This window comes from Paucisalibacillus globulus, assembly GCF_900184735.1.
GTDB lineage: Bacteria > Bacillota > Bacilli > Bacillales > Amphibacillaceae > Ornithinibacillus > Ornithinibacillus globulus_B.
In genome coordinates, this window is sequence record NZ_LT855384.1 from 106939 (window position 1) to 161195 (window position 54257).

Annotated in this window: 84 protein-coding genes, 1 tRNA gene and 2 pseudogenes (1 of these 87 running past the window's edge); 79 read left to right on the forward strand and 8 right to left on the reverse strand. The window is 36.5% G+C overall.

Annotated elements, in window-relative coordinates:
• Window positions 1–223 precede the first annotated feature (223 nt).
• The 8 genes from BN999_RS00655 (at window position 224) to BN999_RS00690 (ending at window position 8237) form a co-directional block, all read left to right on the forward strand.
• Complete coding sequence (locus BN999_RS00655; protein ID WP_096269460.1) at window positions 224–1882, forward strand: glycerol-3-phosphate dehydrogenase/oxidase; 1659 nt, start codon at window positions 224–226, stop codon at window positions 1880–1882.
• A 158-nt stretch (window positions 1883–2040) separates the two neighbouring features.
• Window positions 2041–3051, forward strand: a complete 1011-nt coding sequence (locus tag BN999_RS00660; protein ID WP_096269461.1) for a tetratricopeptide repeat protein — start codon at window positions 2041–2043, stop codon at window positions 3049–3051.
• A 166-nt stretch (window positions 3052–3217) separates the two neighbouring features.
• Window positions 3218–4168: a thioredoxin-disulfide reductase gene (trxB, locus tag BN999_RS00665; RefSeq protein ID WP_096269462.1), complete on the forward strand. Its 951-nt coding sequence runs from the start codon at window positions 3218–3220 to the stop codon at window positions 4166–4168.
• Between the two features lie 212 nt (window positions 4169–4380).
• Window positions 4381–4680: a hypothetical protein gene (locus BN999_RS00670; RefSeq protein WP_096269463.1), complete on the forward strand. Its 300-nt coding sequence runs from the start codon at window positions 4381–4383 to the stop codon at window positions 4678–4680.
• A gap of 343 nt (window positions 4681–5023) precedes the next feature.
• Window positions 5024–5881 carry an RNase adapter RapZ gene (gene rapZ / locus BN999_RS00675; protein WP_096269553.1) on the forward strand — a complete coding sequence of 286 codons (858 nt, stop codon included), beginning with the start codon at window positions 5024–5026 and terminating at the stop codon, window positions 5879–5881.
• 3 nt (window positions 5882–5884) lie between these two features.
• The gene (locus BN999_RS00680; RefSeq protein WP_096269464.1) at window positions 5885–6844 is read left to right on the forward strand and encodes a gluconeogenesis factor YvcK family protein; all 960 of its coding nucleotides are present in this window, start codon (window positions 5885–5887) and stop codon (window positions 6842–6844) included.
• Between the two features lie 22 nt (window positions 6845–6866).
• Window positions 6867–7814, forward strand: coding sequence for a DNA-binding protein WhiA (gene whiA / locus BN999_RS00685; RefSeq protein WP_096269465.1), 948 nt, complete (start codon window positions 6867–6869; stop codon window positions 7812–7814).
• Window positions 7815–7982: 168 nt separating this feature from the next.
• On the forward strand, window positions 7983–8237 hold the full coding sequence (locus tag BN999_RS00690) for an HPr family phosphocarrier protein (protein ID WP_096269466.1): 255 nt from the start codon (window positions 7983–7985) through the stop codon (window positions 8235–8237).
• Window positions 8238–8332: 95 nt separating this feature from the next.
• Here the strand turns inward: BN999_RS00690 and clpP are convergent, their stop codons facing one another.
• Window positions 8333–8920 (reverse strand): ATP-dependent Clp endopeptidase proteolytic subunit ClpP, encoded by a 588-nt coding sequence (clpP, locus tag BN999_RS00695; RefSeq protein ID WP_096269467.1) that lies wholly within the window; start codon window positions 8918–8920, stop codon window positions 8333–8335.
• Between the two features lie 260 nt (window positions 8921–9180).
• On the opposite strand from clpP, the gene BN999_RS00700 reads away from it, so the two are divergent.
• Window positions 9181–9256: transfer RNA gene (locus tag BN999_RS00700), tRNA-Arg, on the forward strand.
• A gap of 99 nt (window positions 9257–9355) precedes the next feature.
• On the opposite strand, the gene BN999_RS00705 is transcribed toward BN999_RS00700, so the two are convergent.
• From BN999_RS00705 to BN999_RS00715, 3 genes are all read right to left on the reverse strand, one after another.
• Window positions 9356–10522, reverse strand: coding sequence for a tyrosine-type recombinase/integrase (locus BN999_RS00705; RefSeq protein ID WP_096269468.1), 1167 nt, complete (start codon window positions 10520–10522; stop codon window positions 9356–9358).
• A complete protein-coding gene (locus tag BN999_RS00710) occupies window positions 10506–10958 on the reverse strand; it encodes an ImmA/IrrE family metallo-endopeptidase (RefSeq protein ID WP_176481824.1) in 453 nt (150 codons plus the stop codon). Before BN999_RS00710 ends, BN999_RS00705 begins: the two co-directional genes overlap by 17 nt.
• A 69-nt stretch (window positions 10959–11027) precedes the next feature.
• Entirely contained in the window at window positions 11028–11420 is a 393-nt protein-coding gene (locus BN999_RS00715) for a helix-turn-helix domain-containing protein (RefSeq protein WP_255247363.1), read from the reverse strand.
• A 143-nt stretch (window positions 11421–11563) separates the two neighbouring features.
• Between BN999_RS00715 and BN999_RS00720 the strand changes: the two genes are divergently transcribed.
• From BN999_RS00720 to BN999_RS00960, 58 genes and pseudogenes are all read left to right on the forward strand, one after another.
• A complete protein-coding gene (locus BN999_RS00720; RefSeq protein ID WP_096269470.1) occupies window positions 11564–11791 on the forward strand; it encodes a helix-turn-helix transcriptional regulator in 228 nt (75 codons plus the stop codon).
• Window positions 11792–12565 carry a phage antirepressor gene (locus BN999_RS00725; protein WP_255247364.1) on the forward strand — a complete coding sequence of 258 codons (774 nt, stop codon included), beginning with the start codon at window positions 11792–11794 and terminating at the stop codon, window positions 12563–12565.
• Window positions 12562–12846, forward strand: coding sequence for a helix-turn-helix domain-containing protein (locus tag BN999_RS00730; RefSeq protein ID WP_096269471.1), 285 nt, complete (start codon window positions 12562–12564; stop codon window positions 12844–12846). Before BN999_RS00725 ends, BN999_RS00730 begins: the two co-directional genes overlap by 4 nt.
• Before the next feature lie 113 nt (window positions 12847–12959).
• Complete coding sequence (locus tag BN999_RS00735) at window positions 12960–13229, forward strand: helix-turn-helix domain-containing protein (protein ID WP_255247372.1); 270 nt, start codon at window positions 12960–12962, stop codon at window positions 13227–13229.
• A gap of 85 nt (window positions 13230–13314) precedes the next feature.
• Window positions 13315–13593 (forward strand): hypothetical protein, encoded by a 279-nt coding sequence (locus tag BN999_RS00740; protein ID WP_096269473.1) that lies wholly within the window; start codon window positions 13315–13317, stop codon window positions 13591–13593.
• A gap of 119 nt (window positions 13594–13712) precedes the next feature.
• Window positions 13713–14018 carry a hypothetical protein gene (locus BN999_RS00745; RefSeq protein ID WP_096269474.1) on the forward strand — a complete coding sequence of 102 codons (306 nt, stop codon included), beginning with the start codon at window positions 13713–13715 and terminating at the stop codon, window positions 14016–14018.
• A 46-nt stretch (window positions 14019–14064) separates the two neighbouring features.
• A complete protein-coding gene (locus BN999_RS00750) occupies window positions 14065–14292 on the forward strand; it encodes a hypothetical protein (protein ID WP_096269475.1) in 228 nt (75 codons plus the stop codon).
• Window positions 14286–14465, forward strand: a complete 180-nt coding sequence (locus BN999_RS00755; RefSeq protein WP_096269476.1) for a hypothetical protein — start codon at window positions 14286–14288, stop codon at window positions 14463–14465. The genes BN999_RS00750 and BN999_RS00755 overlap by 7 nt, the downstream gene beginning before the upstream one ends.
• A gap of 6 nt (window positions 14466–14471) precedes the next feature.
• A complete protein-coding gene (locus BN999_RS00760) occupies window positions 14472–15107 on the forward strand; it encodes a hypothetical protein (protein WP_096269477.1) in 636 nt (211 codons plus the stop codon).
• 15 nt (window positions 15108–15122) lie between these two features.
• Window positions 15123–15929 carry a DNA replication protein DnaD gene (locus BN999_RS00765; RefSeq protein ID WP_096269478.1) on the forward strand — a complete coding sequence of 269 codons (807 nt, stop codon included), beginning with the start codon at window positions 15123–15125 and terminating at the stop codon, window positions 15927–15929.
• 12 nt (window positions 15930–15941) lie between these two features.
• Window positions 15942–16736 carry an ATP-binding protein gene (locus BN999_RS00770; protein ID WP_096269479.1) on the forward strand — a complete coding sequence of 265 codons (795 nt, stop codon included), beginning with the start codon at window positions 15942–15944 and terminating at the stop codon, window positions 16734–16736.
• Window positions 16736–16900, forward strand: a complete 165-nt coding sequence (locus BN999_RS20425) for a hypothetical protein (protein ID WP_176481825.1) — start codon at window positions 16736–16738, stop codon at window positions 16898–16900. The genes BN999_RS00770 and BN999_RS20425 overlap by 1 nt, the downstream gene beginning before the upstream one ends.
• Window positions 16897–17148, forward strand: coding sequence for a hypothetical protein (locus BN999_RS00775; RefSeq protein ID WP_096269480.1), 252 nt, complete (start codon window positions 16897–16899; stop codon window positions 17146–17148). Before BN999_RS20425 ends, BN999_RS00775 begins: the two co-directional genes overlap by 4 nt.
• Window positions 17149–17331, forward strand: coding sequence for a hypothetical protein (locus tag BN999_RS00780; protein WP_096269481.1), 183 nt, complete (start codon window positions 17149–17151; stop codon window positions 17329–17331). It begins immediately after the preceding gene.
• Window positions 17332–17333: 2 nt separating this feature from the next.
• Entirely contained in the window at window positions 17334–17627 is a 294-nt protein-coding gene (locus tag BN999_RS00785) for a hypothetical protein (protein ID WP_096269482.1), read from the forward strand.
• The gene (locus tag BN999_RS20935) at window positions 17620–17754 is read left to right on the forward strand and encodes a hypothetical protein (RefSeq protein ID WP_255247365.1); all 135 of its coding nucleotides are present in this window, start codon (window positions 17620–17622) and stop codon (window positions 17752–17754) included. Before BN999_RS00785 ends, BN999_RS20935 begins: the two co-directional genes overlap by 8 nt.
• 5 nt (window positions 17755–17759) lie before the next feature.
• Window positions 17760–17969 carry a hypothetical protein gene (locus tag BN999_RS00790; protein WP_096269483.1) on the forward strand — a complete coding sequence of 70 codons (210 nt, stop codon included), beginning with the start codon at window positions 17760–17762 and terminating at the stop codon, window positions 17967–17969.
• Window positions 17970–18323, forward strand: coding sequence for a hypothetical protein (locus BN999_RS00795; RefSeq protein ID WP_096269484.1), 354 nt, complete (start codon window positions 17970–17972; stop codon window positions 18321–18323). It abuts the gene before it with no gap.
• Window positions 18324–18361: 38 nt separating this feature from the next.
• Entirely contained in the window at window positions 18362–18850 is a 489-nt protein-coding gene (locus BN999_RS00800; RefSeq protein ID WP_096269485.1) for a hypothetical protein, read from the forward strand.
• Window positions 18851–18909: 59 nt separating this feature from the next.
• Window positions 18910–19251, forward strand: coding sequence for a hypothetical protein (locus BN999_RS00805; RefSeq protein ID WP_096269486.1), 342 nt, complete (start codon window positions 18910–18912; stop codon window positions 19249–19251).
• Window positions 19244–19441, forward strand: a complete 198-nt coding sequence (locus BN999_RS00810; RefSeq protein WP_096269487.1) for a hypothetical protein — start codon at window positions 19244–19246, stop codon at window positions 19439–19441. Before BN999_RS00805 ends, BN999_RS00810 begins: the two co-directional genes overlap by 8 nt.
• Before the next feature lie 36 nt (window positions 19442–19477).
• Entirely contained in the window at window positions 19478–19600 is a 123-nt protein-coding gene (locus BN999_RS20940) for a hypothetical protein (protein WP_255247366.1), read from the forward strand.
• An 11-nt stretch (window positions 19601–19611) separates the two neighbouring features.
• Complete coding sequence (locus BN999_RS00815; protein WP_096269488.1) at window positions 19612–19917, forward strand: MazG-like family protein; 306 nt, start codon at window positions 19612–19614, stop codon at window positions 19915–19917.
• A gap of 148 nt (window positions 19918–20065) precedes the next feature.
• Entirely contained in the window at window positions 20066–20317 is a 252-nt protein-coding gene (locus BN999_RS00820) for a hypothetical protein (protein ID WP_255247367.1), read from the forward strand.
• 96 nt (window positions 20318–20413) lie between these two features.
• A complete protein-coding gene (locus BN999_RS00825; protein WP_096269489.1) occupies window positions 20414–20575 on the forward strand; it encodes a DUF3954 domain-containing protein in 162 nt (53 codons plus the stop codon).
• Window positions 20572–20727 (forward strand): hypothetical protein, encoded by a 156-nt coding sequence (locus BN999_RS20430; protein ID WP_176481826.1) that lies wholly within the window; start codon window positions 20572–20574, stop codon window positions 20725–20727. Before BN999_RS00825 ends, BN999_RS20430 begins: the two co-directional genes overlap by 4 nt.
• A gap of 91 nt (window positions 20728–20818) precedes the next feature.
• Window positions 20819–21271 (forward strand): ArpU family phage packaging/lysis transcriptional regulator, encoded by a 453-nt coding sequence (locus BN999_RS00830; protein ID WP_306418986.1) that lies wholly within the window; start codon window positions 20819–20821, stop codon window positions 21269–21271.
• Window positions 21268–21810: a site-specific integrase gene (locus BN999_RS00835; RefSeq protein WP_096269490.1), complete on the forward strand. Its 543-nt coding sequence runs from the start codon at window positions 21268–21270 to the stop codon at window positions 21808–21810. Before BN999_RS00830 ends, BN999_RS00835 begins: the two co-directional genes overlap by 4 nt.
• Window positions 21811–21987: 177 nt before the next feature.
• On the forward strand, window positions 21988–22545 hold the full coding sequence (locus tag BN999_RS00840; protein WP_096269491.1) for a super-infection exclusion protein B: 558 nt from the start codon (window positions 21988–21990) through the stop codon (window positions 22543–22545).
• A 139-nt stretch (window positions 22546–22684) separates the two neighbouring features.
• The gene (locus BN999_RS20435; RefSeq protein ID WP_176481827.1) at window positions 22685–22849 is read left to right on the forward strand and encodes a hypothetical protein; all 165 of its coding nucleotides are present in this window, start codon (window positions 22685–22687) and stop codon (window positions 22847–22849) included.
• Window positions 22850–22900: 51 nt separating this feature from the next.
• A complete protein-coding gene (locus BN999_RS00845; protein WP_096269492.1) occupies window positions 22901–23263 on the forward strand; it encodes a DUF2513 domain-containing protein in 363 nt (120 codons plus the stop codon).
• A gap of 55 nt (window positions 23264–23318) precedes the next feature.
• A complete protein-coding gene (locus BN999_RS00850) occupies window positions 23319–23897 on the forward strand; it encodes a hypothetical protein (RefSeq protein ID WP_096269493.1) in 579 nt (192 codons plus the stop codon).
• Entirely contained in the window at window positions 23894–24187 is a 294-nt protein-coding gene (locus tag BN999_RS00855; protein WP_096269494.1) for a FlxA-like family protein, read from the forward strand. The genes BN999_RS00850 and BN999_RS00855 overlap by 4 nt, the downstream gene beginning before the upstream one ends.
• 36 nt (window positions 24188–24223) lie before the next feature.
• Window positions 24224–24529, forward strand: a complete 306-nt coding sequence (locus BN999_RS00860; protein WP_096269495.1) for an HNH endonuclease — start codon at window positions 24224–24226, stop codon at window positions 24527–24529.
• A 157-nt stretch (window positions 24530–24686) separates the two neighbouring features.
• Window positions 24687–24842: pseudogene (locus BN999_RS21165) on the forward strand (helix-turn-helix domain-containing protein); the annotation flags it as partial.
• Window positions 24843–24872: 30 nt separating this feature from the next.
• Window positions 24873–25199, forward strand: a complete 327-nt coding sequence (locus BN999_RS21170) for a hypothetical protein (RefSeq protein WP_306418988.1) — start codon at window positions 24873–24875, stop codon at window positions 25197–25199.
• Between the two features lie 3 nt (window positions 25200–25202).
• Complete coding sequence (locus tag BN999_RS00870; protein WP_096269496.1) at window positions 25203–26873, forward strand: terminase TerL endonuclease subunit; 1671 nt, start codon at window positions 25203–25205, stop codon at window positions 26871–26873.
• Window positions 26874–26878: 5 nt separating this feature from the next.
• On the forward strand, window positions 26879–28021 hold the full coding sequence (locus BN999_RS00875; protein WP_096269497.1) for a phage portal protein: 1143 nt from the start codon (window positions 26879–26881) through the stop codon (window positions 28019–28021).
• A 1-nt stretch (window position 28022) separates the two neighbouring features.
• Window positions 28023–28217 (forward strand): annotated as a pseudogene (locus BN999_RS00880) (Acb2/Tad1 domain-containing protein); the annotation flags it as partial.
• Window positions 28218–28232: 15 nt separating this feature from the next.
• Window positions 28233–28949: a head maturation protease, ClpP-related gene (locus BN999_RS00885; protein ID WP_096269499.1), complete on the forward strand. Its 717-nt coding sequence runs from the start codon at window positions 28233–28235 to the stop codon at window positions 28947–28949.
• A 12-nt stretch (window positions 28950–28961) separates the two neighbouring features.
• Window positions 28962–30113, forward strand: coding sequence for a phage major capsid protein (locus BN999_RS00890; protein ID WP_096269500.1), 1152 nt, complete (start codon window positions 28962–28964; stop codon window positions 30111–30113).
• Window positions 30114–30166: 53 nt separating this feature from the next.
• On the forward strand, window positions 30167–30424 hold the full coding sequence (locus tag BN999_RS00895) for a hypothetical protein (protein ID WP_096269558.1): 258 nt from the start codon (window positions 30167–30169) through the stop codon (window positions 30422–30424).
• A complete protein-coding gene (locus tag BN999_RS00900; protein WP_096269501.1) occupies window positions 30411–30779 on the forward strand; it encodes a phage head-tail adapter protein in 369 nt (122 codons plus the stop codon). The genes BN999_RS00895 and BN999_RS00900 overlap by 14 nt, the downstream gene beginning before the upstream one ends.
• On the forward strand, window positions 30776–31168 hold the full coding sequence (locus BN999_RS00905) for a hypothetical protein (protein WP_096269502.1): 393 nt from the start codon (window positions 30776–30778) through the stop codon (window positions 31166–31168). The genes BN999_RS00900 and BN999_RS00905 overlap by 4 nt, the downstream gene beginning before the upstream one ends.
• A complete protein-coding gene (locus BN999_RS00910) occupies window positions 31168–31551 on the forward strand; it encodes a hypothetical protein (protein WP_096269503.1) in 384 nt (127 codons plus the stop codon). The genes BN999_RS00905 and BN999_RS00910 overlap by 1 nt, the downstream gene beginning before the upstream one ends.
• A 12-nt stretch (window positions 31552–31563) precedes the next feature.
• Complete coding sequence (locus BN999_RS00915; RefSeq protein WP_096269504.1) at window positions 31564–32172, forward strand: major tail protein; 609 nt, start codon at window positions 31564–31566, stop codon at window positions 32170–32172.
• A gap of 2 nt (window positions 32173–32174) precedes the next feature.
• On the forward strand, window positions 32175–32525 hold the full coding sequence (locus tag BN999_RS20440) for a HeH/LEM domain-containing protein (protein ID WP_096269505.1): 351 nt from the start codon (window positions 32175–32177) through the stop codon (window positions 32523–32525).
• 34 nt (window positions 32526–32559) lie between these two features.
• A complete protein-coding gene (gene gpG / locus BN999_RS00925) occupies window positions 32560–32916 on the forward strand; it encodes a phage tail assembly chaperone G (RefSeq protein ID WP_096269506.1) in 357 nt (118 codons plus the stop codon).
• Between the two features lie 62 nt (window positions 32917–32978).
• Window positions 32979–33101: a phage tail assembly chaperone GT gene (gene gpGT, locus BN999_RS20945; RefSeq protein ID WP_255247369.1), complete on the forward strand. Its 123-nt coding sequence runs from the start codon at window positions 32979–32981 to the stop codon at window positions 33099–33101.
• A 39-nt stretch (window positions 33102–33140) separates the two neighbouring features.
• On the forward strand, window positions 33141–36596 hold the full coding sequence (locus BN999_RS00930; RefSeq protein WP_096269507.1) for a phage tail tape measure protein: 3456 nt from the start codon (window positions 33141–33143) through the stop codon (window positions 36594–36596).
• Entirely contained in the window at window positions 36589–38031 is a 1443-nt protein-coding gene (locus tag BN999_RS00935) for a distal tail protein Dit (RefSeq protein WP_096269508.1), read from the forward strand. The genes BN999_RS00930 and BN999_RS00935 overlap by 8 nt, the downstream gene beginning before the upstream one ends.
• An 11-nt stretch (window positions 38032–38042) precedes the next feature.
• Window positions 38043–40778, forward strand: a complete 2736-nt coding sequence (locus BN999_RS00940; protein WP_096269509.1) for a phage tail spike protein — start codon at window positions 38043–38045, stop codon at window positions 40776–40778.
• Complete coding sequence (locus BN999_RS00945; protein WP_096269510.1) at window positions 40775–41050, forward strand: hypothetical protein; 276 nt, start codon at window positions 40775–40777, stop codon at window positions 41048–41050. Before BN999_RS00940 ends, BN999_RS00945 begins: the two co-directional genes overlap by 4 nt.
• Window positions 41050–41220, forward strand: coding sequence for a hypothetical protein (locus tag BN999_RS20445; protein WP_176481828.1), 171 nt, complete (start codon window positions 41050–41052; stop codon window positions 41218–41220). The genes BN999_RS00945 and BN999_RS20445 overlap by 1 nt, the downstream gene beginning before the upstream one ends.
• A gap of 4 nt (window positions 41221–41224) precedes the next feature.
• Window positions 41225–41356 (forward strand): hypothetical protein, encoded by a 132-nt coding sequence (locus BN999_RS20950; RefSeq protein WP_255247370.1) that lies wholly within the window; start codon window positions 41225–41227, stop codon window positions 41354–41356.
• Window positions 41357–41400: 44 nt separating this feature from the next.
• On the forward strand, window positions 41401–41760 hold the full coding sequence (locus BN999_RS00950; RefSeq protein WP_096269511.1) for a hypothetical protein: 360 nt from the start codon (window positions 41401–41403) through the stop codon (window positions 41758–41760).
• A 38-nt stretch (window positions 41761–41798) separates the two neighbouring features.
• Window positions 41799–42200, forward strand: a complete 402-nt coding sequence (locus BN999_RS00955) for a phage holin family protein (protein WP_096269512.1) — start codon at window positions 41799–41801, stop codon at window positions 42198–42200.
• Window positions 42193–43011, forward strand: a complete 819-nt coding sequence (locus BN999_RS00960; protein ID WP_096269513.1) for an N-acetylmuramoyl-L-alanine amidase — start codon at window positions 42193–42195, stop codon at window positions 43009–43011. Before BN999_RS00955 ends, BN999_RS00960 begins: the two co-directional genes overlap by 8 nt.
• Window positions 43012–43107: 96 nt before the next feature.
• On the opposite strand, the gene BN999_RS00965 is transcribed toward BN999_RS00960, so the two are convergent.
• From BN999_RS00965 to BN999_RS00980, 4 genes are all read right to left on the reverse strand, one after another.
• Complete coding sequence (locus BN999_RS00965; protein WP_096269514.1) at window positions 43108–43779, reverse strand: hypothetical protein; 672 nt, start codon at window positions 43777–43779, stop codon at window positions 43108–43110.
• A 19-nt stretch (window positions 43780–43798) separates the two neighbouring features.
• Window positions 43799–44110: a hypothetical protein gene (locus BN999_RS00970; protein WP_096269515.1), complete on the reverse strand. Its 312-nt coding sequence runs from the start codon at window positions 44108–44110 to the stop codon at window positions 43799–43801.
• On the reverse strand, window positions 44091–44297 hold the full coding sequence (locus BN999_RS00975) for a hypothetical protein (RefSeq protein ID WP_096269516.1): 207 nt from the start codon (window positions 44295–44297) through the stop codon (window positions 44091–44093). The genes BN999_RS00970 and BN999_RS00975 overlap by 20 nt, the downstream gene beginning before the upstream one ends.
• 197 nt (window positions 44298–44494) lie before the next feature.
• A complete protein-coding gene (locus tag BN999_RS00980; RefSeq protein ID WP_255247371.1) occupies window positions 44495–44698 on the reverse strand; it encodes a helix-turn-helix transcriptional regulator in 204 nt (67 codons plus the stop codon).
• Between the two features lie 327 nt (window positions 44699–45025).
• On the opposite strand from BN999_RS00980, the gene BN999_RS00985 reads away from it, so the two are divergent.
• The 12 genes from BN999_RS00985 to gpmI form a co-directional block, all read left to right on the forward strand.
• Window positions 45026–45346: a hypothetical protein gene (locus BN999_RS00985; RefSeq protein ID WP_096269517.1), complete on the forward strand. Its 321-nt coding sequence runs from the start codon at window positions 45026–45028 to the stop codon at window positions 45344–45346.
• Window positions 45331–46497 carry an FtsK/SpoIIIE domain-containing protein gene (locus BN999_RS00990; RefSeq protein ID WP_096269518.1) on the forward strand — a complete coding sequence of 389 codons (1167 nt, stop codon included), beginning with the start codon at window positions 45331–45333 and terminating at the stop codon, window positions 46495–46497. The genes BN999_RS00985 and BN999_RS00990 overlap by 16 nt, the downstream gene beginning before the upstream one ends.
• Window positions 46481–47011 carry a replication-relaxation family protein gene (locus BN999_RS00995; protein WP_255247373.1) on the forward strand — a complete coding sequence of 177 codons (531 nt, stop codon included), beginning with the start codon at window positions 46481–46483 and terminating at the stop codon, window positions 47009–47011. The genes BN999_RS00990 and BN999_RS00995 overlap by 17 nt, the downstream gene beginning before the upstream one ends.
• Before the next feature lie 12 nt (window positions 47012–47023).
• Complete coding sequence (locus BN999_RS20450; protein ID WP_176481829.1) at window positions 47024–47176, forward strand: hypothetical protein; 153 nt, start codon at window positions 47024–47026, stop codon at window positions 47174–47176.
• A 169-nt stretch (window positions 47177–47345) separates the two neighbouring features.
• A complete protein-coding gene (locus BN999_RS01000) occupies window positions 47346–47978 on the forward strand; it encodes a membrane lipoprotein lipid attachment site-containing protein (RefSeq protein WP_096269520.1) in 633 nt (210 codons plus the stop codon).
• A 477-nt stretch (window positions 47979–48455) separates the two neighbouring features.
• On the forward strand, window positions 48456–49199 hold the full coding sequence (locus BN999_RS20955) for a peptidoglycan DD-metalloendopeptidase family protein (RefSeq protein ID WP_373453616.1): 744 nt from the start codon (window positions 48456–48458) through the stop codon (window positions 49197–49199).
• 449 nt (window positions 49200–49648) lie between these two features.
• On the forward strand, window positions 49649–49906 hold the full coding sequence (locus BN999_RS01010; protein ID WP_096269522.1) for a glutaredoxin family protein: 258 nt from the start codon (window positions 49649–49651) through the stop codon (window positions 49904–49906).
• A gap of 139 nt (window positions 49907–50045) precedes the next feature.
• Window positions 50046–51074, forward strand: a complete 1029-nt coding sequence (locus BN999_RS01015) for a sugar-binding transcriptional regulator (protein WP_096269523.1) — start codon at window positions 50046–50048, stop codon at window positions 51072–51074.
• Between the two features lie 40 nt (window positions 51075–51114).
• Complete coding sequence (gap, locus tag BN999_RS01020) at window positions 51115–52122, forward strand: type I glyceraldehyde-3-phosphate dehydrogenase (RefSeq protein WP_096269524.1); 1008 nt, start codon at window positions 51115–51117, stop codon at window positions 52120–52122.
• Between the two features lie 149 nt (window positions 52123–52271).
• The gene (locus BN999_RS01025; RefSeq protein ID WP_096269525.1) at window positions 52272–53453 is read left to right on the forward strand and encodes a phosphoglycerate kinase; all 1182 of its coding nucleotides are present in this window, start codon (window positions 52272–52274) and stop codon (window positions 53451–53453) included.
• A gap of 29 nt (window positions 53454–53482) precedes the next feature.
• On the forward strand, window positions 53483–54241 hold the full coding sequence (tpiA, locus tag BN999_RS01030) for a triose-phosphate isomerase (protein WP_096269526.1): 759 nt from the start codon (window positions 53483–53485) through the stop codon (window positions 54239–54241).
• A protein-coding gene (gpmI, locus tag BN999_RS01035; RefSeq protein ID WP_096269527.1) for a 2,3-bisphosphoglycerate-independent phosphoglycerate mutase crosses the window boundary here: on the forward strand, window positions 54238–54257 show its beginning. The gene runs 1519 nt beyond the window's last position; only the first 20 of its 1539 coding nucleotides appear in the window; the start codon lies at window positions 54238–54240; its stop codon lies beyond the right edge, outside the window. The genes tpiA and gpmI overlap by 4 nt, the downstream gene beginning before the upstream one ends.

Genomic DNA, 54257 nt, shown 5'->3' on the forward strand with positions numbered 1-54257 from the left:
GAAGGAAATACACGGAGACTCCTGCGGGAGGATAGGCATCGGTGAGACCCCGCAAGAGCTTTAGCTCTGAGGAGGCTCACCAGCCGCCCGCGGAAAGCGGAGTGTATTTCCGTAGCGGGTATGTTGCGCTACCATAATCCTTAGTTAGCGCGCAGTTTTCTATCAACCATGAAAATTCAATACCAGCCATTAATTATTATTAACAAATTTAGGGGGTAGTAAAATGGGGGAATTTTCTAGTTATAAACGTGCAGAGATTTACCGAGAAATGAAAAATGAAGAACTAGATTTACTGGTGATTGGTGGTGGGATTACTGGTTCAGGAATTGCTTTAGATGCTGTGACAAGAGGATTGAAAGTTGCATTAGTAGAGATGCAAGACTTTGCAGCTGGTACCTCAAGCCGTTCTACCAAGTTAGTTCATGGCGGACTTCGATACTTAAAGCAATTCGAGGTGAAAATGGTAGCAGAAGTTGGAAAGGAAAGGGCTATCGTGTATGAAAATGGCCCACATGTTACAACTCCTGAATGGATGTTATTACCTTTTCATAAAGGTGGGACGTTTGGACCGTTTACAACCAATCTTGGTTTGCGGGTTTATGATTATCTAGCTGATGTAAAGCGTAATGAACGGAGAAGAATGCTATCCCCTGAAGCAGCATTGCAGATGGAACCACTTATCCGAAAAGAAGGTCTAAGGGGTGCTGGTCATTATGTGGAATATAAAACAGATGATGCCAGACTGACCATTGAAGTGGTTAAAAAAGCAGTGGAAAAAGGCGCACATGCTATAAACTACGCAAAGGTTATATCCTTTCTATATAATGGTGGGAGAATAATTGGAGCAGTAGTTAAAGATCAAACAAACGGAAAGCAACATGAAATTTATGCCAAAAAAATAATAAATGCTGGTGGCCCTTTTGTTGATCAACTACGTGAATTAGATGGTTCCAAACAGGGAAAACATCTCCATTTAACAAAAGGGGTTCATTTAGTGTTTTCAAAGGAAAAATTTCCATTGAAGCAAGCTATCTATTTTGATACACCGGATGGCCGAATGGTATTCGCCATTCCCCGGGATGATAAGACTTACGTCGGGACAACAGATACTACATATGAGGGAGACATCAACCATCCGACCATGACAATGGAAGATCGGGATTATATCATAGACGCTGTTAATTATATGTTCCCTTCTCTTCACATTACGGCAAACGACCTGGAATCAAGCTGGGCCGGTTTACGTCCTTTAATTGCAGAAGATGGAAAAAAGCCAGGTGAAATCTCTCGAAAGGATGAAATCTTCATTTCTAATTCGGGGCTAATCTCCATGGCAGGCGGGAAATTAACAGGATATCGTAAAATGGCGGAACAGGCTGTAAATACTGTTACCAATCAATTAAAAGAAGAACTGGGAATTATATATTCTAATTCTGAAACGAAGCATCTACCTATTTCAGGAGGGGATGTGGGTGGTTCACAGGGATTTGAGCAATTTATTAAAAAGAAAGCCAAAGAGGGCGTTATGCTTGGGTTAGAGCATGAAGAAGCGGTGAAACTAATTCAAAAATACGGTTCAAATGTGGATAAAGTATTTGAACTCTACGATTCAAGAAGAGAAGAAGCGCAACATGAACAAATTGATCCTATTGTATTTGCACAATTAAACTACTCTCTGGAATATGAACTTGCATATAAACCAACAGATTTCTTTATTAGAAGAACAGGGGCATTATTTTTCAACATTTCCATGGTAAGAGAACAAAAGGATAGAGTCATAGCCTATCTACAGAAAAAATTAAACTGGAATGATCAACAGCTATTAAGTTATACGGTGGAATTAGAAACATTGCTGAAGGAAGCGGTAATACCAACAGAATGACATGTAAACGATATCAAGGGTCTATTCATGGAAATGCTACAATTTCCAAGGATAGACCCTTGTCCAATTATTCATTTAGATGTATGAATAAGGTGTATAATTATAGGTTCAAGTGTGGTATACTTTGGTTCTATATGTGAAAAAATAGGGGGATATGCATGCAACCAGTAGAAAAGAAGGAAAACACAGCAAAATCTAATAATGTTATCCCTTTTATCCCTACAGGTGATTTTTATTTTGCGAAAGGTGTTGAAGCTTTTCGGAAAAGAAAGTTTGATATTGCATTAAAATGGTTAACAAAAGCGGTCGAAATCGCACCAGATAACCCTTTGTATCAATGTCAAATGTCAATCATCTATACTGAAACAGGTGCTTTTCATAAAGCAAATCAAATCTTAACGAATGTATTGCAAGCTACAGGCGATCAATATGTGGATTGTTATTATTTACTTGCCAATAATTATGCCCATTTGGGTTTATTAAATGATGCGAAAAAGTTTGCCGTTTCTTATCTAGATAAAGAACCGAACGGTGATTTTAGTGATGATGCTAAAACATTGTTGGATTTAATTGAAATAGATGATGATTTCGATGGGGAAGACTGGGAGCTTGAGGAAGAAGATGAGCTGCTCGTTTATCAAGAAACAGTCTTTCATCATTTAGAAAATAAAGAGTGGGATAAAGCTTTAGCTTTATTAGAAGAGATGATATTAATTTTCCCAGAACATAAGATAGCTCATCATGAATATACTTTTGCGCTATTCTTTTCTGGAAGACAAGATGAAGCAATTGAAAAAGAGCTAGAATTGTTGAAGGATGATCCTAATAATTTATATAGCCATACAAATTTGGCTGTGTTTTATTATGAGACAAATGCTACTAAAGAATATGAAACTCATATAAGAGCATTACTAAATATATATCCAATTCATGAACAACAAAAGCTCCGAGTTGCAGTAACATTAGCTAGGACGGGCTTTGAAAAAGAAGCGTATCCTCGATTCCGTATGCTTGATAAAGCAGTAGTGAAAAGCCATGTTTCCTATTATCGTTGGTTCAGCATGACAGCCTATCGTTTAGGTGAGCCTTCTAGGGCATTAAGTTTATGGGAAGAAGGTTGTCGTCGTCATCCAAACTTATCAAATGAACCAGGACCTTGGAAACAGTAAGCAGATAATTAGACGGAAATTCATAAATCTTATACCCTTTAAGTAGAAAGTATTAATTGGCAGATAGGAAAGAATAAAAATCTTTCCCGCCTGCATAAGAAAAACTAAAACATTCACTATTTTAGCGAATGTGAGTTTATCTAAACACAGAAAGGGGCGTTTATAAATGTCCGAAGAAAAAATTTATGATGTGATTATTGCGGGTGCAGGTCCTGCTGGTATGACTGCAGCGGTTTATGCTTCTCGTGCTAATCTTGATACGTTAATGATTGAACGTGGTATTCCAGGTGGACAGATGGCGAACACTGAAGATGTAGAAAACTATCCGGGCTATGATCATATACTTGGGCCGGATTTATCCAATAAAATGTTTGATCATGCGAAAAAGTTTGGTGCAGCCTATGCTTATGGTGACATCAAGAGTGTTGAGGATCATGGTGACTATAAGTTAATTAAAGCTGGATCAAAGGAATATAAAACTAGAACGTTAATCATTACAACAGGAGCACAATACAAGAAACTAGGTATCCCTGGTGAAGAAGAACTAGGTGGACGTGGAGTTTCTTACTGTGCAGTATGTGATGGTGCCTTCTTTAAAGAAAGAGAACTAATCGTTATTGGTGGTGGAGACTCTGCTGTAGAAGAGGGAGTTTATCTAACTAAATTCGCTAGCAAAGTAACAATCGTCCACCGTCGTGATGAACTTCGCGCACAGAAAATTCTTCAACAAAGAGCATTCGATAATGAAAAAGTTGATTTCATTTGGGATACAACAGTAGAAAAGATCAACGGACCAGAAGGAAAAGTAAGTAGTGTAACATTGAAAGATGTAAATACTGGTGAAGAATATGAAAAGCCAGCTGATGGCGTATTCGTATACATTGGTATGGTACCGTTAAGTGAACCATTCCAATCGCTAGGTATCACGAATGATGAGGGCTATATTAAAACCAATGCACAAATGGAAACTGCTGTACCAGGAATATTTGCTGCAGGAGATATTCGTGATAAAAAACTAAGACAAATCGTAACGGCAACAGGTGACGGAGCCATTGCCGCAGAAGCAGCACAAGCATATATTGAAGAACTTAAAGATAAAACAAAAGCAACTAATTAAGAAAAATTGGTAAAGTAAAAACATCTTAACGTTGTTGTAACACGCACGAAATATAAATAAGGTACAATGAACTTAACTAATTGACCCCCTTTTTAATAGATAGATTAGTTATTGGCGCAGATCATAGGATCTGCGCATTTTTTTGGTTATTTATTGTGTTGATTTGAAATTGGAGGGCTTTTGGTTAGAAGGATATTGAGGAAGGTCGTAAGGTGACGGATGTTGGGCACAAGGAAAGTGCAGCCGGTCGCAAGCTGATGGATGTTGGTCACAAGGAAAGCGCGCCCGGTCGCAAGCTGATGGATGTTGGTCACAAGGAAAGCGCAGCCGGTCGCAAGCTGATGGAACTTGGTCACAAGGAAAGCGCAGCCGGTCGCAAGCTGATGGATGTTGGTCACAAGGAAGGTTCACCCGGTCGTAAGCTGATGGAACTTGGTCACAAGGAAAGCACAGCCGGTCGCAAGCTGATGGATGTTGGTCACAAGGAAAGTACACACGGTCACAAGGAATGAGCATATGGTCACAAGAAATTCAATACTGGGCACAAGGCTGTGAAATCCCAGTCTCAAGAATGAAGCGCTCAGTCCCAAGCTAACAAATCCAAGTCACATATTCTCTAATAACGGTCACATAATCAAGCCCCATCATAACATCCACACACTCCAACATACCCCACTTCACTCATTTCCCCCAAAAGGAAAAATAATCATTTCCTTGTAGCATTAAATGGCTTACATGTATAATAGATATAGTATTATAAACAAAACTATCTTACGAGATGTAGTTCGTGATATAATAGATTTTTTAGAACGCTAAGAGGTGATACGATTGGCAAATGTAGAACAAGAGACAAAGATGGTTATAATAACAGGGATGTCTGGTGCGGGTAAAACTGTTGCAATCCAAAGTTTTGAGGACCTTGGGTACTATTGCGTCGATAACTTACCACCGGCATTACTTCCTAAATTTCTTGAATTAATGCGAGATTCAACTAATAACATACACAAAGTAGCACTCGTCATGGATCTTCGTGGCCGAGAATTTTTTGATTCCTTATTTGAGGCACTTGATTTACTAAGTGAAGAAGAATGGTTAGATGAACATATTCTTTTCCTAGATGCCAATGATGAAAAGCTTGTAACCAGATATAAAGAGACAAGAAGATCTCATCCATTAGCAATCGGTGACTTACCTCTAAAAGGAATTAAACATGAAAGAAAAATTCTGGATGAAATGCGTGGTCGTGCTAATAAAATAATTGATACTTCAAACTTGAAGCCTCGTGAACTGCGTGAAAAGATTTTGAAGTATTACTCTGAAGAAAAACAGGAAATATTCTCTGTAAATATGGTATCGTTTGGATTTAAGTATGGTATTCCAATCGATGCAGATTTAGTATTTGATGTACGATTCCTGCCAAATCCACATTATGTTGCACATCTGCAGCCTTTAACAGGATTGAATCCGGATGTATCTTCTTATGTTTTTAAATGGTCTGAAACGCAAAAGTTCCAAGAAAAAGTATTAGATTTATTGCAATTTATGCTTCCTCAATATAAGAAGGAAGGTAAATCACAGCTAGTTGTTGGTATAGGATGTACTGGCGGACAACATCGTTCCGTGGCATTGGCTGAGTATTTTTCTAAGAAATTGGCTGGAAATTATATAACACATGTGTCTCATCGTGACATAAACAAAAGAAAGGTCCATTAAAAGATGACAGAACAGAATCTTCCAAGGATAGTGGTTATTGGTGGAGGGACTGGTATGCCAGTTCTTTTGCGTGGCCTTAAAAATTTACCAATTAAATTAACTGCATTAGTTACGGTTGCAGATGATGGTGGAAGTACAGGGAGAATCAGGCAAGACATGGCTATTCCTGCGCCAGGTGACATCCGAAATGTAATTGCCGCATTATCTGAAGTTGAACCAATGCTTGTTCAATTATTTCAACATCGTTTTGCAGATGGTAATGATTTATCTGGCCATTCGATGGGGAACTTGCTTTTAGCAGCGATGACGTCCATTACAGGAGACTTCTATACAGGGATAAAGGAGATTTCCAGAGTACTTAATGTAAAAGGGAAAATATATCCGATATCCAATGAGAATATCTCACTTTGTGCAGAAATGATGGACGGTACGATTGTCCAAGGAGAATCTAATATCCCACTTCAAGGTAAACAAATTAAACGGGTATTTTTGGATCCAGAAGATGTTACCCCATTACCGAATGCAATTAAAGCGATTGAGAAAGCAGACTTAATAGTCATCTCACCTGGTAGTTTGTTTACGAGCATTATGCCCAACCTAATCATTCCACATATTGATGAAGCTCTGCGCCAAGCAGATGCAAAAATTGTTTATGTATGTAACGTAATGACACAAAACGGTGAGACAACTGGTTTCACTGCGAGTGATCATGTGCAAGCAATTATTAACCACGTTGGCAATGAGGTAATTGATGCTGTTGTCGTCAATAACAAAACAATCGATCCTGAAATTCAGCATGTATATGCAAATGAGAATGCTGAACCGGTTGTATATGATATAGACAGATTATTAGAGCTGGGATTAGAAATTATTGAGGGTGACATTATTGACGATACCAGAACAACGATTCGTCACGACACTAATAAAATTGCTAAGCTTCTATTTTCATTGATACAAAAATAAAAAGGTAAAGGAGGGGAAAAATATGTCCTTTGCTTCTGAGATAAAAAAGGAGTTAACCACTGCAGAAATTGAAAGTTGTTGCGGTAATGCAGAGTTAGCTGCTTTGATTCGAATGAATGGTACAGTCTCTGTATCACAATTTAGATACACCTTAGATGTGCAGACGGAAAATGCAGCAATTGCAAGACGTATTTATATGCTAATAAAGGCAAGCTTTTCTTCAATACCAGTTGAACTACTGGTTCGAAAGAAAATGAAGTTGAAGAAGAATAATGTGTATATTGTCCGATTAAAGGAAGATGTACATGAAATGTTAACGGAGCTCGGGATAATGAAGGACTCGTATACATTTGTTCGAGAGATTTCCGACCAATACCTTGAAAAAGATTGTTGCAAGAGAGCGTATCTACGGGGAGCTTTTCTTGCTGGGGGTTCTGTTAATAATCCGGAAACTTCTTCCTACCACCTAGAAATTTCAAATTCTAGTGAAGAGCATAATGAAGGTTTATGTGAGCTTCTGAATTCCTTTGGTTTACGTGCAAGAGTACTTGACCGAAAAAAAGGATTTATCGTATATATTAAAGAAGCAGAAAAGATTACTGAATTCTTAAGTGTCATTGGAGCAAATATCGCATTATTTAAATTTGAGGATGTCCGTATTGTCCGAGATATGCGTAACTCAGTAAACCGACTGGTAAACTGTGAAACAGCTAATTTAAATAAAACAATTGGAGCAGCTATTCGTCAAATCGAAAATATTAAATATATTGAAAGAACGGTTGGACTAGAGGCGTTACCAGAAAAACTACGTGAAGTGGCGATACTTAGAGTACAGCATGAAGAAGTTTCCCTGAAGGAACTCGGAGAACTCGTGTCCAGTGGACAGATCTCGAAATCCGGAATCAATCACAGACTTAAGAAAATTGATGAATTTGCAGAAAAAATTAAATTAGGTGAAATATTACCATAACAATAATTGTTATTTAAAATATTCATGATATAATTAACTATCATGAATATTTTTTTATTTAATAAGTATTATTAATGGAGCGCAATAGAAAGGAATGCGTCTATCGTTAATACTTTTTTTAAAATGAGTAATGTTACCGCTTACTTTTTGGGGGAGGATGAAGAGAACATGGTTGAGAGAGTTGTTACAGTTGAGCTAGAGACAGGATTGCAAGCTAGGCCTGCCGCACAATTTGTTCAGGAAGCCAACCGCTATGCTGCGCATTTGTTTTTAGAAAAAGAAGGTAAACGAGTAAATGCAAAAAGTATTATGGGACTAATGAGCTTAGCCATTACTACTGGTGAGTCTATCAAACTAATAGCTGATGGATCTGATGAGGATATTGCAATGAATCACTTAATCTCTTTTGTTAGCAGAAAATAATTTATATATAAGATTATGTGAAAAAGATTACATGGATTACGACAAACGTTGAAAAGAGGGTGGACCCAAAAGGATCCACCCTCTATTTACCATTACTATTCTGGTTTGCGTTCTAATACTTTATCGATTAGACCATAATCCACTGCATCAGCAGCTGTCATAAAGTTATCACGTTCTGTATCACGGTCAATAACATCAATTGGTTGGCCAGTACGTTCAGAAAGAATCTTGTTTAAGCTTTCTCTCATTTTGATGATACGCTTAGCATGTATCTCAATATCAGTTGCTTGACCTTGTGTTCCACCTAAAGGTTGGTGAATCATAACTTCACTGTTTGGTAACGCATAGCGTTTCCCTTTCTCACCAGCTGCTAAAAGGAATGCTCCCATAGAAGCTGCCATACCAGTACAAATTGTAGATACATCAGATTTAATAAACTGCATTGTATCATAAATTGCCATCCCAGCAGTAATGGAGCCACCTGGTGAGTTAATGTATAAGGAGATATCTTTTCCAGGATCTTCAGCTTCTAGGAAAAGTAACTGTGCAACGATTGAATTTGCAACATTATCGTCAATTGCACTTCCTAACATAATAATTCTGTCTTTCAAAAGTCTAGAATAAATATCATATGCGCGTTCACCACGGTTTGTTTGTTCAATAACTGTAGGTATTAAATTCATGGAAATTCCTCCTTAAAAATCTATTTCTAATATCAAATATCCAAACTTTGGATATTTTCATCATATACCAATGGTCAATGAAGGTCAAACAAAAACGTTCGACAAAATTACAAGGTATGTATATGGCGTAAAATCACACTCTTCATCATGCCCGTTAGGCTATAGATATAAACCTTTTCAACTAAAAATACTTGTTTAATGAGAATTCTGGGGTTATAATAGCCTATGTGTCAATTAATTTAAGAACAATTATATACTATGCGCCCATAGCTCAGTTGGATAGAGCACTGGTTTCCGGTACCAGGTTTGTCGGGGGTTCGAATCCCTCTGGGCGCGTCCATCAAGTCAATAGTAGCAAGGGTTTGAGTGATTCTCATCCCCTTGCTATTTTCTTTGATTGCTAACGAACTGCAAACCTTCGTATTTCGAAATAAATTATTTATCGTTTTTCTTAGTGATTGGAATGATATTATTTGGGTCTGATTCATTTTTACGATATAACGATTTTTGAATGCTAGTTGCTGCAATTTCTTGTATACCTGGAATCACATGTGAATAGGTATCCAAGGTTGTTTGAATAGATCTATGTCCTAATCTTTCTTGAACGACTTTCGGGTGCACACCATCTCTTAATAACAAAGTGGCATGTGTATGTCGTAATCCATGGAAACTAATCTTTTTCACTCCACTTTTTTCAACCGTTCGATTGAATACTGTTCGTAAATAAGTTGGTCGAATCACACCACCTGAAGAAGTAGCACAAACCAAATTATTATTTTCATAATCAGGACCACATTTTAGTTTATCTTTTTCTTGCTGCGCTTTATGACTTTTTAATATTTCAATGGTTTCATCGTCTATGTCGATGGTCCGGTAACTAGTTGATGTTTTTAGCTGAGAAGATAAATTCCATTTTCCTTTGTTATCCTTTTTAAGTTGCTGATTTACAGAAATCTTTTTCTTTTCAAAATCAATATGAGACCATCTTAACCCTAATATTTCTCCTCTTCGCATACCTGTAGCTAACGCAAGAATAATTGGCATAGCATGATTTTTACTATTTAGGTTACTCATAAATGAGTGAACTTCATCCTCTGTCCAATATTCAATTTCTTTTCTATCCACCTTAGGAGCTTGTATATCCTCCATAATAGATTCTTTAATGCCATATCTCCTTCCACTTTTTAAAGCGCTTGAGAGTATCCTGAAGATATGTTTCTTGCTACGTTGTGATAATTCTTTCTCATTTACCTCTACTAAGAATGATTCAACATGATGAGATTCAAGTTTGTTAATTTTCCATTTGCCAAGACCAGGAATAATATGTTTCCTCATATAGGACTCATAATGTTCAAATGTACCAGGAGCAACTGTACTTTTCTTTTGATCTAACCATTTATTAAAAAATTCTTCAATGGACATATCCGCAGGTTCGGTATATCCTTTCTCAAGTTTTGAGATTATCTTTGGTAGATCCTTTTCAGCATCCCTTTTTCTTTCATACCCACTAAACCACTTTTGCTTTCTTTTATTTCTATGGTCGCGACCTACATCGATTACAATTGCATATTTATTTCCTCTTTTTCTAATATGCCCTCGCATTTTCAAAACCACCTATCAATTTATTTTGATACATCTCTAATCTCCTTAAAGCAAAATCAAATTCCACATTAAAAAGATTCATAATGTCAGTAACCGTAAAGATGTACAGCTTGTCTAGCATGAAGGTCGGAATACAGAAATGATATGCAAAGTTATTAGCTTGCCATTCCTGTAAATCCCTAAAGGAATCTTTCATTCTTAATTGATTACCATAATGCCTGAGATAATGACATACTTCATGGCCAAAGAGCTGCCATTGTCTTTGTTTAGTTGTAAATTGAATAATGATGTTATCACCGAAGCGATAAGTAGATTCCCCATAGTGTAGCTTTATGCCCAGGCTAAGTGCTATTTTCCCTATTTCTAATTGTTCAGGATTGTTTATTGATAGATTTTTGTACAATTCTATAATGTAATCCTCGATGTGTGTATACATAAAAACCCCCTATATACGAATATATGTTCTGTTTTAAGTTATAAAATATGGTGCACAAGAGATGTACACCTATTTTTTATGTAATTTGAATTTTATAAAGTCGTATACTTCTTCTAGTTGTTCAGCAGTCATGTTAGCAAGGTCGTTAAACATTAGATCAGCATCAGGGAATTCCTCAGATATCTTTTCAATAATAGCCTTTTTGGAATTATCCTCATTTCTCCCCATTAAATAATCCGTTGTCACATCAAATAGTTCTGCTATTCTATTGACAGTATCAAAAGGAGGCATCTTAGTTCCATTCTCATAAGCTGTATAAGTAACTCTAGCAACCCCAATTTGATCTGCTACATATTGCTGGGTCCACTTTTTGTTCGTCTCTTTTAGTTTTTCTCTATAGTTTCGTAATCTACTACCAAACTCAATCATATAAGATCCACTTCTTTCCCCAACTTGTACCATTCATTATATATGTTTCCGAGAGTAACTTCATTAATTGTTCCTAAAAGTATAACTTTTTTATAAATATATGTTGACATGTTCCTTTAAAGAACATATAATGTGAATTAATAAGAGGTTCCTATTAGGAACTAAGGAGGTGCAACATGAGAGCTTGGTTAAAAGAAATGCGAGATAAAAGATTAATGACTCAAGAAGAGGTAGCTAGATTATCAGGCATTTCAAGAAGTCACTACACCCATATCGAGCAAGGTAACAAAACACCATCTGTTGAAGTTGCAAAGGCAATTGCTAAAACATTGAAGTTTAATTGGGTGCTTTTTTTTGAAAGCAATAGTTCCTTTAGGGAACAAACAGAAATGGAGGTAGTTTAATTGGTCCAACTTACTAAATTATTTGATGGTCAACAACTCAGAATGCTAAACCCAAAAGATAATGAAACATTCTTCTTGTTAAACGATGTCTGCAGCATTTTAAGCCTTGCACCCAGAACAGTAAGGCAACGATTAACCGATGATGTATGTTCAACATACCCCATACGAGACTCTCTTGGGAGAACTCAACAGGCAACATTTGTAAATGAAGATGGTTTATATGATGTCATTCTTGATAGCCGAAAGCCAGAAGCTAAACGCTTCAGAAAGTGGGTTACATCGGAAGTAATTCCATCTATTAGAAAACACGGTGCTTACATGACACCAGAAAAGATTGAAGAAGTACTTCTTAATCCAGACACCATCATCAAACTAGCTACTGAATTAAAGACAGAGCGCGAGCAACGACAACAACTAGAACACCAACAACAGATAGATGCTCCATACACTACATTTGGTAAAGTTGTATCCAGCTCAGATGCTTCTATCAATATCGGAGCGTTTGCAAAAATGATGTACGACAAACACGGTATTAAATTAGGTCGAAATAAAATGTTCGAATGGCTACGTCAAAAAGGATTCCTTATTAGAGCTGGTCGTGAAAGAAACAATCCAAAGCAAAAGTATATCGAGCAAGGACTATTCGAAACAACTGTGACGCTAGTAAGCAGAACTCAAGGTGATGTTGAAAGTATAACGACATTAATAACCGGTAAAGGACAAGTACGAATCGCTGAGATGCTTACAAAAGAATACGGGGTGATGATCTCATGACATTCGAGGACACCATCCGTCAAATCATCCGAGAAGAAAATGAGAAGCACTTACAAGACATTAAAGTACTTCTCGAATCTCACGGTTACAAAGAAGTGCCTAGATTCTTAAAGGTCCAGGAGGCTGCTAAGATACTTCGGATTGGAATCACAGCAACCTATGAGTTATGCAGACAGTCAGAGCATAATGGATTCCCAGCAATACGTGAAGGTAAAAAGATTCGAATACCTTACACTTCATTGATGAATTGGATAGAACAACAGGCAAAGCAAGCAATCTAACAAACTACCGAGTAGGGGTCGGTAATTTCATCATAAAACAAACTTCATAGATTTACTGTTCACCCTCGGAACATGTTCCGTAATGGAACGAGAGGGAGGTGAAAAATGTGGAAATGGGTGCAGTATTAAAGCGAATGCGAAGGAGGTCAGGACTTAGCCAGGAAGCACTAGCGGAAAAGATACATATGTCACGAAGCAATATTTCAAAGTTAGAAAGTGGCAAGTTAGATGTTCGAGGCAAGGACCTAATTCGCTGGGCGCAAGAAACAAGTTCACAGGATATCTTAGTTGCATTGGTTTGTAATGTTGATATCGCAACAGCAACCGATATGTTCATGCAAGTAACAAGGATAGCAGGAACTATATTGATAGGGTGGTTTTAATGAAAAAAAATGATAATTATTTAGTCGTTTTAGGGTTTATCCCATTGATTGGTATCATCATTAGCTATTTTTAGGAGGTCAACTAATGAAGCAATTATTTCTACAAGAGCACCAAGACAAAGCAGATAAAGAACAAGATTGTTACGGATACTTGTTATTAGAATCAATTGGGTTATATATGCAAGCAGACTTTGACAAAGCAGCTGCATATCACGAAAACATAGCTAGATCATTAAAAGAATTAGGTCGTATGAAGAAAGTTAAGGAAAAACACGATAGGGATTGGCTCAAATACAAGCAGATCGAGGCAGACAGGCAACAAAAAGAATTACTTTATAAGGTTCCGGTGAACATCTATGAGTAAGATGAAAAAATTGTATGTATCAGCTACCGATCCAGATGGTTTTATCTTCCCTGTAGTATTGATTGTCATTACTTTAATAGTTCTTTTCAGTATTTAAAAAAGGAAGGAAGTGAAACAACTTGTATAAATCAATAACGCTCACTAAGTTTGAAAAACAGGATTATTGTCAGTTAGGAGAGGACGAAACAGAATCAGTAAAAAAGGAAGTTGAATATATCGTAAATATACTTAATGAAGGGATGAAAAAGGGAAGAGATTTTTCCGGATCATATATGCAAAGCTATAACAATCAATTGGTTGGAATTAGAAGTATCTGTTCAATGATTGGGATTCATTTAGTGATTAATTACCAAGAAGTAAAGCAAAATAGTGCAAAAAAAATAACTCGTGCAGCAACACGAGTAAGTAATAACCTATCTCTATAATACTTTATTTCTCTCAATTTAACAAGATAAACAGGGAGGAAAACCAATGAATCAAACTATGATTTATGACTACTTGGGATTCGATACTGATCCAATGTATAAGAAGTTGAAACAACTCAAAAAAGGGCAGCAGATTAGCCTAGGTAGTCTTACTGTTTTATTTAATAATTCAGGCCTATATGAGGTCATTACAGAGGATTTACATGATGGATTCATCAATATTAAGGAATGCTACAAGTTTCTATTGGATGTAGCAGGTGATAAACAATGCTAGTACCATTTCGAGTCTTGCTACCTAAACGAATATTTGAAGATGCAAAGACCGAACAAGAGGTACAAGCTCTTACTAAAGAGTATATGCAACGTTATCCGCATTATTTCTTAATTTATATAGAAAATGGTTTTGCGATTTGTGAACGAAATAATAAAAATCCAAATGGAGGTTAATTTAGAATGCAAAATAATATTGAGTATTTACATGCAGATAAATATGGACAAGCAATGAAGATTGCTAGGAAGTTCACAGGTGATGGAAAAACGCGTCCTATACTATCTTTTGTTTTTCATGACAAGGACGGATCAATTGTTGCTACTGATTCTCATAGGGCTATCCGCATTAAAAACATTCACGGATTTAAAGAGGATTATTTAATTCATCCAAACACGATTGATTTTGCAAAAGCTGATTACCCAGATACAAAGAAGGTGTTTGGAGAGAAAGGAAATATTTCCATCACATTGAATAAAGAACAAATAAAGATATGGTTACAAATGCATAAATCAATTAATCAGTTAATTGAAAAAGTTTATGGAAGATATACTCATGTAACATTGGCGTTCGATGAAAAAATCACTTTCAAAATTAAGAATGAAAACGAAATTGAATTTACGCTTCCTTACTCAGATTTCGATAAACCGGATACTAATAAGGTTACGTACGACCCAAAATACATGCGAGATGCATTGGAAGCTCATACAACCATGGGTTCTGAAATAGTTAATATCATCATTAATGGTCAAATGAGACCAATGATAATTGAAAATGGCTTGGATGTCGAAGCTGTTGTATTACCGGTGAGAACTTATTAGAACAGGAGGGTAATAATGGCTAAGTTTAGAATGGTACACACGGAGTTCTGGGATGATCCAAAGGTAGTGGAGGAAATGACTCCAGAAGATAAATTGTTTTTCCTTTATCTTCTTACAAACTCAAATACTACACAAATAGGTATCTATCAGATTACTAAAAAGCAGATGGCCTTTGATACTGGGTATTCAATCGAAAGCATCAACTCTCTATTAGACAGATTTATCAAACATCACAAATTAATTATTTATAACCAAGAGACAAGAGAAATAGCAATCAAAAATTGGGGACGATATAACCTAAATCGAGGTGGAAAACCTATGATTGATTGTGTAACTTCTGAATTAAAAAGTGTGAAAGACGAATCATTAATTAATTTTGTGGCTGAGAACATAAAACACAGTGATATCAAGGGCTTGTACGATACGTACACGAGTCGGGGACAATATAAAGAAAAAGAAGAAGAAAAAGAAGAAGAAGATAAAGATAAAGAAAACCCGGTACGTGCTCTATTCGAGCACTATATATCCAAAAATATCATTGCTCATAAAAAGTTAACAAGTCCAATGAAAACCGCAATTAAATCTAGATTAAAAGATTACGAGTTTGATGAATTAATAAAAGCCATTGATAACTATGCATTTGTGCTAAACAGCCCAAATCATTGGTTTACTCATAAATACCCATTAGCAGACTTCATGAGAGATAAGGACGTAAGAAGATTTCTTGATGAAGCAGATCCTTTAAATAACTTCATGGAAAAGAGTTTTAGGCAAACAGATGGACAGGCATTCAGTTACGACCCTAATAAAGATGCATTTTAGGAGGCTCAAATTATGAAAGCATTTGGTGAATTGGTTAAAGAAAGCTTTCCAGTTGAAGAAGCAGGAGAGAAGACTTGTGAGGAATGCGGTGATTCTTACAAACTTTACAAGACACCTAGAGGAGTACTAGGAACTTGTAAAACATGTTCTAACAGGGAAGTTTTGAAGAAGTTTAATATTCCTACGCCTGAAGAGTATCGAAAGGGCAAAGAATTACATTTTATCGCAAGTTTTGAAAGAGTTCCACATGATTTAAAAGCAGCAACAGTTAATTCTTATCAACCTAATAACGACTCACAAATTAAGGCGAAACAAGCAGCAATTCAATATGTAAAAGAATTTGATGGTTATAAATCTATGACACTAGCAGGTACACCTGGTCTCGGTAAAAGTCATCTAGCTTATGCCATTTCTAAAGCAATTAAAGATAAAAAGCAAAAATCACTCTTTATCAAGGTTACGGATTTATTCGACCATATCAAGTCGACATACAGTCATCATTCAAATATTACAGAAGAACAGATATTTACCATGATAAATAATTTAGATTTGCTAGTGCTAGATGACATTGGTTCAGAATACGTGAAATCAAATGATACTGGTCATGAAACTTGGGCATCTGATGTACTATACAAAATATTTGATATGAGACTTACTAAAGCAACGGTATGCACTACTAATTATTCTGAAAGTGAATTGATTAAAAAATACGGAAATAACGGTCCCAGAATCATGTCTCGAATGATGAATAACGCTGTTGGGATTCGATTAGAGGGTGAGGATCACCGGAGAAAGGAGCGATTCTAATGTTTGGTATGAAATCAGTTATGGTATTTGACCCAAATGACTCTCAAACAGAAACAGAACGTAAATGGATTGAATGGAATCAACATAAAAGTGCTGTACAAGATAAGGCAGTTCCTACTGCAGAAGAGACAAGAAGGTATTTGCAAGAGCGTGGTCTAGCATGATAAACACTTTAATCAAAACACCACTGCATATCAAACAAACTGGAGATTATGTGATTCTCCTGGAAGATTTAGAGTTTGCCATGCCAAAAGATCAACTTAGAGAAATTACGCAACTGCATAATAACGGAATGAAACTAGAGGATATATCACAAGAAGTAAAGCGCAATGAATACGAGGTGTTAATTGCGCTGATGCATCAAGCGAAACGAGGGGTAAGAGTTAGGCCATTTGCCTATAGGAGGGGTTGAATGAAAACCATCTACCTAAAACGCAGAATAGAGAAGTTCTTTACTGATGGGATTAGCGAAGTCTTTGCTTTGTATGAAGATGTTGATGGTTATATTCACTTTAAAAATTGCTATGCAGATGCAGAAAAAGAGCAATTAGTAGAATCTCAGTTTTATAAAGAATATCGGGAAGTGGAGGGGTAAAGGTGACTGAGCAGGAGAGGTTGAAAGAGATTAAAGAGCTACTTGCAGAGCGTGATAAGTATGCGAATGTTGATGGTGAAACCGATTATTCGAATTACGACAAGTACATTACCATCTTGAATGATGATGGTCATATTGATTGGATGGTTGAACGATTAGAACATTGGAAGTCAGCATTTGAGAGCGAAAATAAAATTGCTGGTAAGTTACAAAGTAAATTAGAAAAGATGGAGAAAGAATTACTCTTCACTCAGGAAAGCTTGCATCAAACCTTAGCAGGTGATTCCAATGCCTAGAATCTTCTTCAAGGGCGAGAAATACCGTCCAGTGGTCACGATTAAGAAGCTTAAAGGCAAGACTCCTACAGTTCTTGAAGTTAGTGGAAGAAGGTATGTACTAGAACCTGAAGGAAAGCGCAGGTGATTCCAATGGCGCTCGAATGGAAGAAGAAAGAGTGGGGCGTTTACAAAGGTGATGAGTTTCTATTTATTGGATCTACGAAAGAATGCGCTAATAGGTTAGGGGTTTCAGAGAATACGATTTATTTTTACACCACAAACGCATATAAAAGGCGCATTGAAAAACGAAATGCTAAGAATCCTATCATTTTGGTGGATTTGGGGATTGAGGGTGATTGAATGAATCGTGATCAAATGAAAGAAGTAATGCTAAGCACGTTTTATGAATCATCGTATCGGCACTACATTGATAAAGGTTGGTTGATACCTGATGACTTCGAATCATTCCAAAACGCTGTCTACCGTATGCACAAAAATTCAGCTAGATCATTCAGGTATAACGGAAAACTGATTTCAGTAGACTTCGCAGCTGGTAGTGGTTGTGCAGTAGGCTGCCCAACTGATGAAAGGCGTATAACTGTCTATCTTGAAAGTGACGGAAAGTATGTGTTTGAGAAGTTTACTTTTACAGATTTTATTAAATCAATGTGGGAACGATTGAAAAATCAGGTTAAACAGTTAAGTCTCTTTTGAGACAAAATATGCGGTAAAAATTTGAGAGGAGAATGAAAATGCCAAATTGGGCAGAGGGAGTACTAAAAGTTAGAGGTACTAGGCAGGACATTAGAAAGTTTTTAGTTGAGGGGTTGGAACCATTAAATCCAAGAGCAGGAATATCAATGCTTAGGGGTGGGGAAATCGAACAACTTAAATCTGAAATCCAAGAAGATGACTGGGACTTAACAATGAAAGCTCCACATGGTTTCTATATTAAAGGCACCAGAAGAGCATTTATTGAAAGTGATATCTATTGGGAATTTGACGATAAGCATACCGAGGTATTAACAATTGAAGACTTTAAGCAAGCATGGGCGGTAATTCCTGAAAACTTTGTGGAAATTTCTAAAAAGTTCAACTTGGATATAAAGATATATACCTTCGAAAAGGGTATGGAGTTCAACCAAGACGTTGAGATTCATAAGGGTGAAATTGTTAAAAATAACGAAATAACATTTGATGATTATGAATGGGAATGTTTAATGCCACACTTAGGTGGTTAACTGTACAGTTCGGATAAAAAACGCTGAGTCAAAATGCGAAGCAGAGGAGGAAAATAATTATGTTTAGTGATACGGTTGAATGTCCTTATTGTGAACATGAAAATGATATGTCAGAGGGAACAGTTGACTTACCAAGTGATAATAAATTTGATCACGAATGCGAGAATTGCGAAAGAGAATTTGAGGTATTTGTTGAGTTCTATCCTTCTTACAGTAGTGGGGAAATAGAGTATGTTAATTGTGAGAAGTGCGGTAAAGAAACAAGAGATCCTGCTAAGAGAGGAAAGATATTCCCATTCCCCGAATCTCTTGATGGAAATGTATATTGTAAGTCTTGTTTTTTCAAAGGACACCATCTTGATGATGTTAGAAAGTTCGGCGAGGGTGGAATAAATGTTTAAAAAAGATTGGTTAGTAATTGCAGTATACAGAAAACAAGGCAAATTAAAAGCCTATGAAACAATAGTAAAAAATTCAACTAAAAAACAAGCAATCAACTCTGTTTATGACTATCTTTGTTGGAACAAATCGGGGTTGAAAACAGGCTTTAGAGATGTTGAAAAAGTGTTTGCAAGAAAACATACAGCTTAACGCACAGATCGGAGAAAAAGCGAGGGAGGGAAAAACTTGAAAACTAGTAAAGAAATCTTAATCGAAATTGGTTACAAACCAGAAGAAGTAAAAAACTGGACAGAAGAGGAATGTGAATCGGAATTGAGTTATGCAAGTGAAGGACAAGATAGCATATAGGAGGTAAATCTATGAATCTAATTGATTTAACTGAACACATTGAGCAATGGGCTATAGACAGAAAGTTAAACAATGCAGATCCACACAAGCAAGTATTGAAGCTAGGTGAAGAGTTTGGGGAGCTCTGCCAAGGTATAGTAAAGAACAACCCTATACAAGTATCTGACTCTATTGGTGACATGTATGTGGTATTAGTAATTTTATCAATGCAACTCGGGTTGAACATGGAAGATTGTGTAGAGCAAGCTTACGAAGAAATCAAAGACCGCAAAGGGAAAATGGTAAATGGCATCTATGTAAAAGAATCAGACCTATGATTAGGACATTGTACAAAACTCAAGAAGGGCAACTGTTGATTGCTACTGGCCATTTCACCAAAGAAGAAATTAAATCACTCATGAGAGCCGGTTATCGTTTTAGGGAACCAAATGTAAATAAACACGGAATAAGAGTGGAGGTGGCAAGGTGAGTTTAGAAGCATTAGACGAGCAATTGAAGCAAACAGAGATTACTGCTAGAAAAAATTACTTGATTCGTCAACTTAGAATTTTAGGGCTTGAACTAGCACCAGACGGTAGAATGCTAGAAGATTTGTCTCTGTACACTTTGGAATGGATGCATGTGGAGGAAAAGAATAAGGCTGCTAAGGCTTACGGAGAGACAGAACAGTTATTAAGAAGTAAATACATAGGGGGGATAGATGATGAAACCTTGTAAAGTTTGTCAGAAAAATCCGCAAAACCAAAGAAGCTGCTTATGTGATTCTTGTTTAAAACAAGCGATTAAAGAAGATTAACAACAGGGGGTCTTGAATTGAACAATAAGGCAGAAGTCAATCTAGAAGAAGAAGCTCTTTACCGGGTGAAAAATGGCAAACTAGAAAAACTAGATAAGCCAATAACAGGATTTGGGGAAGTAATTCAGAAGTGGCAGGATGGAAAGCTTGGAAGGTATGAGGTGAAGTATACAAAATGAAATATAAAGAATTACAGATAGTAAAACATTCATTGCAGCATTACATCACCCGACAAGGTGCTACACCAAAAGATGTTGAGCAAGAAAAACGTTTATTAGCAAAAGTCACTAATGAAGTTGATGAAATGAAAAATAAATACAATATAAAATAAGGCTACTGGAACAACCAGGGCACTGATGAAGACTAATACTGGTCTTTGTTGGTGTCTTTTTTTTAATATACCAAAAGGGGTGTCGGAAGTTATGCAGATGTCATTTAGATTACCAACTATTGATAAGGATGCAACAAGAGATGCAGTAGATAGAGAACTAGGAAAATATAGAATGTACTTGTTAATGGATCCAGAGGAGAATGAGCCAAAAATCACGTCACAATTTAAATTGGTAGCATCTGCACCAAGTAATGCATTTCATTCCACCACAGAAGACACAGCAATAAGAAGAATAGACCAGGAAAGAAAGCGACAGGAGTTCATTAGTAAGATACAAAGGGCAGTTAATCGATTATCGTACCAGGAAAGAGAAATAATGATTAAACGGTACCTTACTGAAGATGAAGTATATGATTATGAAGTATATAACGACATTGGAATTAGTGAAAGAAAGTATTACCGTATCAAATCAAGAGCATTTTACAAGCTTGCTCTTATTCTAAAAATAGAGGTTTATCTTGAAGAAAGTGGTGAGGCGAGTTGAATTTCGTACAGCCAATTAGAGACCCAGAAGTCATAAGAGAAGTTAAGAAATATCTAAAAGAACAGAATGAACGGAATTACATGTTATTTGTTACTGGTATCAATTCAGGACTACGTATATCTGATATCCTTCCTTTACGTGTATCAGATGCTAAAAAATCTTACTTCAAGATTACTGAGATTAAAACTGGAAAAGACAAATATCTAGATATGACTCCTCAGTTGCAGAGAGAATTTAAGAAGTATATTGAAGGTAAAGAGGACCATGAATTTCTTTTTAAGAGCCGAGAAGGTATTAATAAACCAATCGGTAGGAGTATGGCCTACAAGATACTTCGAAAGGCTGCAAACCATGTTGATTTGATTGATATAGGCACTCACACATTACGAAAGACATTCGGTTATCACTTATATAAACAAACAGGAGACGTCGCATTACTCCAAAAGATATTAAATCACTCTGATCCAGCATTCACATTAAGGTATATCGGAATTGACCAGGACGAACAAAATAAAGCAATAAGAAACTTTAAAATATAAGCCATCCATTCAATTGGAGGCTTTTTACTTTGTCTCTTAACCTATCAGTTATCCATATTTTATTAACGTGTAACTCATTTTAGTAGATTGTGATAGAATTATGATTATCAAGGGGTCTAGCCTTTCGGCTAGTTCAACACAATATAAGATATGGGTAACTGATAAGGGGAGATAGATATGGGTTCAGGAGTGAAGTTTGACGTAATTGAATTTTTAAAGTTAGCACCTAAATACTTTTTACCATTACTGTTATTTTCGGCAATGATAATATTTATACCTGGTAACTGGTTAGAGTATCTTCATCTTGATTCAATTGTTGCAGAATATAGATGGATACCTTCGATATTATTTATATTCTCACTATCAATGTTTATTGGCGGTATATTACTAAAAGTTTATGACGAAATGAATAAAAAAATTAGAAACAAAAGATTAAATAAAAACATAAAGAATAAATTAAAAAATCTATCGAATACTCAAAGAAATATTTTATTAAGATTTGTGGAAGAAGACGTGAATAGCGTGCCCTTACCGGTGTCTAACGGGGAAGTTGCTGATTTAGAAAATAATTTAATAGTATATAGAGCTACACGCATTTCTAATGATATAGGTGAAGATGGGTATTATTTTGATTACTGTTTGCAGCCGTTAGCTGAGAAAATAATCAAAAATAATATAAGATTAATTAAAAGTGGCAGACAAATGGCAGAAAAAAAGCAGAGCATTTACAAATAAATAAGATATGATTGTATTGTAGGAAAGTTTATATGAAGGCATCTCACTATTATAGCGGTGAGGTGCCTTTTTCTATGGGTAGCGTTTGAGGGATATTGGAGCGTTGGTGGGGACGCTTGATTATATGAGGTGATGATATATGAAACTAGCAGATCATCTTAGCAAAGAACAACGCAAGAAGCTAAATAAACATAGACATAAAAAGCAACAAAAAGAAAAAGTTAACTGGCACGACATTATGGGTGTGAATAGAGATACCTATAAGCGTGGTCGTGGTGGGGCATATCGTTCTAATAAAAAATAAAGGAATATCCTTCTTTTTGTCGAACTAAGTAGATGGAAAGGAGGTCTAATAATGAGAAGAGATATGGAATTGGTTAGAAAAATCTTGATTGAAATATCCGAGGGTAAATATAAAATGGATATTAAGTTGAACTCCGATGAAAACAGACTATATTATTATCACTTGGAAATTATGAGAGATGCAGGGTTAATCTCCTTTAGAGACAGTGGTTATAAAGGAGGAGTGTTAATATCCAATGATCCTAAACTTACCTGGTTAGGTAATGATTATCTAGATTCCATTTCAAACGAAGGTGTTTGGTCAAAAACTAAAAATGTAATAAAAGAAAGAGGAATGGAATTATCAAATGTTCCTTTTGAGATTGTATCAGAACTTGCGAAAATGCAACTAAAAAAGTGGATAGGAATGGAATAAGCATCTCATTATGAGGTGCTTTTTTATATTTAGAAAATAAAAAGGAGTGTTGATCATGGCTGACTATAAGTCGAGCGAAGGTAAAAGGATGAGCGTTATATATTACTGTATTGATTGCAATCACGAGTATCGAGAAATTACATTCGATAAAAAGGAATATAAAGAAGTGTTGGTTTGTCCTAATTGCAAAGGTAAGGTAGTTGATAGGTGGAAAGTTTCTAAATACGCTGGTGGAGCTGATTTTGCACATAGTAAAGACTTTACTGTTGAAACACAATTAGACATTAACGGAACAATCAAAGGATTAAAAGCAATCCAACGAGAAGCTAAGAAAGCAACTGCTTCATTGAAGGAACTGGAAGAACAAAAGAAAGAAAGTAATCGAGATGTGTTGATTAAAACACTTGCTGGATTACATGGTGTTCCAAAAGAGAAATTGAATAACACTGAAATAAAATTTACACCTTTGTCAAAAGTTGAAGGATTTAAACCGAATGAAGTTGTCTTTGATGAAATGCATTCAACTTGCCCTAAATGTGGTAGTACTAATACTGAAATCATTGAAGTAAAGTCTGCACCAAAAGAACTTTATGCAAGAGAATCGAAGTGCTTAGATTGTGGGTATTCAATATGACTAAACCATTAACCGGACTATGTGATTTCTGTGGAAAAATAACAGATATCAAATTCAAAGTAGAAAAGTACCCGAACAAATTAGAAGAAACATACTTCGAATGTGAGTTTTGTCATTTTCATTTCACCTGTTTTGTAACTGATGCTTGGGTAAGGAAAAAGCAAAAGGAAATTAAAAATCTTAGAACATCATTAGGAATTACAACTGAACAACTTGAAGAGAAGCAAGAGAAGATTAATAGTCGAATGAAACTATTGAAACAACAAATAGCAAAGAAAAAGAGCATCTAATTCTATTAGGTGTTTTTATTTTGGTGGTGAGATTGCATGGTTGAATATAAAACTGCTAAACAAAAAAAGACCTTTTATAATTCAGGCTCTTGGAAATCGCTACGTAAACAGGCATTGGAGAGGGACAACTATGAGTGCCAGGTGTGCAAGCGTGCAGGGAGTTATAACCATGGACAGAACGTCCATCACATTAAGGAGATAGAGTTCTTCCCAAAGCTTGCACTTGAACTAGATAACTTGGAGACACTTTGCATTAACTGTCATAACCAGGAACACGGTCGAACATTTGATAAGTTACGACAGAATCCGAACAAGAAGCAGTGGAATGACGAGAAATGGTAGACCCCCCGGTCAAAAGATTCGACAATATTTTCGTTAATGGAGACCGGGGAGTGGGGTCAACTCTGCAGATGAAACAGAAAAAATATACCCCTCCTACCCCCTGGGGGAGTGCAGAAAGAAGGTGATTGGTTTGGATAAACAAAAAGTTGGTTTTCGAATGCGCGATAAAAGAAAAGAAAAAAAGATGACACAAGTTGATTTTGCAAAGAAAGTAGGTATATCAACAAATTATTATGCCAGTATCGAACAGGGAAAAAACTCACCAAGTTTAGATGTTTTGGCAAGAGTGGCAAAAGCATTGGATGTATCTGTACTTTATTTATTAAACGACAGAATTGATGATATGGAAAATCGAGTGGAATCAGAAGCTAAAAGATTAAAAAATCTTTTCAAAAACATTCCTAAAACTCAACTGGATGTTGCAGAAGGATTAATCACTCAAGCTGCGCGATTGAGAATTTTACTGGATGATAACTGGAAAGATATCCTTGAAAACGGGGAATATGAAAAGTTTTCTCAAAGTGAAAACCAAGTTCCTTATGATCGTAAGAGGCCTATTGTTGAGAATTATGATAACCGCGATAAAACATATCAATCAATCATTAAACAACTAAACGATTTATTGCCACAATCCAAACCGGATAGGAAATCAAAGCTGTTGGGTCGATAGCTTATGCTCCATAACAAGTACGTTGAAGATTATATAAAAAAATGGAAATGTGGCAAGATTTTACTTAATAAAAAGAGAATACTCTTAATCGCATTGATTGAAAAACATATACTACCTCGAGATGATCTTTATTATTTTGATGATGAACAAATTGAAAACTATATAGAGTTTAGTGAGACCTGGTACTTCGAACTAGATGAATGGGAAACCTTTATAGCCCCATTCATTTTTTTGTTTCAAAAAGAAGATGATGAACCTGTATTTGATGAGTTTGTTATAAATATGGGTCGTGGTGGTGGGAAGAATGGTTTTATTTCCACTCTTGCTAACTATTTTATTAGTCCTTTACATGGGATAGATTATTATGATGTATCTATTGTTGCTAACTCTGAAAAACAAGCTAAACGCAGTTTCCAAGAATGTTACCGGGTGATAAATAAAAAAGGTAATGAAGATTTGCTTGAAGAATTTGAAGCTTATAAAAGCAGCATAACTGGCATAGATACACAGTCCGTATTTGAATATAAAACAAGTAATGCTGGTTCCCAAGATGGTGGTCGTGAAGGTGCTGTTATTTATGATGAATATCACGAAATGGAAACAACCGAAATTGTAGATGTTTTCTCTGGCGGTCTAGGTAAGGTTGATTGTGGCCGTCAATTCTTTATAGGTACCAAAGGTTTTGTCAGAGATGGTTACTTTGACATTAAGTATCGTGAATGTGAGGACATCTTAAACGGAGTAACAGAATTTAAAGGCGTATTTCCTTATATTTGTGAATTGGATGCAATTGAGGAAATGGACGATCCTGCAAATTGGGCAAAAGCAAATCCAGCATTACAAGAGCCATTGAATAAACGCGGTAAGCGACTCTTTACAAAAGTTATGAAACAGTATAAAAAATTGGCAACAGAACCCTCTGGTCGCGCAGCGTTTGTAACAAAGCGTATGAACTTCTTAGAAGAAGACATGGAGCATTCTGTTGCGAGTTGGGAAGAAATAAAGGCTACTAACAGACCTTTTTTTAAACTCGATACAAAGCCAATCGGCTCCCTAGATTTTGGTAGCGTAAGAGATTTCGCATCCTGCGGATTATTATTTAGAAAAGGTGATGAGTACGCCTTTAAAACGTTTAGTTTTGCAATCAAGCATTTTTGTGATGTGCATTACGGGTACTCTAACTCCGCCAATAATTCAGGAACAGAAAAGAAAGCACCGATAAAGGAATGGGAAAAGCAAGGTTTAATGAAGGTTATTGATGAACCATCATTAAATCCAATGCATATTGTTAATTGGTTTATCGATGCGCGTGAACAATATGGAGTTGAGAAAATAATAGCTGATAATTACAAATTGGATATATTGAGACCTTTACTTGAGGAACAAGGTTTTGAAGTGGAAAGTATTAGGCGTCCAACCAGTATTCATCCTTTATTAGCCCCTCGAGTAGAAGATGGATTTGCAAATCACAAGTTTATTTTTGGGGACAATCCATTAATGCGCTGGTATACAAATAATGTTTATGTTAAGGAAACAAGTGCTGGAAAGATATTTGAGAAAAAAGAAGAAGTAAAACGTAAAACAGATGGATTCCAGGCTTTTATCCATGCACTATACCGAGCTGGTGAATTAGACGAGGGTGAGGAATTTATCGTGGATGATATTGACTTTTAGGGGAGGTGAGGAACATAGGACTATTTGATGTTTTCAAAAAAAATAGCGAATTGGAATTAATGCTTGATTTGGATTTACTCGAAGGTGTTTCCGATAGAATACAGATGAAGCAGATGGCTATTCAAACCTGTATAAATTTAATAGCAAAAACTATTAGTATGTCTGAATTTCGGGTGAAAAAAAGGAAGGAATATATTAAAAACGAAACTTATTATCGTTTAAATGTAAAGCCAAATTTAAACCAAGCCGCAGCAACATTTTGGGAGCAAGTCATCTACAAATACGTTTATGATAATGAATGTTTAATTATCATTACTGATACGCAAGATCTATTGGTAGCTGACTCATTCACCAAAAAGGAATATGCGGTCTATGGCGATGTTTTTACAGACGTTGTAGTTAAAGGTCATGAGTTTAGGCGCTCATTTAAACGTGATGAGGTCTTCTATATTGAATTTAACAATAAAAATCTCACCCCAATTATGGATGGCCTATATGCCGATTATGGTGAACTATTTGGAAGAACAATAAACGCTCATAAGCGAAAAAGCCAAATACGTGGGACGGTTGATATTGAAGGACTATCTGGTACCACTGATGAGAAAAGAGAAAAAATCCAAAAGTTTGTCGATAAAGTATACAAGGCTTTTACGGATAAAGACATTGCGGTTGTGCCGCAACAAAAAGGGTTTAAATACCAGGAACATAGCAAATATCAACAATCGTTGTCTGTAGATGAAGTGGACAAAGTGGCGGATGGTTTTCTGAAAAAAGTTGCTAGGGCATTGAATATTCCCCCGGCATTAGTTCTTGGTGAAATGGCAGATGTTGAAAAACCAACAAGAAACTTTATGCTTTTTTGCATTGATCCCATTGTGAAGAAAATTAAAGACGAGTTTACAGGAAAGATGTTTACTAGAACTGAATTCTTTGAAGGAGAGCAAATTGATATCCGTAGACCTTCTTACCGTGATATTTTCGACCTTGCAGCTGCAGTTGATAAGCTACGAGCAGGTGGAATGTACAACGGTAATGAATTACGAGACAAGTTAGGGGATGAACCAGTTGATGATCCAATTCTTGAGAGATATTATATCACGAAAAACTACACTGAGGATTCACTAGAAGGGGGTGGTACAGATGAATGATCAGATTGAAAACAATTTCAGGTATCATGCTCCGAAACCTGGACAAGTAGAGTTGTATACAGAAATCAGAGAGCAAACGAAACAATTAGCTTTGTATATAGATATACATTGTCCCAATTCAAGAGAAAAGTCATTAGCAATAACAAAGCTAGAAGAAGCAGTAATGTGGGCTAATGCTTCTATTGCTAGGAATTAAAGGGGGTGAATATACGTGAAGCATAAAATCAAAGGCGATATTATTAGTTGGAATTCTAGTATTTGGGATTTTAATTACAAAATGAAATCAATAAAAGAGGATGAAGATATCGAACTTGCTATTAATTCTTATGGCGGAGATATGTTTTTAGGGATTGATATTGGCAATACATTAAAAGAACATAAAGGATTTGTTACTGTAGTAATTACTGGAATTGCAGCAAGCGCAGCGGGAGTAATAGCTATGGGGGCGAATAAAATAAAAATGTATTCCAATACCCAATTCATGCTACATGAACCTTGGACTATCGCTAGAGGTAATTCTAAGCAATTGAGAAAAGTCGCAGATGATTTAGAAAAACATAATCACTCTGCACTAAAGTCCTATACTCATAGAGTAGATGAAGATACGGTCAAGAAATTAATGGAGAAGGAAAGTTACTTAACTGCAGAGGAAGCTCTTCAATATGGTTTTATTGATGAGATTATTGATGGTGAACCTGAAAAAGTTGAGTCACAGTTGTTCCAGAATAAAGCGATGGAGTTTAATAATAAAATTATTTCTTCTCCACCAGCTGCAGCATCGTCAATTGAATCGTTAGATGCAGATATGATTAAGTCAATGTTTGAAGAAATGGAAAAAAAGTTAATAAACAAGCTTAAACCAAAAGAGCCTGAACAAGAACCTGTTCCAAAGCAGAGTCTATCAGCGCTCTTTTTAAATTTAAAATAGAGGAGAATGAAAATGCCAATTAAATTTACAAATTTTGAAGAACAAAAATTAGCTTTTGCTAAAGCAACACAGGAGGGTACTCCAGAGGAACAAACAGAAGCATTAAACGGTATGCTTAATGCACTTGCTGCAGATGTACAAAAGGACATTCTAAACGAAGTTAATACACGCATGGCTGATAATAGTGTTCTTCAGTCTCGTGGTCAAAACGTTTTAACAAGTGAAGAGCACAAGTTCTTTAATGCGGTAGTTGAAGATGGCGGTTTTAAAGAAACTGAAACTCTACCGAAAACAACTCAAGAGAGAATTTTTGACGAGTTAGTCAAGGAGCACCCATTATTAAATCATCTAGGTTTACAAAACCTTGGTGCTGTAACAGAATTTATTTTCTCTGATCCATCAGGTGCAGCAATTTGGGGTCCATTATTTGGGGATATTAAAGGTCAATTAAATGCTGCATTTAGAAAAGAATCTATCACTCAACTTAAATTAACAGCGTTTATTCCATTAGCAAATGACATGTTAAAACTAGGTCCAGCTTGGGTAGAGCGTTACGTTAGAACTATTATTAAAGAGGCAATGGCTGTTGGACTTGAAAAAGGTTTTGTTGCTGGAACAGGCAAAGAAGAACCTATTGGATTATTGAAAAACCCTGCGGGAAGTGTTGTTGATGGAGTTTATCCTGATAAAGCATCTGCTGGAACACTTACATTTGAGCCAGGGCGCAAGACAATTAATGAACTGCGTGATGTTATGAAGCTTCTTGCTAAAAAGTTAAAGGGTGATGGAACAACTGACGCAGATGAACCTAAAAAGATTGCTGGGAAAGTGGTTATGGTGACAAACCCATTTGATACATTTGATGTTCAAGCGAATGCTACAATTCAAAATGCATCTGGAGCTTATGTGACTAACTTACCATTCAACCCAATTCCAACTGAATCAATCTTTGTACCACAAGGAAAAATCCTATTCTTTGTTAAAGGTGAGTATACAGCCGCACTAGGTGGAAGTGAGCCAGTTAAAAAATACACTGAGACTATGGCTTTAGAAGACGCTACACTATTTATCCAAAAGCAATATGCTACAGGTAAACCAAAAGATAAATATGCTTCTCAAGTATATGATTTGAATTTAGCACTTGAAGAACCAGTAGGAGTATAAGAGAGGTGATCTAATTGGTCACACCAACAATAGTAGAAGAATTTAAAGAGCGAATGCATATTGCCCATAGTGGAGAGGATGACAATCTTAAAAGGATGTTGTCCTCTTCATTTGCTTATATCAAAAGTGTGTGTGGTGAGTTTAATCTATCGGGTGAACTCGATACAGATTTAAGAGCAAAAGAGTTAGTCTTTGAGCGTGCGCGATATGCCTATAACGATGCATTAGAATACTTCGACAAGAATTTTCTGAGTGATATTCACACCTTATCATTCGATATGTTAAAGGATGATGACCATGCAACCGTTTGAGTATAAACCACCACGTATCAAAACAGGTGATTTACGGGTCCCTGTAACGTTTTTTGAGTATGCCCCTAATGATGGTCCCGAACCCGGCGAAAATGCCAAGAAAGTATTATTTCAATGTCTTGCAAAGGTCGATAATGTTTGGATGAAGGACTTGGAGCAAGCCAAAACAAACGGAACTATTGAGGATGTCACTATCACCATTCGGGATCCATTGGACGATTATTTGCCATCCAATAAACACTATATCGAAATCGATGCTAGAGGATACCGGGACAAACACTTTAATGTTAAGGCTGATTTTCCAGATCCTCAAAATAGTGCATTCATTAAGATTGTTGGTGGTATAAGGTCATGAGTGTAAAGATTAGAGGACTCGACAAGCTGCTAAACGAACTGGAAACAAGACTTGGAAAAGATGGTATGCAGCGTATAAGCGATAAAGCTTTAATAGATGCAGCCAATGAATTTGTCAAAACCCTTAAATCTGAATTCGAAAGCTTTAAGGACCAGGGCTACAGTATTGAAGAAATCACTATCACAGGACCCGAATGGATTAATAATGTTCGAACAGTAAAAGTTCATTGGAAGGGCCCACATGGGCGTTACCGCATAATCCACTTAAATGAGTGGGGCACAATTAGGAACCCTAATCCTCGAGGTAAAGGTGCTATTGCCCGTGCTATGAAAAACAGTGAAAAGGCTTATCGTGATGCAGTGCGTAAGGCATTAAGGAGTGGTCTCTAATGGATATTTTATCGATAGTTTACAATCGATTAATAGCTGATAATTTCATCAAAGAAAAGGCATTTGGTAGAATCAAATATTACGAATATCCAGAGACTGGTGAAGTAGATAAGCCTTTCATTATCATTGATCCACTTGATGACGGTAGCCCTATTAATTTTGCAGATAATACCTGGACTAAGTTGGATTTCCTAATTCAAATGGATGTATGGTCATCTAATCGATTAGATACTTTGAATCTAGCAAATGCGATTAGAGATTTAATGTGGAATGAGTTTGGTTTCAAACAAATTAAGGGACCAAATGAATATGATGATGGTGTTTTCAGAAAAGCAGATAGATACCGAGGTACACTGTACCGAGAAAATTTTGATAATTTATAAGGAGTGATTAATTTGGCAGGCGAAGAAAAAAACTACCGCGCTTCCACAGGCGTTGAAGAGTTTTACTATGGACCTATTGGTGCAAATAACGTTGCTACGGCAATTGAGCGCGTTAAGTTTTTACAAAATATAAACGTAGAAATGCCTCAAGAAATAGTACGTGCTTATGGTGATAATACAACTGCGGAAATGGCTGTTACAAGTGGAAATGTTTCCGTCACATCTGATTTTCATAAAGTTCCGATTGAGGATAAACAAAAGTTACTAGGCTGGGAAACAGTTGAAGGATTGACTGCAGCTGGAAGCAATGACAACCCACCTTATGTTGCGGTTATTTTTGCAAAAACATTCGAAGATGGGTCTCGGGAATACGTGGGATTACCAAAAGGTATGTTTACACGTCCAAATATTAATGGAGCAACAAAAGGAGAAACAACAACATTTTCAACTGAGCAAATTGTAGCTCAATTCATGGACCGTAAAGTTGATGGGTTTTCAGATGAGAAATCTGTAATTTTTGCTCAAGATGCAAAAGGGGAAACTACCAATCGTGATGCGCTATTCTTAAAAGTATTTGGATTACCATATCCTACTGAAGCAGCAGCACCAGAGGGGGCGTAAGAATGACGGTACCAGAGATTAAAGAGAAGCTAACTGAATTAGGCGTAGAGTTTGATGATAAGTTGAACAAGCCTGAGCTACTTGAATTATTGGAAAAAGAGCAATCTAAAGTAACAAATGAATCTGAAGTAGACTCAGAAGGATCTGAAGAATCTGTTGAGGAAGAACTACAAAAACCAAAACAGTATGTAGTGATTCATGATTTTAAAGATTTAAAGGACAATGACACGATTTATATTAAAGATGACATTTATCCAAGACGAGCTGGTGCAATTGTTGATGAGGCTAGAGTCAAAGAGTTAATGTCATCTTACAACAAGATTGGTAAACCATTAATTAAGGAGCAGGACTAATCCCCTGCTCTTTTTCATTTAGGAGGAATTATACATGGCGAATTTAAAGCGAAACATGTTAGAGCTTGTTAAAAATCCCGAAGCTATTGCAAAAGGCGAAGAGCCTGAAATTGAAAAAGTTTGGACCCCTGCTTTTATCTCCCTCCGAGTTGCTAGAAATGCGATTCAGTTTATCAATGACATCGAATTGGAAGTATCGGAGTCAGACAAATTCGATAAACTAGTCGACTTTGTGGCCAATGAAATCTACGCTGGAAAAATCACAAAAGATGATATTTACAACCGTATGCATGCTCCAGGAGGAAAAGAAGTATTGTGGGACCAAGTTGTTTTCGTTGCACAAGGTCAACAAAGTGATGAAACAAAAAACTTTTTGGCGAAGAAAGGTTAACGGATGAGGACTTTTCTATCGCAAAGCAAGCAGAGCATATGGACAATCTCATCCTCAATCTAATGAATAATGGCAAAGACATCAATGAAGTGCTTGATATGCCAATCCATTTTGTTGTAGAGCTTATGAAAGATAAAAATAAACCAAAACAAGAAAAGTCTTTAATCGCTGCATTCGGTGGTTAAGGACTTTTTTATTTATCTCCAAAGGAAGGAGGTAGTTAATTGGAACGTATAGAAGGCTTATCCATTGGGCTTGACCTGGAAACTGTAAAGGTTGATAGCGGATTAAAAGACTTAAAGTCTAAATTGACTTTAGTGAATAGTGAAATGAAGGCAAATTTATCTGCCTTTGATCGTAGCGAGAGATCTGTCGGAAAATATGAAACACGCTTGAATGGCCTCAATAAAAAGATAGAGGTTCAAAGAGCAGTTACAGAAAACGCTAGAAAAACTTATTCAAAAATGGTTGATGAATTTGGAGAAGGATCTAAAGAAGCAGAAAAGGCAGCATCTGAATATAACAAACAATCTTCCAACTTACAGAACTTGGAACGCTATATTGATAGAACAAAAGATGCATTAGAAAAGCTTAAAGAAGAACAACGCATAGCCAACTCGAATTGGACTAAAATGGGCGACCAGATGACTGTTGCTGGGGATAAAATGCAGAAGTTTGGTAGGGGTATGACCGACTTTGGTAAATCATACACCATGGGAGTAACTGCTCCAATTGTAGCTTCAGGTGTTGCTGTATTCAAAACTGCCAGTGACTATGAAAGTGCATTTGCAGGTGTTGCTAAGACGTTTTCAGGAACAGAAGAACAATTAGCCGCATTACGTGTTGGCATTCGGGACATGGCGAAAGAAATACCAGCATCCACAACAGAAATAGCTGCAGTCGCTGAAGCTGCTGGACAACTTGGTATTAAAGCTGAATCTATAGAAGAATTTACTCGCACCATGATAGACCTTGGTGAAGCTACTAATATGACAAGTGATCAAGCAGCAACTGAGTTTGCAAGATTCGCTAACATCGTTGGAATGTCTCAAGAGGATTTCGATAAAATGGGTTCCAGTATTGTAGCTTTAGGTAACTCTATGGCAACTACCGAAAGTGAAATATCATCTATGGCTATGAGATTAGCTGCACAAGGTAAACAAATCGGGATGACCGAAGCACAAATATTGGCTCTTAGCGGAACTATGTCAAGTTTGGGTATTGAAGCAGAAGCTGGTGGTACTGCTATGACATCAGTTCTCAAGAAGATTGATTCAGCAGTTGGAGAATCGGGTGTGGAATTAGATGCTTTTGCAAAGGCTGCTGGAACATCATCAAGTGAATTTGCTAAAGTTTGGGAAGACGAACCTATTGAAGCACTAGATATGTTCATCAAAGGGTTAGCAGAATCTAGTAGCGAAGGTGAAAACCTTACTGCAATTTTAGGAGACTTAGGAATAAAGGGTATTCGTGAGTCTGATACAATTCTACGTTTAGCTGGTGCAAGTGATTTGTTATCAGATGCAGTTAATACATCAACAAAGGCATGGGAAGAAAACACTGCATTATCTGATGAGGCGGCTCAACGATATGAAACAACAGAATCAAAGTTAAAGATACTTTGGAACCGTGCAAAGGATATGGCTATAACAACCGGAGAAGCACTAGTACCCGCGGTAATGGATTTGCTAGATGCAGCTGAACCCTTAATTAAGAAAATTGAAGATGGTGCCCAAGCATTTGCGGATATGTCAGAAGAAGAGCAACAGGCCATATTAAAAACAATTGCTCTTGTTGCCGCCATTGGTCCTGCGGCGATTGGGATTGGAACCTTATCATCTGGGATTGGTGGGTTGCTTAAAATAGGTGGCGGCGTAGCTACAATGCTAGGAAAAGCTGGTGGGACAGGATTACTTGGCCGTATTGGTTTAATGGGAGTAGGTGCAGGTCCTGTTGGTTTAGCTGTAGGCGGATTAACTGCGTTGGGCGTAGGTCTGGTAGCAACTAAAAAATACTTTGAAGAAACAAACGAAGCCACTTTTGATACAGTAAGGGCAATGAATGAAGAAATCGAAGCAACAGATGAGTTAATTGCTAGATTTGAAGAACTACAAAATCAGAATATGCTAACGTCACAAGAAATGCTTGAGTACATGGATATTTTAGATAATTTATCAAGCACATCATCACCAGAAAAGATTGCTGAATTAAGAGACAGACAAGCTGAGCTACTCGAAAAGTCCGGATATACCAACGAAGAAATGGAAGAGTTCCTTGGTTTAAATGATAAAATCATCCAGCAAGCTCCTAACGCCACAAGCGCTATAAGTGATCAAGGTAATGCTTATGCAGATAATCTACAAGCATTAAAAGAGTTAAACGAAGCAAAACGTGAAGAAATGATGATGATAGCAGAACGTGAAATTATGGAAGGGTTGCAGAAGGAAGCTGAACTCTTATTAAAACAGTCTGAATTGGAAAGAGAACTCTTTGATTTGCGAAAACAACGGAGTGACGCCCAAGATAAATACATTTCATCATTAAGTAAAGAAACGGAAATAGAAGGCCAGATTACCGAAATTAAAGCTGAAATGTTCGCTTTAGAACAGCAGGGTTATGAAATCACCGATGAAAAGATGAAATTATTGGCTGAAGAAATTGGTGATTTGCAAATTAAAAAACAAGCGTTATCTGAAGAAACAGATGAATATCGTGAGCAACTAGATGAACAAGAGAAGATTGTTGGAGAAAAAGAAGAAAGTCTCAACACTACTAACGAAGAACTTAAACGCCTTGATGATTTGAAGTACGAGTACGAAGCACTTTGGCTCGCTCAACTAGACATAAATTCCGAAAAAGGTAAAAGCTTAATTGCAATCGATGAGGAAATTCAGAAGCAAAAAGATTTACTCAAACATATGGAAGATAATTATAGTGAGTCTCAAAAAAACACCCAAGAATATCAAGATGCGAAAAAAGAAATAGAAAACCAAATTGCTGGGTTAGAAGAAGCCAAAGGTGAGTTAGAGCAGATTAACAAACTTGCTGCCGAAACAGCTTATGAGAAGAATATCAATATCTCAACTAACCCTTCAATTGCAAAAATAAATCAAGAAATAGCATCTGATGTTTATAAGAGAGTAACTGTCGGAGTAGATGCCCGATACGCTCAAAGACTGGCATATGCAAAAGGGACCCCACCGGGAGGACATCCAGGAGGATTAGCAGTTGTGGGCGATGGTGGAGGAAGTGAATTAATTACTACACCTGATGGAAAATCATTCTTATCACCACCTACTGATACAATTATGGACTTGCCAAAGGGTACTCATGTAATACCGCATGAAAAGACGAAAAGACTTTTAAAGTTCGCTCCAAAGTATGCTACGGGGACAAGGAACTGGGAAAGTCTTTTTAATTTGGAGAATGCTAGTGGTTTTATGAAGTTATTGGCGTTACTTGGAAAGAGTTCTGATATACCGGAAATGCTAAGTGGTTCAGGTACTTCTCAACTTAATAACGACAATAGTGAAATTGTATTGCTTTTACAACAATTAATTCAAGCTGTTAGAGAAGGAAAAAATCTCATTGTTAATGATCGGGTTTTGGGACAGGTTGCAGAACCTATTGTAACTGAAATTCAAGAAAGAAATAAGAGAGTGAGGGGTAGCTTTGCATAGATCATTTACCTTTAACGGAACTCGTAAAGATTGGTTGTATCTGTTAAGGGGAAGGCAAGAATCCCCTTACGCTCCAATTAATCACACAATGGTTCATGTTCCTGGTATGGCCGGAGCTCATTTTGTATCAACAGAAACCGATGTATTGTATGTAAGTCAGCCTGTAGGTTTTAAAGTTGAAAACGAGGAACATGAACAGGAATTATTAGATGAATTGAAAAAATGGCTTATTACAACTGATGATGTTGAAATACAGTTTGATAATGTTCCTGGAAAGACATATATTGGCAGAGTCACAGCAAGCATGAATGATTATAGCAGGCAAGGCAATCTAAGGTCTGGAACTCTTACATTCTTATGCAAGCCTTACAAATACGGTCCAGAACTATCCTTCCAGGTTCCAAGTCATAACATAAGCCTAACAAACAACGGCACAGCTGAAGCAACCCCAATCTTTGAATTAGAGGTACTAGCACCAATTACATTTGCCATGATTCAGAACCAAAACAATGAATACATGATGATTGGTAGACCGTTTGACGAATCTGAGTCCCCGATAGAACGATATACCTCCGTGTTTGTCGACAACGCTTCTACTTTAACTGGTTGGGCAGTGGTACCAGGAGGAACCCAAATTGACGGTGGTATCGTTGGAGGAAACATGGGTGTTCAAGGTGGTTATGCATTTTACGCTCAAACGTTTGGAGAAAATCCAAATGGTTGGGTAGGACCAGCAATAAAAAAGAGCCTTACAAAACCTGTTCAAGACTTTCGAATGGTAATGGACATGGAGATGTTAAATCGTCAAGGGAACGTGGGGAAAGTAGTTATAGCTTTACTTGATGAATTGGATAACGTCATTTGTTCAGTTCAAATGGTGGATGCAGCCAATAGCGCATGGAAAAACCGGGCAATAGTTAGAGTGGGCAATAGTCAAAACGGAACTAATTTGATTGATCATGCTCCAGAGCAAGGTGGATGGAATGATTTTAGGGGCATTCTGAGGATGGAGCGCATCGGTAATCAGTTCCTTGCCTATGTTGCTAGAGTGCAAGAAGATGGTAATCATACTGGGAGGTTAAATTCACAACCATATTATGACACTTTGGGAGAATTTCAAGCACCAGTAGCACAGGTTAGGGTGTATATTGCAAAATCGAAGTCTTATGCACCATTTCCAATGTTTTTCCATGGCGGGAATGTTTGGGAAATCAACGATCTAGGAGTAAATCAAGTTCCTTATATTGCAGATATTGGTGACAAGATAGTATTTGACCATACGAAGAATGGTGAAGTATTACTCAATGGAGAACCTTTTGAGGATATTGATTTTGGTTCAAGCTTTTTTAAGTTGGAAAAAGGAACAAATCAGTTAGTCACCCAACCGAGTAATGCAATAAAAACAAAGGTAAGATATAGGGAACGATATAGATAGGAGGGGAAACCTTGTCTAAAATACACATAGCAGATGGTCAAACCGATAAATTACTAGGTCATATTAGCTTTGATTATTTGCTTTTTAACAACCATGAACGGTCAAAGCAAGACAACCTAGAATTATTTCCGTTTACCACATTTGCAGATATGGATTTTTCCAAGCATCTAACTAAGCGTAATCGAATTGTCATACCTGGTGAAGACGGTGAACTTCGTGAGTTTACTATTTTTGAAGTTCATGTTGATCGTATCTCAAAACAGGTAGAAGTTTTCACCAAAGCAAGTTATCTCGATATAAAAAAGGCGAAGGTTATTGCACCACACACTACTGCTCCTGAATCAGCCGAACGGCATGCCCAAATAGCCTTGTCAGGTACAGAAATTAATGTTGGACAAGTGGATTTCAAAGGTGTAAGAACAATTGTGTTTGAGAGTTATACCAATCCTTTTGCCTATTTAAAACGAATTGCCAGTGAATTTGATTTAGAATTAGATTTTCGAGTCGTAATCGAGAAAGGAAAGCTTACTAGATATGCAGATTTAGTTGAACGTGTTGGAATGTGGAGAGGTCGCACAGTTGAATTAGGTCGAGACTTACTTGAGTTGAAGCGTATCGAAAAGACCGATGATATTGTGACAGCTTTACGTGTTGTTGGACCTGAAAGAGAGGACGGAACACGTTTAGAAGTCCTTGTAGAGGATAAAGAAGCACTTGAAAGATGGGGACGTAATGGTCAACATTTAATAGATGTTTATGAGCCAATAAGTACAGACCAAGATATTACCAAAGCTAGATTAAGGCAATTAGGAGAAGCCGAATTAAAAAAGCGAATTAATGCTTCGGTATCCTATGTTGGAGGAATTGCAGATTTAGAAAATGTAGAAGGCATGGAAAATAAGAAAATACGATACGGTGACACCATTCGGATTAAAGATACATCTTATGATCCGTATTTGTATTTGGAAGCTAGGGTTCACAAACAGAATCGTGACATAAAGGTTAAAGGACAAAAGCACATTGAGCTGGGAGACTACATCGAATACACCGAGGATGAAGTAAAGGCTATGTGGAAGTCACTACAAGCTGATATTAGAAATAAAATCAGTGAAGCCGAACAACGTAATCAAGCATTTGTTGAAGATTATGCAGAAAAGATTATCCCGGAACAGGATACACCACCAAACCCAACAGAACATCCTAAGTGGATAGATACTAGTGGAGCAATTCCACAAATGAAGCTATGGGATGAGATCAACACACAATGGACTACAGTTAAAGGTGAGAAGGGTGAACCTGGTGAACAAGGAGAGCAAGGCCCAAAAGGGGAAGATGGCTATACACCCATTAAGGGCGTAGACTATTTTGATGGGGTAGATGGTCAAGACGGAAACTCATCATATTTATGGGTTCGTTATTCTCAAAATGCTGATGGAAGCAATATGGTCACTGACCCAACAGGAGCATTATATATTGGGGTTGCAACAACATCAACACCTAGCGCACCCACATCTAACACTTCTTATCAATGGTCGAAGTATAAGGGGGAAGATGGTATTCCGGGAGAACCTGGAAGTGACGGGCGTTCAAGCTATTTACACATTAAATATAGTAATGATGGTGGAAACACTTTTACTGCTATGGCTGGAAAAACTGTGGGTGACTGGATTGGTACTTACGTAGATTTTAATCAAGCTGACAGTACAAACGTATCCTCTTATACGTGGAATAAAGTTAAGGGGGACCGTGGAGAAAAGGGTGATACTGGACCAAAAGGAGATCCTGGTCCACAAGGTCCTGCCGGTAAAGATGGGATAGCGTATATGGGTCAAACTGCACCAAGTAATCCAGCTACAAATAGTACTTGGTTCCAGACTAATTCTTCTGATGAAGTAATTGCTATTAAGAAGTGGAACGGCAGTACATGGGTAACGAACCCAATGACTGCAGATGTACTTAATGTATTGAAGTTATCTGCATTAAGTGCAGATTTAGGAAACGTTAATGCCGGACATCTTCAAGGTGTAACTATGGACTTGGGAAATGGGAAATTCATAGTTGATGAGAATGGTAACATTATATTTGCAGGTAATTTAGACGGCGCAAGTGGTACGTTTAGTGGTGAATTAATTGTTAGTAATATCGGGAGCACAGTAATAATAAAAGACGGATATATATTAAATGTGACTAATCCTCTCGATATAATTAATTCCGATAGAAGCTACTTGCAAGACGGTTATTTATTAGTTAGAAAACCAGGAGATCGTAAGTTCACTGAATATCAACAAGATGCAATTGCTCATAACGATTTAGATTCCGTTGAAAAGTTTCGCTTTAGAAGTAATATGGGTTTTGTATTTGAAGAGGACTTAGAATTGGAAGGTGACTTAATAATAAATGGCTCAAAAATAATTGAGCGAGGTTCGAATTCCAACGGTGAATATATACGTTTTGCTGACGGAACACAAATCTGTCGGAGGAAATGGACTTGGCCGACATTAGCAATCACAACAGCAATTGGACCATTATTCCGATCCGCGACAATAACATGGGATTTCCCTGCAGCCTTTATTGATGAGGGTGTTGTAGCAACTTCGAATATCCATCGTTTTGGAAATCTGTGGTCCGTTTCTAGTTCTGAAAGCACAAGTAGGTTTTCAGCCGGTCAAAGGGTTATGTCTACTGCTAGTGCAAGTTACTCTAATGTTGAATTAAGTTTATTGGCAATTGGTAGGTGGAAACTTTGAGAGTACTATATAGCCCACAACGAAATGACGATAAGATAAATTATTCATTTGAAAAAGATAAAATAATTGCAGAATATAAAGGTCTAGAGGATATTTTTGATTTTTCACTTTTGCCAGATGGCAAGCTTGATTATGTTGAAACAACACTAGAAGTCAACCCTGTCAGAGCAGCAGAAAGAATAAACGGGGAATTACAAGTAATACTCCTATACTTTCATGGCCCCAATGCTACCGTGGAAGAATTAAACCCAGATTGGCAGGTGGTTGAATAATGGCTAAGATAAATTGGAAAACCAAAGAGGAAATTGAGGCTGAGAATAATGCACCTAAACCACCTTCAGAAATGGAATTACTTAAGCAAGAAAATGAGAAGTTAAAAGCAGATAGTGAAATGAACGCAATTGCAATTATGGAATTAACTCAGATAGTATTGGGGAGGTGAGTAAATGTTGGCTATGTTATTTGCAACATACATTATTCGTGGTAAATGGGTTTATGCAGATGTACCTGCGGAATTAAAGCCTGATGTTGATAAAATCTTAAGAGCAGAAGGTAGAGAAGATTTGATAGGCGCCTAATAGGCGTATTTTTTATGTCTATATTAATGAGAGGGGATCAAGAAATGAAAATTAAAGGAAGAGTATTGTTAATTACCCTGGTTTTGATGTTAGTGGGTATTGGCACAGCTAGTGCATTAGTTTATCACATCAATGATTCTGCTAAAGCTCTAAAGGAAGACTATCAAGAACAAATTGAGGTCTACCAATCTGAAAAAGATTTTAAAATTAAAAATGATGTATCTCATCTAACTCAGATGGAAATAAAACGAATGCAGACAGAGACTCAAGAATATTTGACTCAAAAGTTAGGGCAAGATTATCAAAACTCATTGAATGAGAAGACAGATGAAATAATAGCTACAACTGATGAAAAAATTGAAGAAATTAAACTATTTATAGATGGATTGATAAACGCCAATTAAGGCGTTATTTTTATGTCCAAAATTAGGAGGGTATACATTTGGAAAACTTCATTAAAATCGTTGTGGGAATTGGGGGCGGATTAGCCTCCTTTTTATGGGGAGGATGGTCAGCTATGATCCAAACATTAATCTTATTCATAGTCATTGATTACGTCTTAGCTGTATTAGTCGCTGCAAGTTTTGGAGAGTTAAGCAGCAAAAAAGGATTTAGAGGTATTGCCAAGAAAGTTGCTATTTTAGTACTTGTAGCAGTAGCACATTCAATCGATTCAATATTGGGAGATGGCCATCTAATTCGTGATGCAGTCATCTTCTTTTATTTAGCGAATGAATTACTATCAATTTTAGAAACAGTAGGGAGAACAAACTTACCGATTCCTTCAGTATTGAAAAAGGCTGTTGAAACACTTAACTCGAAAGGGGGTGACAAGTATGACTAAACCAATCTTAATTATCGACCCTGGCCATGGTGGTAAAGATCCAGGCGGCGGTACTAATAAACACTGGAAAGAAAAAGATAAAGTACTTGATATTTCTCTTTACCAATACAAACGATTCAAAGAATTAGGCGTTCTGGTAGCTATCACTAGAACAACTGACAAATACCTATCACCTGATGAGCGCACTGGAATTGTCCGTAATAGTGGTGCCGAATATTGTATTTCTAATCATCTTAATGCTGGGAAAGGCGACGGTGCTGAAGTCATTCATTCCATCTATGATGATGGTGAATTAGCAAATAGAATCGCAAAAGCTATTAAAGAAACAGGTCAAAACGTGCGAAGGGTATTTACTCGTACGCTTCCTGGTAACTCAAAGTTAGATTACTATTTTATGAATCGTGATACCGGGAAAGTTAAAACGAATATAATTGAGTATGGTTTTGCAGATTCTCCAAAAGACGACGTACAACAATTGATGGATCATATCGATGAAGCAGAATCAGTTGTAAAAGCATTCTGTGAACATATTGGCCATAAATATGAGGCTCCTAGTCAAAAGAAAAAGGTACAACCAAAAGCAAAAGAAGGCAGGCACATTAGAACAGGTGGATTGACACCAGAAATGCTCGCAGCCTTCACTGCATTTTTACAATCCAAGAATTGGTTTGCTGAAGCAAGGATTCGCGAAGATAAAGATAAGAGCACCTATGTTATCACCGGTGGGTTATCATCTGGTATGAAGAAGGAAGCTGAAGCTTGGCTTGATTCTCGTGGTTGGTGGTACACGTACGAAAATAATATGAGTTAAGTAAGAATAAAATAAAACTAAAATAAGCATAGACAACTTATTCTAGTATCTAGAAATTACATTGCTAAAGCCCTCTTGCGGGAACAGGAGGGCTTTTTAAAAGCTGCAATATTGTAATGCTTTAGGACAATAAACTGAAATTGGATTATTTATTATTCTATTATCAGTATACTTCCAAACAATCCTAAATTCTTTTTGATATGAATACCTTTTGTCCTTAACTAAAAAGGGAGCATTATATATAAAATCTTTGTCCTTTTCGGTAAAAATAATTTTTCTATCAATAATGTATTGAATTGCTTGAGCAGTAACAAATTCGAGTCCTTTCTTTTTCATTTTATTATTTAAACGAGCTATAAATTGTGGAAAGTTCTCAATAACCATTGTACTTCCACCAAACTCTTCTTTGACTGTTTCATCACAATCTAGGGAAACACAGTAAACTAAATAATTTTTATCATTGAAATTGGTACGGAAAGTGCTATTTGATATGTCAACTGTAGAAGTATTGTCTACTTTAATAAAATTCAATCTTTCCAAGGTATTTTCTAAGTGGGGATTATAAAACTCACCTTGATTGTATTTATAATTTTCTATGGCAAATTCTGCTTTTAGAATACCTTCAAAATCATCACCAATTTCACTACCATATTTGTCTTCTCGAAAATTATTTAAGTGATTAATATATATACATTTATCTTTTTGTATTTTGTTATAAAACTGAGGCTTCATAAATTTGTATACCTTCTTGGGTAGAATAATATTCATAAAATGCTCCTCTTAGTAATTAATCATTCCATATCCTATCTTTTCGTTCAAACTCTGCAGCATTATCACCATACAAATAATCACTCATAACATTTTCAGTAAACTTTTTTAATTCCTCCGGAGAAAACTCCATAATTTCTTTATTAATTTCATACTTACCCTTTTCAATGCGTTTTATATCTACATGATGCTTGGTTAATAATTCAGTTTTAATTTTAAAATAATCCTGCTGCATTCGCTCAATAATCGAATCAATCATATCTTCGTAAAGATTCCTCAATTGGTATTCACTAAACTTCTCTTTATCCTGTTTAAAAACTGTTATGGCCATAGGTATGGCGATGTACATTTTGATTAGTTTTTCCATTGGATACACTTCCGTTTTCAAAATATCGCTTTAATAAAGGATCTCTTCTGTCGAGGTATTCAAACGCTTCTTGTTCAGAGCGTGTAGCTCCTGGGTAAACAATTCTATTTCCGTCAAAGTATGGTTGGAATTCTTCTTTTTCTTTTTCCATTGTCATTCACTCCTTAATTATCTTAGTATAATAATTCGATAATTTGAAGCCTTAACCCTGCATAGAAAAGGGGTTTTCAACTTATTTTGAAATTAGTGATTTTGTACTTGTTTTACATTGTTATTCTGGAAATATTTCTTAGAACCGTTGATAAATGCACAAAAAATCTCCACTAATGAAAGTGGAGATAAGGATGGTTATTCTACTTTAAATAAATCATCCACTGTACAATCTAATATTACAGACAGCCTAAACGCATTTTCTAACGATGGTTTACTATGATTATTAATCCATCTGGATAGAACTACAACACTTACCCCTAAGCGGTCTGCCACATATTTCTTCTTAAATCCTCTTTGTTCTATGCAATATTCAATATTACTTACTAACTTAATTTCCATCATTTATCACCTATTAAACTATTCCACATTGTTACTTTAAAACCCTTTATACAATTAGTTTAAATTTTATTAAAGTAATTTGTAATCAATACAAGCATATCTGCATAGACTCTTATCAAACGGAGCGAAAACATTATCCCCCCTCGCCAGGTTCCCTGGTCCCACTCCCCCCCTTTTCACTTCGTTTGTATGTTAAGAAAAATATACTTGTCTATAACTAGTAAACTATTGATACAGCAATAACGGAATATACCAAATAAAATTCCAAGCCGGAAGTTTAAAAGGAAATAAGAACGGAAGATGGAACGGAAGGGAGGGTGGAAGAAAATGCGTTTAGTAATCGGATCTAAAGTTCCTAGTTGGTGGATTGATCCAAAACCAAGAACTATAGAACAATGGTGGAATGGATTGGAATGGCAAGATCATGTGCCACAAGCAGAAATGATGTACTTTAACGGTTGCAATAGTGATAGTCTCACACAAGAACTAATGTGTAATGTGGATGTATTAGGGTGGAGACTAACAGATTTATTTGGAGTTGAATGGTTATATAAAATACCAGCACATGCAGGGGAAAAGATGAGAAAGGGATTTGAAACAGAGTATCAAAACATCTTAGAGGTGGTGAGCTCATGGACGTTATATTAGGTGGAGGAATTGCAGCAGTTACCATGTATGCAGCTGCAAGATGGAATCCAACGGTAAGTGAGAAAAAGAAGATCCTTCAGACATTAATCAATATTGGCTTTACTGTGAAGGACCAGGAACCAAGATTATTCAAGACCACAAAAGAGGATGACTGGATCGACTATATTTTTAATGTTCCTTTTGGAAAGGTTGATGATGAAAACACACAACCAATACTTGAAAAAACTTTAGGCAAACCAGTGAAAGTAAACTTTAAGCAAAAACTATATATCCGGGTATACAATGATCAACTTCAGAGGGAAACAAAATACAAAGACTTCCCTGCATTGGAAGGGTGGAATATTCCAGTTGGAAAAACTCAAGAAAAATTACTTTACCATGATTTTGATGAGATACCACACATGACAGTTGCAGGAGCTACACGTTGGGGAAAAACGGTATTCATGAAAAGCATGATCACGCACTTAATTGAAAATCACCCAGATGATGTGGAGTTTTATATCCTCGATTTAAAAGGCGGTTTATCTTTCCACAGATACTCTAATTTAAAACAAGTAAAAGTAGTTGCTGATGATTATAAAAGCTCAGCCAAGGCGCTTAAAGAAGTTGAGAAGGATATCAAAGAAACCATGAAAGAGTTCAAACCCAATTACTATGAAAATATTGTAGATACAGATATACCAACACGAAAATTTATTATCATAGATGAAGCCGGTGAACTTATGCCTAATAAAAGCATGAGTGAATCAGATAAGGAACATGCTAGGACCTGTAAAAAAATTATGAGTCATATCGTAAGAGTTGCCGGAGGGCTTGGTTATCGTTTGATTTTTGGAACCCAGTATCCAACTAAAGAGGTTATGGATAATCAGATAAAAGCAAATGCTTCAGCAAAGATTACATTTAGACTTCAAACAAGTGTTCAATCAGGAGTTGCAATTGATGAGAGTGGTGCCGAGAAATTAGAGTATCCAGGTAGAGCAATTTATAAAACAGTTGATCATCATATTGTGCAAACACCTTATATAAGTAATGATGAAATGTGGAAGAGATTAAGGAGGTATGAAGAAAAGAATGTTACAGCAAGAGAGAAGACTAAAGAGGGAGGAACAGATTCTATCCAGTTTGGAAATAATGACGTACTGCACTAGAGAACAACTTCAGGTAATTGAACAACTGGGAGGCGACCGCAACGCCAGAAGAATTCTGCTCGAGATGGAAAAAAAGAATTTAATTAAAAGTATCCGTTACGAAAAGAAAGTTTATTATATATCCAACAAAGGAAGTGAACGAATTGGAAAAGGGGGAGTGAATCTAAAAAGGTCCTGGATTCAACACACATTAATGCGTAATGACTTATATATTTTATTAGGCCAACCAGACGATTGGAAAAAAGAAGTGCCGGTAGTACGCAATGAAGAAACTCTTTTAATACCTGATGCAATGTATAAACAACATGGAATATTTCACTTTGTCGAAATCGACAATACTCAGACTATGAAAACAAACTTAGAAAAGATAAAAAAGTATAAGGATCTCTTTATAAATATGGAAAAACAATTCAAGCATAAGCCTGTTTTAATTTGGTATTCACTTTCACCAATCCGAAAAGAAAAGTTAAGAGCTGCTTGTGAGAAGGCTGGATTAAAATTCAATATATATTAAGGGGAGATACTAATGGAAAAGATTTGGAAGGTAACAGAAACATTAATAAAGGTGATTGATGAAGAGACAAATCCGGAAAGGAAAGTACGCTTAATAGGTGTCGTAAAAGAATTAAAAAGCATTCATCAGAGTTGCATGAATGAATTGATTGAGGTGACAGAATGACCTATCTAACTGTCATAGCGTTATTATGGGGAGTAGTGGCCACAGAGAGAGCTTTCTATTGGAATGGGGAATATAAGTATAAGGAGTGTGAGTTCTGTGGAAAGTAAAGAAGGATTTCGACAAGTTTTGTAGAATAGATATAGTAAAAAGATACTAGGGGGATTTAGTTTTGAAACGAATTTTAGTAATGATCGGATTACTGTTTTTACTAGCTGGGTGTGGACCTGAAACTGTAGATGTTGATGGGGAAGCTTTAAATTACGCGGAGTTAATGGATAAGGTAAGGGAAACTGAAAGTAAACTATCTGAAGCAGAACAGAATTTAAAAAGTGTTGAAAACCAAATAACTTCTAGAGAGGTAGATCTGAAAAACTTAGAAACACAATACAAAAATGAAGTTGAAGGATTTGAAGAAGTTGCAGCATTAATCAATGATAAAGAATCAATCGAAAGCGAAATTAGTACAGTTGAAACTAAATTATCTATATTAAATAATGATATCAAAACCGCAGAGGATAAACTCGCTAAATTAAAAGGAGATATTATTAAAGCAGAAGGTGAACCGACAAAATTAGGAGCTGGACATTACGTAGTAGGAGATGACTTATCACCTGGGAGGTATGAAATCACCCCAACACAAGGTTCCGGGAATGTTTTTATCGAAGACTCTAGCGGTAATAATAAAGTGAGAACTATTTTAGGCCCTAACCCTGACCATCATGTTCCAAGTTATGTTTTCACCGCCGAAACTGGAGATACTATGGAACTACTTTTACCAGTTACATTCACCCCCGTAGAATAAAATAAGAGCAGATTAATTTCTGCTCTTATTTGCTAACATAATTGCAAACGAGACTGCTAACACGAATTAATACAAACCATTATAATTCAATAAAACTTATTGTTAGAATAATAGATTGATATGATTTGAAATCGAATGAAATCGTATTTATTGGTTTCCGGTACCAGGTTTGTCGGGGGTTCGAATCCCTCTGGGCGCGTCATCTAAATCAAGTATGGCAAGAGATTGATTAATAATCATCCTTTGCCATTTTTATTTGAATTCTAACTAAATTCTAATGGTTGGATTCTTAATTTTTCCAAAGATAAAAAAATAAAATGGCTGGAAGCTACTTTTTACCCATTTGGGTAGAGGTAGCTTTTTATATTTACTGTTTGAAAGAATAAATTAAATAAGAAGGTTAAAAGCATTTTTGGATTTGCATTAATAATAAGTACTGATCCTATAACTAGAGAAAAAAATACGTTTCACGACGGGATTGATTTAGTTAAAAGTCACAAAGCACCAATAGGAGCATTTGTCAGTGGGGTAGTATTATACGCTGGGAATGGTGTCTCTGGAACAGGAGTGGGTGGCTACGGGAATGTAGTTGTTATTCAGGATAAAAACAATCGTGCACATGTGTATGCTCACTTAGATAGTGTGGCTGTAAAAAGAGGGCAAGCTGTTGGACAAGGCGATATTATTGGTAATCAAGGGGCAACTGGTATACGGGTAACTGGATCGCATTTACATTATGAGGTCCGTAAAACGTCAAGTCCATTGTTAGGTTGGATTGATGATCCACAAGCTAGGACTATGGATCCTACAAAATATTTAGAGAATTATTATGCAGCAGAAAGTAATGGGGTGCATATTGTTAAACCTGGTGATACTCTATGGGGGATTTCTCAAAAGTACGGTACAACTGTAGTTGTTCTGAAGCAATTAAACGGTCTTAAGGATGATTTAATTCATCCAGGAGATAAAATTAAATTACCAGGTGGAAAGAAAACGGAAACTCTTTATCTACCTAAAAGCGAATCTAGTTGGAGAGTGTACCCAACAAATGTTGCACCAGTAAAAGGGAATGAAAAGGGATTCTTAAATCCCAAGAAGTTTGGTGGATTACAGTATGAAGTCTTAGGAAAGCCACAAGCACATGTTGTAACCATTAAAACACAAGATTTTGGCAAGGTTAATATTTATGTACATCCTTCAACGGGTGCTATTATAAAATAGAACTATACGAAGCATAAACAACTTATTCTGGTATCTAGATTACATTATAAAAGCCCTCTTGCAGAAACTGGAGGGCTTTTAGCATAGATATATTTAAAAAAATGGTGCCAGCCACATAGTCTTTGATAAGCAGTTTATAGATGGACATTGTACTAATGTTTATATCTGGCTTGGATTTCCGGTACCAGGTTTGCCGCGGTTCAAATTCATCTGGACGCGTCCAACCCTATTTGTTATGGCTAGGGTCTATTATTATGATTGTATTACAGTATACTAAAATACTTACCAAACGGTAACTAAGTATTCCAATTTATTTATAATTTTTCTTAATTAGCAGAAACAGTCCAAAACACATACATCACCCCTTAACAGCATATCCAAAAAATTGCTCCCAACCACACCATCCTTTATACTATATTCGAGTACTACATAAAGAAGGTGACAAATAAATGGAAAAAGTAATTTTCTACACGAAAGAGATCTGTTCCTTATGTGATGATGCGGAAGCACTTCTAGAAATGTTCCAACAAGACTATGAATTCGAAATTGAAAAGCGTGATATATATACTAATGATGAATGGCTGGAAGAATTTCAACTATTAATTCCGGTGGTTGAAGTTAAAGGAATTCAACTAGATTGTGAGCATGTAGATTTTTTTACAATGGAAAAAACACTCAAAGAACATCTTCCTACTCGTAAAAAGTAAAATCAATTTGTTTGTATATTTTCCTCAGTATGGTAAGATAATAATGTACATAGGATTCTATGTGTATTTTTTTGGGACATGTGGGACAATTTTTGAACAAGTGGGACGATATTGTACCCGATGCTGAAGGAGAAATATCATGAGAGCATTAATCGACTTACAAAAGAAGCTTATTCCAGACTTGTTAGATGTAATGCATGTAAGATATTCTCTATTACACAGTGTGAACCTTTATCAACCAATCGGGCGCAGAGGGCTTGCTGAAAGTAGTAATTTAACAGAAAGACAAGTTCGGAGTGAGATCGATTTACTTCATGAACAAGGTTTAATAGAAGTTACTACGAAGGGAATGCTTATTACAGAACAAGGAAAAGATACCCTCGAGCAGCTAACAAAGGTCATGAGTGAAATTAGTGGGTTACATGTTTTAGAAAAACAAATTAAGGAAACATTACAAATAGAGAATGTAATTGTTGTTGCTGGAAATAGTGATCAAGCGGATTGGGTAAAGCAAGAAATGGGTAAAGCTTGTGTGGCTATCCTTAAAAAAACAATTAAGCCTAGCGCAACCATTGCTGTAACCGGTGGAACAACGATGGCTTCTGTAGCAAGTGTCATGACTCCATTTGATAATGATGACAACTACATGTTTGTACCAGCACGTGGTGGGATTGGTGAAAAAGTAGAAAATCAAGCCAATACAATTGCATCACAAATGTCCCTAAAAGCTCAAGGAAACTATCGATTATTGTATGTGCCAGATCCACTGAGCGAAACATCCTATCAGAATTTAATTGAAGAACCTTCCATTATTGAAGTTCTAGAATTGATTCGAAATTCCGATATTGTACTACACGGTATTGGAGATGCCTTAACAATGGCTGAACGTCGGAAAACTCCGGAAGAAATTAGGACGAAGCTGATTGAAAACAGAGCAGTGAGTGAGGCATTTGGTTATTATTTTGACCAACAAGGTAATGTGGTTCATAAGGTTCGAACTGTAGGATTACAGTTAGAGGATTTAAATGAAAAGAAATATGTGATTACGGTCGCCGGCGGTAAATCTAAGGCTAAGGCTATTGAATCCTATTTCAAACATGCAAAAAGCAATCTGCTCATAACCGATGAAGCAGCAGCGGAACAGATTTTAAGGGATTCTTCCCTTTAAATATATTAATAAATTCAAGATTTTTTAGGAGGAATATTTAATGGCAGTAAAAGTTGGTATTAATGGATTTGGAAGAATTGGACGTAACGTATTCCGTCAAGCACTTAAAAGAGATGATGTTGAAATCGTAGCAGTGAACGATTTAACAGATGCAAATATGCTTGCACACCTATTAAAATATGACTCTGTACATGGAGTATTAGAAGAAGAAATCTCTGTAAATGGTAACAATATTGTAGTTGCTGGAAAAGAAATTCAAGTTCTTGCTGAACGTGACCCAGCTAATCTACCTTGGGGAGATCTAGGCGTAGAAGTAGTTGTTGAATCAACTGGTCGTTTCGTTGACCGCGAATCTTCTCAAAAACATATCGATGCTGGTGCAAAAAAAGTTATTATTTCTGCTCCTGCTAAAAACGAAGACTTAACAATTGTTATGGGTGTTAACGAAGACCAATATGATCCAATTAACCACCATATCGTTTCTAATGCATCTTGTACAACAAACTGTTTAGCACCATTTGCAAAAGTGCTTAATGACAAGTTTGGAATCAAGCGTGGTTTAATGACAACTGTTCACGCTTATACAAATGACCAACAAATTCTTGATTTACCACATAAAGATTACCGTCGTGCTCGTGCGGCAGCTGAAAACATTATTCCTACTACAACTGGTGCTGCTAAAGCAGTTGCTCTAGTATTACCAGAGTTAAAAGGAAAATTAAATGGTATGGCTGTTCGTGTACCTGTTCCAGACGGTTCTATGGTAGACTTAGTAGCAGAGCTAGACAAAGAAGTAACAGCTGAAGAAATTAACCAAGCATTCAAAGACGCTAGTGAAAATGAACTAAAAGGTGTATTTGAATACAGTGAAGCTCCATTAGTATCTAGTGATATCGTTGGAAATACTCACTCTTCTATCCTTGATGGTTTATCTACAATGGTTATGGAAGGTAACATGGTTAAGGTTCTTTCTTGGTATGACAACGAAATGGGTTACTCTACTCGTGTTGTTGACTTAGCTTCATATATGGGACAAAAAGGACTATAAGAACAAACTTAGAATAAGTACAGAAAAGGTGGAGATGAGATGATTCTCCTCCTTTTCTCATGTTTTTTCTTCATTTATTTTGAGTATTTAGCTGTTCTTTTAGGAAACCTATAAAGTAATGCATACATATAGTTTGGGAGGAAATTCAAATGAATAAGAAAACAGTAAAAGACCTTGATTTAAAAGGAAAAAAGGTATTTTGTCGTGTTGATTTTAACGTCCCAATGAAAGATGGAGAAGTAACAGATGATACGAGAATAAGAGCTGCTTTGCCTACTATTCAGTATTTATCTGAGCAAGGAGCGAAAGTAATTCTTGCGAGTCACCTTGGACGTCCAAAAGGGCAAGCTGTTGATGAGTTAAGACTAGACCCAGTAGCAAAACGTTTAAGTGATTTAATTGGAAAAGAAGTTGTGAAAACTGATTCTGTTTATGGACCAGAAGTAGACGAGGCAATTTCTACTCTACAAGATGGTGATTTATTATTAATCGAGAATGTCCGTTTTGAAGCAGGGGAAGAAAAGAATGATCCAACTCTTGCAGAAGCGTTTGCCAATATGGCTGATGTTTATGTGAATGATGCGTTTGGTGCAGCACACAGAGCACATGCATCAACTGCAGGAATTGCAGAAAAACTTCCATCTGCTGCTGGTTTCCTAATGGAGAAAGAAATCTCTGTATTAGGTAAAGCACTTGAAAACCCAGAACGTCCATTTACTGCAATTATTGGTGGAGCGAAAGTTAAAGATAAGATTGGCGTTATTGATCATTTATTAGAGAAAGTTGACAATCTTATTATTGGTGGTGGGCTTGCTTATACCTTTGTAAAAGCTCAAGGCCATGAAATCGGAAAATCACTTCTAGAAGAAGATAAAATAGATTTAGCAAAAGAATTCATGAAAAAAGCAGAAGAAAAAGGCGTCAATTTCGTATTACCTGAAGATGTAGTTGTAGCCGATGACTTTTCAGAGGATGCAAATACGAAAGTAGTTTCCATCTCAGAAATCCCATCTGATTGGGAAGCACTTGATATTGGTCCGAAAACGAGTGCAAAATATGCACAAATCGTAAAAGACTCTAAACTAGTAATCTGGAACGGACCTATGGGTGTATTTGAGTTAAACGCATTTGCAAATGGAACGAAAGCCGTTGCGGAAGGTTTAGCTAATACAGATGGTTACACGATTATTGGTGGTGGAGATTCTGCCGCTGCAGTGGAAAAGTTTGATTTAGCTCAAAGTATGGACCATGTATCTACCGGTGGTGGTGCTTCCTTAGAATTTATGGAGGGTAAAGTATTACCAGGTGTTGCGTTACTAAGCGATAAGTAAGACCTAATAAATTAATAGAGGTGATTACCATGCGTAAGAATATCATTGCTGGAAACTGGAAAATGAATAAAACAATGTCAGAAGCAAAACAATTTGTGGAAGACGTAGTAAATAACATTCCTGCTGATGAAAAAGTAGAAGCAATTGTCTGTGCACCATTCCCATATTTAGCTTCACTTGTTGAGCTAACAAAAGGTACTAACTTAAAAGTAAGTGCACAAAACATGCACTTTGAAGATAACGGTGCGTTTACTGGGGAAGTTAGTCCTGTTATGTTAAAAGACCTAGGAGTAACACATGTTGTTTTAGGGCACTCAGAACGTCGTGAATATTTCGCGGAAACAGATGAAACGGTAAATAAAAAAGCACATGCTGCATTCAATCATGGCTTAACTCCAATTGTTTGTGTTGGCGAAACACTAGAACAAAGGGAAGCGAATGAAACAAAATCTCTTGTAGGTTCTCAAGTGAAAAAAGCAATTGAAGGTTTATCTAATGAACAAGTAGCTCAAACGATTATTGCTTATGAACCAATTTGGGCGATTGGAACAGGAAAAACTGCCTCTAGTGAAGATGCTAATGAAGTATGTGCACATATTCGCAATGTCGTAAAAGAAGCAACCGATGCAACTACTGCAGAGGCTGTAGTTATTCAGTATGGTGGAAGCGTGAAACCTTCCAATGTTGATGAACTATTAGCCCAATCTGATATTGATGGTGCATTAGTTGGTGGTGCAAGTCTAGAAGCTGAATCATTCCTACAGCTTGTGGAGGCTGGAGCAAAATGAGTTCAAATAAACTAGC

Excerpts from the sequence above, each read along its gene's own strand:
- BN999_RS00655 (WP_096269460.1), top strand. The coding sequence starts at position 224 with ATGGGGGAATTTTCTAGTTATAAACGTGCAGAGATTTACCGAGAAATG.
- BN999_RS00660 (WP_096269461.1), top strand. The coding sequence starts at position 2,041 with ATGCAACCAGTAGAAAAGAAGGAAAACACAGCAAAATCTAATAATGTT.
- trxB (WP_096269462.1), top strand. The coding sequence starts at position 3,218 with ATGTCCGAAGAAAAAATTTATGATGTGATTATTGCGGGTGCAGGTCCT.
- rapZ (WP_096269553.1), top strand. The coding sequence starts at position 5,024 with ATGGTTATAATAACAGGGATGTCTGGTGCGGGTAAAACTGTTGCAATC.
- BN999_RS00680 (WP_096269464.1), top strand. The coding sequence starts at position 5,885 with ATGACAGAACAGAATCTTCCAAGGATAGTGGTTATTGGTGGAGGGACT.
- whiA (WP_096269465.1), top strand. The coding sequence starts at position 6,867 with ATGTCCTTTGCTTCTGAGATAAAAAAGGAGTTAACCACTGCAGAAATT.
- BN999_RS00690 (WP_096269466.1), top strand. The coding sequence starts at position 7,983 with ATGGTTGAGAGAGTTGTTACAGTTGAGCTAGAGACAGGATTGCAAGCT.
- clpP (WP_096269467.1), bottom strand. The coding sequence starts at position 8,920 with ATGAATTTAATACCTACAGTTATTGAACAAACAAACCGTGGTGAACGC.
- BN999_RS00705 (WP_096269468.1), bottom strand. The coding sequence starts at position 10,522 with ATGCGAGGGCATATTAGAAAAAGAGGAAATAAATATGCAATTGTAATC.
- BN999_RS00710 (WP_176481824.1), bottom strand. The coding sequence starts at position 10,958 with ATGTATACACACATCGAGGATTACATTATAGAATTGTACAAAAATCTA.
- BN999_RS00715 (WP_255247363.1), bottom strand. The coding sequence starts at position 11,420 with ATGGTACAAGTTGGGGAAAGAAGTGGATCTTATATGATTGAGTTTGGT.
- BN999_RS00720 (WP_096269470.1), top strand. The coding sequence starts at position 11,564 with ATGAGAGCTTGGTTAAAAGAAATGCGAGATAAAAGATTAATGACTCAA.
- BN999_RS00730 (WP_096269471.1), top strand. The coding sequence starts at position 12,562 with ATGACATTCGAGGACACCATCCGTCAAATCATCCGAGAAGAAAATGAG.
- BN999_RS00735 (WP_255247372.1), top strand. The coding sequence starts at position 12,960 with ATGGGTGCAGTATTAAAGCGAATGCGAAGGAGGTCAGGACTTAGCCAG.
- BN999_RS00740 (WP_096269473.1), top strand. The coding sequence starts at position 13,315 with ATGAAGCAATTATTTCTACAAGAGCACCAAGACAAAGCAGATAAAGAA.
- BN999_RS00750 (WP_096269475.1), top strand. The coding sequence starts at position 14,065 with ATGAATCAAACTATGATTTATGACTACTTGGGATTCGATACTGATCCA.
- BN999_RS00755 (WP_096269476.1), top strand. The coding sequence starts at position 14,286 with ATGCTAGTACCATTTCGAGTCTTGCTACCTAAACGAATATTTGAAGAT.
- BN999_RS00760 (WP_096269477.1), top strand. The coding sequence starts at position 14,472 with ATGCAAAATAATATTGAGTATTTACATGCAGATAAATATGGACAAGCA.
- BN999_RS00765 (WP_096269478.1), top strand. The coding sequence starts at position 15,123 with ATGGCTAAGTTTAGAATGGTACACACGGAGTTCTGGGATGATCCAAAG.
- BN999_RS00770 (WP_096269479.1), top strand. The coding sequence starts at position 15,942 with ATGAAAGCATTTGGTGAATTGGTTAAAGAAAGCTTTCCAGTTGAAGAA.
- BN999_RS20425 (WP_176481825.1), top strand. The coding sequence starts at position 16,736 with ATGTTTGGTATGAAATCAGTTATGGTATTTGACCCAAATGACTCTCAA.
- BN999_RS00775 (WP_096269480.1), top strand. The coding sequence starts at position 16,897 with ATGATAAACACTTTAATCAAAACACCACTGCATATCAAACAAACTGGA.
- BN999_RS00780 (WP_096269481.1), top strand. The coding sequence starts at position 17,149 with ATGAAAACCATCTACCTAAAACGCAGAATAGAGAAGTTCTTTACTGAT.
- BN999_RS20935 (WP_255247365.1), top strand. The coding sequence starts at position 17,620 with ATGCCTAGAATCTTCTTCAAGGGCGAGAAATACCGTCCAGTGGTCACG.
- BN999_RS00790 (WP_096269483.1), top strand. The coding sequence starts at position 17,760 with ATGGCGCTCGAATGGAAGAAGAAAGAGTGGGGCGTTTACAAAGGTGAT.
- BN999_RS00795 (WP_096269484.1), top strand. The coding sequence starts at position 17,970 with ATGAATCGTGATCAAATGAAAGAAGTAATGCTAAGCACGTTTTATGAA.
- BN999_RS00800 (WP_096269485.1), top strand. The coding sequence starts at position 18,362 with ATGCCAAATTGGGCAGAGGGAGTACTAAAAGTTAGAGGTACTAGGCAG.
- BN999_RS00805 (WP_096269486.1), top strand. The coding sequence starts at position 18,910 with ATGTTTAGTGATACGGTTGAATGTCCTTATTGTGAACATGAAAATGAT.
- BN999_RS00810 (WP_096269487.1), top strand. The coding sequence starts at position 19,244 with ATGTTTAAAAAAGATTGGTTAGTAATTGCAGTATACAGAAAACAAGGC.
- BN999_RS00815 (WP_096269488.1), top strand. The coding sequence starts at position 19,612 with ATGAATCTAATTGATTTAACTGAACACATTGAGCAATGGGCTATAGAC.
- BN999_RS20430 (WP_176481826.1), top strand. The coding sequence starts at position 20,572 with ATGAAATATAAAGAATTACAGATAGTAAAACATTCATTGCAGCATTAC.
- BN999_RS00830 (WP_306418986.1), top strand. The coding sequence starts at position 20,819 with ATGCAGATGTCATTTAGATTACCAACTATTGATAAGGATGCAACAAGA.
- BN999_RS00840 (WP_096269491.1), top strand. The coding sequence starts at position 21,988 with ATGGGTTCAGGAGTGAAGTTTGACGTAATTGAATTTTTAAAGTTAGCA.
- BN999_RS20435 (WP_176481827.1), top strand. The coding sequence starts at position 22,685 with ATGAAACTAGCAGATCATCTTAGCAAAGAACAACGCAAGAAGCTAAAT.
- BN999_RS00845 (WP_096269492.1), top strand. The coding sequence starts at position 22,901 with ATGAGAAGAGATATGGAATTGGTTAGAAAAATCTTGATTGAAATATCC.
- BN999_RS00850 (WP_096269493.1), top strand. The coding sequence starts at position 23,319 with ATGGCTGACTATAAGTCGAGCGAAGGTAAAAGGATGAGCGTTATATAT.
- BN999_RS00855 (WP_096269494.1), top strand. The coding sequence starts at position 23,894 with ATGACTAAACCATTAACCGGACTATGTGATTTCTGTGGAAAAATAACA.
- BN999_RS00860 (WP_096269495.1), top strand. The coding sequence starts at position 24,224 with ATGGTTGAATATAAAACTGCTAAACAAAAAAAGACCTTTTATAATTCA.
- BN999_RS21170 (WP_306418988.1), top strand. The coding sequence starts at position 24,873 with ATGGAAAATCGAGTGGAATCAGAAGCTAAAAGATTAAAAAATCTTTTC.
- BN999_RS00870 (WP_096269496.1), top strand. The coding sequence starts at position 25,203 with ATGCTCCATAACAAGTACGTTGAAGATTATATAAAAAAATGGAAATGT.
- BN999_RS00890 (WP_096269500.1), top strand. The coding sequence starts at position 28,962 with ATGCCAATTAAATTTACAAATTTTGAAGAACAAAAATTAGCTTTTGCT.
- BN999_RS00895 (WP_096269558.1), top strand. The coding sequence starts at position 30,167 with ATGCATATTGCCCATAGTGGAGAGGATGACAATCTTAAAAGGATGTTG.
- BN999_RS00900 (WP_096269501.1), top strand. The coding sequence starts at position 30,411 with ATGCAACCGTTTGAGTATAAACCACCACGTATCAAAACAGGTGATTTA.
- BN999_RS00905 (WP_096269502.1), top strand. The coding sequence starts at position 30,776 with ATGAGTGTAAAGATTAGAGGACTCGACAAGCTGCTAAACGAACTGGAA.
- BN999_RS00910 (WP_096269503.1), top strand. The coding sequence starts at position 31,168 with ATGGATATTTTATCGATAGTTTACAATCGATTAATAGCTGATAATTTC.
- BN999_RS20440 (WP_096269505.1), top strand. The coding sequence starts at position 32,175 with ATGACGGTACCAGAGATTAAAGAGAAGCTAACTGAATTAGGCGTAGAG.
- gpG (WP_096269506.1), top strand. The coding sequence starts at position 32,560 with ATGGCGAATTTAAAGCGAAACATGTTAGAGCTTGTTAAAAATCCCGAA.
- gpGT (WP_255247369.1), top strand. The coding sequence starts at position 32,979 with ATGAATAATGGCAAAGACATCAATGAAGTGCTTGATATGCCAATCCAT.
- BN999_RS20445 (WP_176481828.1), top strand. The coding sequence starts at position 41,050 with ATGGCTAAGATAAATTGGAAAACCAAAGAGGAAATTGAGGCTGAGAAT.
- BN999_RS20950 (WP_255247370.1), top strand. The coding sequence starts at position 41,225 with ATGTTGGCTATGTTATTTGCAACATACATTATTCGTGGTAAATGGGTT.
- BN999_RS00950 (WP_096269511.1), top strand. The coding sequence starts at position 41,401 with ATGAAAATTAAAGGAAGAGTATTGTTAATTACCCTGGTTTTGATGTTA.
- BN999_RS00960 (WP_096269513.1), top strand. The coding sequence starts at position 42,193 with ATGACTAAACCAATCTTAATTATCGACCCTGGCCATGGTGGTAAAGAT.
- BN999_RS00965 (WP_096269514.1), bottom strand. The coding sequence starts at position 43,779 with ATGAATATTATTCTACCCAAGAAGGTATACAAATTTATGAAGCCTCAG.
- BN999_RS00970 (WP_096269515.1), bottom strand. The coding sequence starts at position 44,110 with ATGGCCATAACAGTTTTTAAACAGGATAAAGAGAAGTTTAGTGAATAC.
- BN999_RS00975 (WP_096269516.1), bottom strand. The coding sequence starts at position 44,297 with ATGGAAAAAGAAAAAGAAGAATTCCAACCATACTTTGACGGAAATAGA.
- BN999_RS00980 (WP_255247371.1), bottom strand. The coding sequence starts at position 44,698 with ATGGAAATTAAGTTAGTAAGTAATATTGAATATTGCATAGAACAAAGA.
- BN999_RS00985 (WP_096269517.1), top strand. The coding sequence starts at position 45,026 with ATGCGTTTAGTAATCGGATCTAAAGTTCCTAGTTGGTGGATTGATCCA.
- BN999_RS00990 (WP_096269518.1), top strand. The coding sequence starts at position 45,331 with ATGGACGTTATATTAGGTGGAGGAATTGCAGCAGTTACCATGTATGCA.
- BN999_RS00995 (WP_255247373.1), top strand. The coding sequence starts at position 46,481 with ATGACGTACTGCACTAGAGAACAACTTCAGGTAATTGAACAACTGGGA.
- BN999_RS20450 (WP_176481829.1), top strand. The coding sequence starts at position 47,024 with ATGGAAAAGATTTGGAAGGTAACAGAAACATTAATAAAGGTGATTGAT.
- BN999_RS01010 (WP_096269522.1), top strand. The coding sequence starts at position 49,649 with ATGGAAAAAGTAATTTTCTACACGAAAGAGATCTGTTCCTTATGTGAT.
- BN999_RS01015 (WP_096269523.1), top strand. The coding sequence starts at position 50,046 with ATGAGAGCATTAATCGACTTACAAAAGAAGCTTATTCCAGACTTGTTA.
- gap (WP_096269524.1), top strand. The coding sequence starts at position 51,115 with ATGGCAGTAAAAGTTGGTATTAATGGATTTGGAAGAATTGGACGTAAC.
- BN999_RS01025 (WP_096269525.1), top strand. The coding sequence starts at position 52,272 with ATGAATAAGAAAACAGTAAAAGACCTTGATTTAAAAGGAAAAAAGGTA.
- tpiA (WP_096269526.1), top strand. The coding sequence starts at position 53,483 with ATGCGTAAGAATATCATTGCTGGAAACTGGAAAATGAATAAAACAATG.